Origin of the sequence: Aquimarina sp. MAR_2010_214 (assembly GCF_002846555.1) — a bacterium.
Taxonomy (GTDB): Bacteria; Bacteroidota; Bacteroidia; order Flavobacteriales; family Flavobacteriaceae; genus Aquimarina.
Window position 1 is genome coordinate 4972843 of record NZ_PJMS01000001.1, and the last position, 57671, is coordinate 5030513.

58 protein-coding genes (2 of these 58 only partly in view) are annotated in these 57671 nt (G+C 32.3%); 31 read left to right on the plus strand and 27 right to left on the minus strand.

Translation table 11 applies throughout. The features are described from left to right. From ATE84_RS21235 to ATE84_RS21280, 10 genes are all read left to right on the plus strand, one after another. Window positions 1–552, plus strand: partial view of a M14 family metallopeptidase gene (locus ATE84_RS21235; protein WP_101449873.1) — the 3' end only. Its footprint begins 1935 nt before the window's first position; the window shows 552 of its 2487 coding nt (coding positions 1936–2487); the start codon falls outside the window, past its left edge; it ends in the stop codon at window positions 550–552. An 11-nt stretch (window positions 553–563) separates the two neighbouring features. Then, entirely contained in the window at window positions 564–2738 is a 2175-nt protein-coding gene (locus ATE84_RS21240) for a M3 family metallopeptidase (RefSeq protein ID WP_101449874.1), read from the plus strand. Between the two features lie 142 nt (window positions 2739–2880). Beyond that, window positions 2881–3687, plus strand: coding sequence for a hypothetical protein (locus ATE84_RS21245; RefSeq protein ID WP_101449875.1), 807 nt, complete (start codon window positions 2881–2883; stop codon window positions 3685–3687). A 19-nt stretch (window positions 3688–3706) separates the two neighbouring features. Beyond that, the gene (locus tag ATE84_RS21250; protein ID WP_101449876.1) at window positions 3707–4024 is read left to right on the plus strand and encodes a hypothetical protein; all 318 of its coding nucleotides are present in this window, start codon (window positions 3707–3709) and stop codon (window positions 4022–4024) included. Between the two features lie 17 nt (window positions 4025–4041). Next, the gene (locus ATE84_RS21255) at window positions 4042–4752 is read left to right on the plus strand and encodes a hypothetical protein (RefSeq protein WP_101449877.1); all 711 of its coding nucleotides are present in this window, start codon (window positions 4042–4044) and stop codon (window positions 4750–4752) included. A 53-nt stretch (window positions 4753–4805) separates the two neighbouring features. After that, window positions 4806–5282, plus strand: a complete 477-nt coding sequence (locus ATE84_RS21260) for a hypothetical protein (protein ID WP_101449878.1) — start codon at window positions 4806–4808, stop codon at window positions 5280–5282. A 6-nt stretch (window positions 5283–5288) separates the two neighbouring features. Beyond that, window positions 5289–6023, plus strand: coding sequence for a hypothetical protein (locus ATE84_RS21265; RefSeq protein ID WP_101449879.1), 735 nt, complete (start codon window positions 5289–5291; stop codon window positions 6021–6023). A 50-nt stretch (window positions 6024–6073) separates the two neighbouring features. Then, entirely contained in the window at window positions 6074–8941 is a 2868-nt protein-coding gene (locus tag ATE84_RS21270) for a pitrilysin family protein (protein WP_101449880.1), read from the plus strand. A gap of 352 nt (window positions 8942–9293) precedes the next feature. Continuing rightward, window positions 9294–10073 (plus strand): hypothetical protein, encoded by a 780-nt coding sequence (locus tag ATE84_RS21275; RefSeq protein ID WP_101451157.1) that lies wholly within the window; start codon window positions 9294–9296, stop codon window positions 10071–10073. Between the two features lie 18 nt (window positions 10074–10091). Further along, window positions 10092–10805 carry a pirin family protein gene (locus tag ATE84_RS21280; protein ID WP_101449881.1) on the plus strand — a complete coding sequence of 238 codons (714 nt, stop codon included), beginning with the start codon at window positions 10092–10094 and terminating at the stop codon, window positions 10803–10805. A 639-nt stretch (window positions 10806–11444) separates the two neighbouring features. On the opposite strand, the gene rimO is transcribed toward ATE84_RS21280, so the two are convergent. From rimO to rpmB, 6 genes are all read right to left on the minus strand, one after another. Next, a complete protein-coding gene (rimO, locus tag ATE84_RS21285) occupies window positions 11445–12746 on the minus strand; it encodes a 30S ribosomal protein S12 methylthiotransferase RimO (RefSeq protein WP_101451159.1) in 1302 nt (433 codons plus the stop codon). 207 nt (window positions 12747–12953) lie between these two features. Then, window positions 12954–14639 (minus strand): amidase family protein, encoded by a 1686-nt coding sequence (locus ATE84_RS21290; RefSeq protein ID WP_233195866.1) that lies wholly within the window; start codon window positions 14637–14639, stop codon window positions 12954–12956. Between the two features lie 157 nt (window positions 14640–14796). Beyond that, window positions 14797–15750 carry a signal recognition particle-docking protein FtsY gene (gene ftsY, locus ATE84_RS21295; protein ID WP_101449882.1) on the minus strand — a complete coding sequence of 318 codons (954 nt, stop codon included), beginning with the start codon at window positions 15748–15750 and terminating at the stop codon, window positions 14797–14799. Window positions 15751–15875: 125 nt separating this feature from the next. Next, the gene (locus tag ATE84_RS21300; RefSeq protein WP_101449883.1) at window positions 15876–16028 is read right to left on the minus strand and encodes a DUF4295 domain-containing protein; all 153 of its coding nucleotides are present in this window, start codon (window positions 16026–16028) and stop codon (window positions 15876–15878) included. Between the two features lie 6 nt (window positions 16029–16034). Continuing rightward, a complete protein-coding gene (gene rpmG, locus ATE84_RS21305) occupies window positions 16035–16217 on the minus strand; it encodes a 50S ribosomal protein L33 (protein ID WP_024771295.1) in 183 nt (60 codons plus the stop codon). Window positions 16218–16243: 26 nt separating this feature from the next. Then, window positions 16244–16483 (minus strand): 50S ribosomal protein L28, encoded by a 240-nt coding sequence (gene rpmB, locus ATE84_RS21310; protein WP_025667520.1) that lies wholly within the window; start codon window positions 16481–16483, stop codon window positions 16244–16246. Between the two features lie 334 nt (window positions 16484–16817). On the opposite strand from rpmB, the gene ATE84_RS21315 reads away from it, so the two are divergent. Further along, a complete protein-coding gene (locus ATE84_RS21315; RefSeq protein ID WP_101449884.1) occupies window positions 16818–17219 on the plus strand; it encodes a hypothetical protein in 402 nt (133 codons plus the stop codon). 13 nt (window positions 17220–17232) lie between these two features. On the opposite strand, the gene ATE84_RS21320 is transcribed toward ATE84_RS21315, so the two are convergent. The 5 genes from ATE84_RS21320 to ATE84_RS21340 form a co-directional block, all read right to left on the minus strand. Beyond that, window positions 17233–18474 (minus strand): CinA family nicotinamide mononucleotide deamidase-related protein, encoded by a 1242-nt coding sequence (locus ATE84_RS21320; RefSeq protein ID WP_101449885.1) that lies wholly within the window; start codon window positions 18472–18474, stop codon window positions 17233–17235. A 2-nt stretch (window positions 18475–18476) separates the two neighbouring features. Further along, window positions 18477–18815, minus strand: coding sequence for an Hpt domain-containing protein (locus ATE84_RS21325; protein ID WP_101449886.1), 339 nt, complete (start codon window positions 18813–18815; stop codon window positions 18477–18479). Further along, window positions 18816–19427 (minus strand): fumarylacetoacetate hydrolase family protein, encoded by a 612-nt coding sequence (locus tag ATE84_RS21330; protein ID WP_101449887.1) that lies wholly within the window; start codon window positions 19425–19427, stop codon window positions 18816–18818. Window positions 19428–19451: 24 nt separating this feature from the next. After that, entirely contained in the window at window positions 19452–20231 is a 780-nt protein-coding gene (locus tag ATE84_RS21335; protein WP_101449888.1) for a 3'-5' exonuclease, read from the minus strand. A gap of 81 nt (window positions 20232–20312) precedes the next feature. Then, the gene (locus ATE84_RS21340) at window positions 20313–20999 is read right to left on the minus strand and encodes a metal-dependent transcriptional regulator (RefSeq protein WP_101449889.1); all 687 of its coding nucleotides are present in this window, start codon (window positions 20997–20999) and stop codon (window positions 20313–20315) included. Window positions 21000–21051: 52 nt separating this feature from the next. On the opposite strand from ATE84_RS21340, the gene ATE84_RS21345 reads away from it, so the two are divergent. The 10 genes from ATE84_RS21345 to ATE84_RS21390 all read left to right on the plus strand — a co-directional run bounded on the left by ATE84_RS21345 (window position 21052) and on the right by ATE84_RS21390 (window position 30379). Then, window positions 21052–23277, plus strand: coding sequence for a TonB-dependent receptor (locus ATE84_RS21345; protein WP_101449890.1), 2226 nt, complete (start codon window positions 21052–21054; stop codon window positions 23275–23277). A gap of 12 nt (window positions 23278–23289) precedes the next feature. Next, entirely contained in the window at window positions 23290–23769 is a 480-nt protein-coding gene (locus tag ATE84_RS21350) for a thioredoxin family protein (protein ID WP_101449891.1), read from the plus strand. Beyond that, window positions 23759–24676, plus strand: a complete 918-nt coding sequence (locus ATE84_RS21355) for a metal ABC transporter solute-binding protein, Zn/Mn family (RefSeq protein WP_233195867.1) — start codon at window positions 23759–23761, stop codon at window positions 24674–24676. The genes ATE84_RS21350 and ATE84_RS21355 overlap by 11 nt, the downstream gene beginning before the upstream one ends. Window positions 24677–24682: 6 nt before the next feature. Beyond that, a complete protein-coding gene (locus ATE84_RS21360) occupies window positions 24683–25978 on the plus strand; it encodes a DKNYY domain-containing protein (protein WP_101449892.1) in 1296 nt (431 codons plus the stop codon). A gap of 70 nt (window positions 25979–26048) precedes the next feature. After that, window positions 26049–26453, plus strand: coding sequence for a hypothetical protein (locus tag ATE84_RS21365; protein ID WP_101449893.1), 405 nt, complete (start codon window positions 26049–26051; stop codon window positions 26451–26453). A gap of 28 nt (window positions 26454–26481) precedes the next feature. Continuing rightward, window positions 26482–27222: a metal ABC transporter ATP-binding protein gene (locus ATE84_RS21370; protein ID WP_101449894.1), complete on the plus strand. Its 741-nt coding sequence runs from the start codon at window positions 26482–26484 to the stop codon at window positions 27220–27222. A gap of 66 nt (window positions 27223–27288) precedes the next feature. Continuing rightward, window positions 27289–27669: a four helix bundle protein gene (locus tag ATE84_RS21375; RefSeq protein WP_101449895.1), complete on the plus strand. Its 381-nt coding sequence runs from the start codon at window positions 27289–27291 to the stop codon at window positions 27667–27669. Window positions 27670–27689: 20 nt separating this feature from the next. Further along, a complete protein-coding gene (locus ATE84_RS21380; RefSeq protein ID WP_101449896.1) occupies window positions 27690–28823 on the plus strand; it encodes a metal ABC transporter permease in 1134 nt (377 codons plus the stop codon). Beyond that, window positions 28816–29976 carry a metal ABC transporter permease gene (locus ATE84_RS21385; protein ID WP_101449897.1) on the plus strand — a complete coding sequence of 387 codons (1161 nt, stop codon included), beginning with the start codon at window positions 28816–28818 and terminating at the stop codon, window positions 29974–29976. The genes ATE84_RS21380 and ATE84_RS21385 overlap by 8 nt, the downstream gene beginning before the upstream one ends. 28 nt (window positions 29977–30004) lie before the next feature. Further along, on the plus strand, window positions 30005–30379 hold the full coding sequence (locus tag ATE84_RS21390; protein ID WP_101449898.1) for a hypothetical protein: 375 nt from the start codon (window positions 30005–30007) through the stop codon (window positions 30377–30379). A gap of 155 nt (window positions 30380–30534) precedes the next feature. Here ATE84_RS21390 and ATE84_RS21395 read toward each other — a convergent pair whose 3' ends face one another. The 5 genes from ATE84_RS21395 to recR all read right to left on the minus strand — a co-directional run bounded on the left by ATE84_RS21395 (window position 30535) and on the right by recR (window position 36893). Then, the gene (locus tag ATE84_RS21395) at window positions 30535–31422 is read right to left on the minus strand and encodes a tail fiber protein (RefSeq protein ID WP_101449899.1); all 888 of its coding nucleotides are present in this window, start codon (window positions 31420–31422) and stop codon (window positions 30535–30537) included. A gap of 33 nt (window positions 31423–31455) precedes the next feature. Beyond that, a complete protein-coding gene (locus tag ATE84_RS21400) occupies window positions 31456–33642 on the minus strand; it encodes a T9SS type A sorting domain-containing protein (RefSeq protein ID WP_101449900.1) in 2187 nt (728 codons plus the stop codon). Window positions 33643–33706: 64 nt separating this feature from the next. Further along, window positions 33707–34630, minus strand: coding sequence for a tail fiber protein (locus tag ATE84_RS21405; RefSeq protein WP_101449901.1), 924 nt, complete (start codon window positions 34628–34630; stop codon window positions 33707–33709). Between the two features lie 160 nt (window positions 34631–34790). Beyond that, the gene (locus tag ATE84_RS21410) at window positions 34791–36134 is read right to left on the minus strand and encodes a dihydrolipoamide acetyltransferase family protein (RefSeq protein WP_101449902.1); all 1344 of its coding nucleotides are present in this window, start codon (window positions 36132–36134) and stop codon (window positions 34791–34793) included. Window positions 36135–36272: 138 nt separating this feature from the next. After that, entirely contained in the window at window positions 36273–36893 is a 621-nt protein-coding gene (gene recR / locus ATE84_RS21415; protein ID WP_101449903.1) for a recombination mediator RecR, read from the minus strand. Window positions 36894–37159: 266 nt separating this feature from the next. On the opposite strand from recR, the gene ATE84_RS26340 reads away from it, so the two are divergent. From ATE84_RS26340 to secA, 5 genes are all read left to right on the plus strand, one after another. Further along, window positions 37160–37327 (plus strand): hypothetical protein, encoded by a 168-nt coding sequence (locus ATE84_RS26340; protein ID WP_158237314.1) that lies wholly within the window; start codon window positions 37160–37162, stop codon window positions 37325–37327. Window positions 37328–37340: 13 nt separating this feature from the next. Next, window positions 37341–37775, plus strand: a complete 435-nt coding sequence (locus tag ATE84_RS21420; RefSeq protein WP_158237315.1) for a GNAT family N-acetyltransferase — start codon at window positions 37341–37343, stop codon at window positions 37773–37775. A gap of 31 nt (window positions 37776–37806) precedes the next feature. Continuing rightward, window positions 37807–38382, plus strand: a complete 576-nt coding sequence (locus tag ATE84_RS21425; protein WP_101449905.1) for a cob(I)yrinic acid a,c-diamide adenosyltransferase — start codon at window positions 37807–37809, stop codon at window positions 38380–38382. A gap of 138 nt (window positions 38383–38520) precedes the next feature. Next, window positions 38521–38742: a DUF2795 domain-containing protein gene (locus ATE84_RS21430; protein ID WP_008272287.1), complete on the plus strand. Its 222-nt coding sequence runs from the start codon at window positions 38521–38523 to the stop codon at window positions 38740–38742. Window positions 38743–38969: 227 nt separating this feature from the next. Beyond that, window positions 38970–42326 carry a preprotein translocase subunit SecA gene (gene secA / locus ATE84_RS21435; protein ID WP_101449906.1) on the plus strand — a complete coding sequence of 1119 codons (3357 nt, stop codon included), beginning with the start codon at window positions 38970–38972 and terminating at the stop codon, window positions 42324–42326. 79 nt (window positions 42327–42405) lie between these two features. Here secA and ATE84_RS21440 read toward each other — a convergent pair whose 3' ends face one another. The 3 genes from ATE84_RS21440 to ATE84_RS21450 form a co-directional block, all read right to left on the minus strand. Further along, complete coding sequence (locus ATE84_RS21440; RefSeq protein WP_101449907.1) at window positions 42406–43278, minus strand: type IV pili methyl-accepting chemotaxis transducer N-terminal domain-containing protein; 873 nt, start codon at window positions 43276–43278, stop codon at window positions 42406–42408. Window positions 43279–43604: 326 nt separating this feature from the next. Next, window positions 43605–44000 (minus strand): hypothetical protein, encoded by a 396-nt coding sequence (locus ATE84_RS21445; RefSeq protein WP_101449908.1) that lies wholly within the window; start codon window positions 43998–44000, stop codon window positions 43605–43607. Next, the gene (locus ATE84_RS21450) at window positions 43984–44571 is read right to left on the minus strand and encodes an RNA polymerase sigma factor (RefSeq protein WP_101449909.1); all 588 of its coding nucleotides are present in this window, start codon (window positions 44569–44571) and stop codon (window positions 43984–43986) included. Before ATE84_RS21450 ends, ATE84_RS21445 begins: the two co-directional genes overlap by 17 nt. Window positions 44572–44720: 149 nt before the next feature. On the opposite strand from ATE84_RS21450, the gene ATE84_RS21455 reads away from it, so the two are divergent. Next, window positions 44721–45068, plus strand: coding sequence for a DUF6249 domain-containing protein (locus ATE84_RS21455; RefSeq protein WP_101449910.1), 348 nt, complete (start codon window positions 44721–44723; stop codon window positions 45066–45068). A 283-nt stretch (window positions 45069–45351) separates the two neighbouring features. Here ATE84_RS21455 and ATE84_RS21460 read toward each other — a convergent pair whose 3' ends face one another. The 4 genes from ATE84_RS21460 to ATE84_RS21475 form a co-directional block, all read right to left on the minus strand. Further along, window positions 45352–45993, minus strand: coding sequence for a hypothetical protein (locus ATE84_RS21460; RefSeq protein WP_101449911.1), 642 nt, complete (start codon window positions 45991–45993; stop codon window positions 45352–45354). A 521-nt stretch (window positions 45994–46514) separates the two neighbouring features. Then, a complete protein-coding gene (locus tag ATE84_RS21465; RefSeq protein ID WP_101449912.1) occupies window positions 46515–47891 on the minus strand; it encodes a hypothetical protein in 1377 nt (458 codons plus the stop codon). Continuing rightward, on the minus strand, window positions 47875–48486 hold the full coding sequence (locus tag ATE84_RS21470) for a hypothetical protein (protein ID WP_101449913.1): 612 nt from the start codon (window positions 48484–48486) through the stop codon (window positions 47875–47877). Before ATE84_RS21470 ends, ATE84_RS21465 begins: the two co-directional genes overlap by 17 nt. Beyond that, a complete protein-coding gene (locus ATE84_RS21475; protein WP_051473846.1) occupies window positions 48470–48961 on the minus strand; it encodes an RNA polymerase sigma factor in 492 nt (163 codons plus the stop codon). The genes ATE84_RS21470 and ATE84_RS21475 overlap by 17 nt, the downstream gene beginning before the upstream one ends. A 348-nt stretch (window positions 48962–49309) precedes the next feature. On the opposite strand from ATE84_RS21475, the gene ATE84_RS21480 reads away from it, so the two are divergent. Further along, window positions 49310–49864 (plus strand): DUF2911 domain-containing protein, encoded by a 555-nt coding sequence (locus ATE84_RS21480; RefSeq protein WP_101449914.1) that lies wholly within the window; start codon window positions 49310–49312, stop codon window positions 49862–49864. 135 nt (window positions 49865–49999) lie between these two features. Next, window positions 50000–51073, plus strand: coding sequence for a methylmalonyl Co-A mutase-associated GTPase MeaB (gene meaB, locus ATE84_RS21485; RefSeq protein WP_101449915.1), 1074 nt, complete (start codon window positions 50000–50002; stop codon window positions 51071–51073). Between the two features lie 5 nt (window positions 51074–51078). Here meaB and ATE84_RS21490 read toward each other — a convergent pair whose 3' ends face one another. Next, entirely contained in the window at window positions 51079–52347 is a 1269-nt protein-coding gene (locus ATE84_RS21490; RefSeq protein ID WP_101449916.1) for an acyloxyacyl hydrolase, read from the minus strand. A gap of 410 nt (window positions 52348–52757) precedes the next feature. Beyond that, window positions 52758–53051 carry a hypothetical protein gene (locus tag ATE84_RS21500; protein WP_199176902.1) on the minus strand — a complete coding sequence of 98 codons (294 nt, stop codon included), beginning with the start codon at window positions 53049–53051 and terminating at the stop codon, window positions 52758–52760. A 347-nt stretch (window positions 53052–53398) separates the two neighbouring features. On the opposite strand from ATE84_RS21500, the gene ATE84_RS21505 reads away from it, so the two are divergent. Together ATE84_RS21505 and ATE84_RS21510 are read left to right on the plus strand one after the other, a co-directional pair. After that, a complete protein-coding gene (locus ATE84_RS21505) occupies window positions 53399–54919 on the plus strand; it encodes a BCCT family transporter (RefSeq protein ID WP_101449918.1) in 1521 nt (506 codons plus the stop codon). A gap of 42 nt (window positions 54920–54961) precedes the next feature. Continuing rightward, window positions 54962–57208 (plus strand): transglycosylase domain-containing protein, encoded by a 2247-nt coding sequence (locus tag ATE84_RS21510; protein ID WP_101451165.1) that lies wholly within the window; start codon window positions 54962–54964, stop codon window positions 57206–57208. A 19-nt stretch (window positions 57209–57227) separates the two neighbouring features. Here ATE84_RS21510 and ATE84_RS26755 read toward each other — a convergent pair whose 3' ends face one another. Both ATE84_RS26755 and ATE84_RS21515 read right to left on the minus strand, forming a co-directional pair. Continuing rightward, the gene (locus ATE84_RS26755; protein WP_255412037.1) at window positions 57228–57362 is read right to left on the minus strand and encodes a hypothetical protein; all 135 of its coding nucleotides are present in this window, start codon (window positions 57360–57362) and stop codon (window positions 57228–57230) included. 94 nt (window positions 57363–57456) lie between these two features. Then, window positions 57457–57671: the 3' portion of a hypothetical protein gene (locus tag ATE84_RS21515; RefSeq protein ID WP_101449919.1), read on the minus strand. The gene runs 127 nt beyond the window's last position; the window shows 215 of its 342 coding nt (coding positions 128–342); its start codon lies off the right edge, out of view; its stop codon occupies window positions 57457–57459.

The following is a 57671-nucleotide window of genomic DNA, read 5'->3' on the forward strand; positions in this document are numbered from 1 at the left end:
GGCTATCTGGATAAAGGAGCTTTAGACAAATTAAAAACATGGGTTAGCAGCGGTGGTAAAGTAATTGCAATAGGTAATGCAGTGAATACTTTTGCAGGTAAAAAAGGATTTGATCTTAAAAAAAATAAAAGTGATGAGAAAGAAAAGGATTCTATTGGTAATCTTACACCATATGATCAACGCGAACGAAAAAGTGTAAAAGATTTCATTACAGGAAGTATTTTTAAAACTAAAGTAGATTCATCACATCCAATGGCGTTTGGATATGATGACACCTATTTCAGTTTAAAATTAGGAAACAGTTCTTATAAATTCCTTCAAAACGGATATAACATTGCTTATATAGAACAACCACAAAATGTGTCTGGATTTGCAGGTGCAGATGCCTTAAATAATTTAAATAATTCATTGGTGTTTGGTGAATCAAGAATGGGTAACGGAAGCTTTATTTATATGGTAGATAATCCTTTATTCAGGTCTTTTTGGGAGAACGGAAAACTCTTTTTTGTCAATGCTATCTTTTTTGCGAATAATAATAAATTCAGAATTTAAATTATATAATTATGATTAACTCACAACTCTTTACAACGTTTAAGACCGTAGCTTTATCAGCTATTGTGCTCTTAGCCAGCTGTAATCAAAAGAAAGAAACTGTGGAAAAAACAACAGAATCCGATTCTAAAGAGATAGCAAATGTCTTACTAGAAGAATGGACTGGTCCATATGAGGGTACACCAGCGTTCAATAAAATGACTGTAGCGGATATTAAACCAGCTTTAGAAAAAGGAATGGCGCTCAAGCTTAAAGAAATTGATGAAATAGCTAATAACTCTGAATCTCCTACTTTTGAAAACACTATTGTCGCAATGGAAAGAGCTGGAGCAGAACTCAATAGAGTTTTTACCTACTACGGTATCCTAAGAAGTAATATGTCTTCACCAGAATTTAGGGATGTCCAAAAAGAAATGGCTCCTAAATTATCAGATTTTAGGTCAAAAATATCACAAAACGAAAAGTTATTTAAGCGTATCAAAACTGTCTATGATAATGCTCAAAAAACACCTTTAGAAGAAGACCAACAACGTGTAGTGCAACTTACCTACGAGTCTTTCGCTATGAATGGCGCAGAGCTAGATGAAGAAAAAAAGAAACGTTATGCAGCGATCAACAAAGAATTATCAGAACTATACACCAACTTTTCTAATAATATTTTAGAAGATGAAGAAGGGTATGTTACCTATATTACCAAAGATCAATTAAGTGGTTTATCAGACCCCTTGATCAAAGCATATGCAAAAGCTGCAACAGATAGAGATCAGGATGGTAAATACGCAGTAACCAATACAAGGTCTTCTATGGATCCTTTCCTTACCTATTCTGATGAGCGTTCTATACGTGAAAAAGTATGGAGAAACTACTATTCTAGAGGAGATAATGGCGATGCTAAGGATAACAATGAAAATATCGCCAAAATCCTGAAGTTAAGAAAAGAACGTGTTGGTCTATTAGGACATGATAATTATGCAGACTGGAGGCTACAAAATCGTATGGCTAAGAATCCTGACAATGCTATGAAACTTATGAATGCTGTTTGGCCAGCTGCTATAGCTAGAGTAAAAGAAGAGGTATCCGATATGCAAACCGTAGCAGATGCAAACGGAGATAAGATTACGGTAGAGCCTTGGGATTATCGCTACTATGCAGAAAAAGTAAGAAAAAAGAAATACGATCTGGATTCTGATGAAGTAAAACAATACTTACAATTAGATAAATTAAGAGAAGCTATGTTCTTTGTAGCAGGAGAATTATTTAATTTTAAATTCACTCCTATTGAAGAAGGTAAAGTTCCTGTTTTTCATGAAGATGTTAAAGTATGGGAAGTAACTGATAAAACTTCTGGAGAGCATATTGGCTTATGGTACCTTGATCCATTTGCCAGACCTGGTAAGCGATCTGGAGCATGGGCAAACACCTATAGAAGCCACACCACTTTTGATGGTAAAAAGAATGTATTAGCTTCTAATAACTCTAATTTTGTAAAACCAGCTCCGGGAGAAGCTGTTTTGGTATCTTGGGATGATGCTACAACTTTTTTCCATGAATTTGGTCATGCTTTACATTTCTTTGCTTCCGAAGTAAGGTACCCAACTCTTAATGGTGGGGTACGTGATTACACAGAGTTTCAATCTCAATTATTAGAACGTTGGTTATCTACCGATAAAGTGATTGATAACTATCTAGTACATTACAAGACTGGAGCACCTATCCCAAAAACACTGGTTGACAAAATTAAAAAAGCTGCTACCTTTAATCAAGGGTTTGCTACAACAGAATACCTGGCCTCTGCCCTAATGGATATGAAATTTCATTTAGCAGATCCAACCAATATTGATGTGGATAAATTTGAAAAGGAAACGCTTACAGAATTACATATGCCAAAAGAGCTAGTGATGCGTCATCGAACACCACATTTTGGGCATGTATTTTCTGGAGAAGGATATGCTACCGCATATTATGGATATATGTGGGCAGATGTACTTACCGCTGATGCAGCAGAAGCGTTTGCTGAAGCTCCAGGAGGGTTTTATGATAAAAAAGTTGCTGCTAAACTGGTAAAATACCTTTTTGCACCACGCAACGCTATGGATCCGGCAGAAGCGTATCGTAAATTTAGAGGACGTGATGCTAAGATCGAAGCCTTAATGAAAGACAGAGGATTCCCGGTTCCTAAATCTTAATCGAAAATAACATGTAGTTAAAATACACATATGCCATTATAATCGATGGTATATGTGTATTTTTATATAAGAGTTGTTCTACAAAACCATACAAGATATAGAATAAATGTAGTTTGGATAAAAGAATAAATAAGAAGTTTTTATGAAATACATATATAGATCAGTAACTGTACTTTGTGTTCTTGTACTTTTTTTTAGTGGAAAAAAATATCAAAAAAAATCTTCTATGGATATAGCCAGAGGACTTAAGTCTGCCATTGTCGAGTATACCAATTTAGAGCAAAAGCTTATCATAAAAGTTGCTAAAAAACTAGAAAATAATGGATTTCCGGTTGATGATTTAACAAGGGTTCATCTCAAAAAACGAATTCTTAACGATAAAGATTATTATGCTGAGAATGAAATTACATTTTTTGTGAACCCAGCAGTTTATAAAGAAGGTGAATTTAATTGGGGAATAGAAACAATCACCATAGATTGGGAAGACACTTCTGTCATGAGAACACCAGATGGAGGTATTGAATTTATGGTAGGTAATAAAACAAAACCTGAAGACCTCGTTATGAATCTTTACGGGATGAACGATTCTTATTCATACCATCCTCTTTTGAAAGATCATGATAATATTACAAAAGAGATAAATAACACCCTACTGATCAATGATTTAGAAGAAATTAAGTATTTCACTTCTCAAGGGATAACAGGATTAATTAGAAATTACCTAATTGTATTAGCGGCATATAATGAAAACGAAAATCTATATGAAATGGTAATAAAAAGGATAGATCGTGACCTCGTTGATACCAAATATTTTAATAAACTCTTTAAACAATACCGTTTAAAAATAGATACAAACACATCTAGAATAGAAGTATTAAATAGTTTTGATCCAACTTTTTTTCCTTCTCCTGCTGCAAATCCAGTACCACCAGTTAAAAATAAATTTTAAAGAGGATAATGGAGGTATTTTGATCGATAACCCAGGAATGCGAGAAGTTGGAATTGCTGACACAGCAAGTGGGTTAGAAATTACATTCGAAACCATTATTAAATATGCTGAAAATTGTAAATTTAAAGATTGCGCTCATGGGCATGAGAAAGGTTGTGCTATACTGGAAGCTGTTAAAAATGGAGAAATTGATAAAGACTCATATTCCAATTTTAGAAAAATGGAAAAAGAAAAAATGCATTTTGAGTCAGATGCCAAAGAGAGAAAAAAGAAAGATAAAGACTTAGGGAAAATGATTAGAAATGTTCAAAAACAGAGAAGAAATGATGAATATTAATAAAATATAATCAATAAATGAATAACAGTATAAATCTGGAACCAGAAAAAATTATTAAAACCATCGATCTACTCGAAAAACGAGTTTCAGATCGATTTCCTGATTCGGGACTCAGAAAGGTTTGCTTTCAATTCTTGCATACTGCTCAAAAAAGCAAACAAAATATTGATTGGATCTCCTCTCCAAATATTTTACTTCGTGTATTTTCTCATATGATCATACTAATTGGTTTAGGAGGGTTGATCTATAGTATCACTTATATTGATTTACAAATTGAAAATACTACTCTTGCTAATGTCGTTACCATTTCTGAAGCGATTTTTAATGATATTATACTACTAGGTGCTGCAATTTTTTTTCTTGTTTCACTAGAATCCAGGCTAAAAATGAAACGGGCTCTGAAATCTCTTAATGAACTCAGAGTAATTGCTCATGTTATTGATATGCATCAATTAACAAAAGATCCAAATGTCACAGATATACCAGAATCTGCTACAGAAAATTCTCCCAAACGAACCTTTACTAATTTTCAACTTCAACGATATCTTGACTATTGCTCTGAAGCCACAGCATTAGTTAGTAAAGTAGCAGCCCTATATTCTCAAAGTCTACCTGACGAAAAAGTAGTAAGAGCCGTAAATGAAATCGAAATATTAACTACAGGGTTAAGTAGGAAAATATGGCAAAAACTCATCATATTAAACGAACTAAAAACCAATAAACAATAATTAGTTGACACAAAAAGCATCCTAAAACCTCGTCAAGTAATAAAAATAAAAACATGAATCAAGATACTATAATCAAACAAATAACAACAGATCTTCTAGAAAGCTTTACCTTCTTTGCAGATTCTAATTATACCGGTTATGACCCTTTACATCCGGTTTCTAAGATTGTATTTGCTGCACAGGGAGAGATCACTACGCCTCCTGATTTAGGTTTTATGGGGTATGGAGGTGGATCAGAAGGAGAGGCCTTTAGTGATTGCGGGGTATTAGATCTAGAAGCTTTTTTTCCGTTAAATGAAGAAGGAGAATACTACCGTGAAGATGATGACGAGTATAAAGAAAAATGTTTTCATAATACTTGCCAGGCAGTTTTACAGGCACTTACTGCTATTGCCAAAAGTGACGAATTTCAAAAAATACCTAAAGAAGGTCCCGTGGTATTTGTTTTAAACCTTATCGATCAATTTAGTAACGTATTATGTAGAATTCATCCTGATGGAGAGGTTGAATTACCGCCAAAAAAGGAGTAGCATACAATGAAAAAAATCAAATTTCTAATCATAATGATTATACTCTTCTCTTGCAATAGTGAAAAAAAGCAAGTTCTTGAAAAAAAAGATGCTAAAGAAGAGCGTCCTATAAAAAACAAATCATCTCTGAATACAAATGAAGAGGAAAGTATAAAAGGCTTTACAAATTTTATTGCTAACGGTTTTGAAATTGCTGTAGTTCAAAATAAGAAAAAGATAGTATTTGGAGATTTAAATCAGGATGGTTTTCAGGATTTTGTGGCTATACTAGTAAGTTCGAATACCAATATAGATGACGATGATCCTGAAGAGGTTAGAATTGCTATATATGAAGGATCAGAAGATGATAGATATATACAAAAAGCTCTAAGCGGAAACTTAACTTCTGCATCTATTTATAATGAAAACCCAACACTTAAAATAACATCCACGATACTAAGTGTTAGTCATCAATCTATGCGACACGATTACGAAGTAAAATTTAGATTCGAAAAAAAACACAATGACTATATGCTTATTGGCTCAGAGTATAACAACTATGGAAACGCTGTACATGATGGAGCTGGAAACACCAGTATTAATTTTTTAACAAAAACAAAAATCAAGAAAATATCAAAATACGATCATGAAAAAGAAAAATTAATAGAACTGAAACCTGTGGTAACAAAAATCGAAGAAGATCTAGTATCAATTACTCAAATTAACGACCTCAACATATATAAAATTATAGGAAGTGAATAAAAGTTAATACCACATATAAAAATCTCATACTCATCAATACTTTATCAATCATGAAAACAATTAAATTTTTAGTATTCATTCTAGTCATATCAGGAACCTTGTTTTCCTGTAAAAAGAATACGGCAACAGAAGAATCATCTCAAGAAATCGTTGAGAATAAGGAGTTCAAAGTCGATTTCGAGAAATTTACACTCGATAATGGGTTACAGGTAATATTCCATATCGATCGATCAGATCCTGTTGTTGCCGTTGCTTTAACAGCACACGTAGGTTCTGCACGTGAGAAAGAAGGAAGAACAGGTTTTGCTCACCTATTCGAACATTTACTCTTTCTTGAATCCGAGAATCTAGGAAAAGGCGGGTTAGATAAAATGAGTGCTCGTATTGGTGGATCCGGAGCAAATGGTTCTACAAGTCAGGATCGCACAAATTATTATCAAACCGTCCCCAAAGATGCACTTGAGAAAATGATCTGGGCCGAAGCCGATAAATTAGGTTTTTTCATCAATACCGTTACTGATCCTGTTTTAGCCAAAGAAAAGCAAGTGGTCAAAAATGAAAAGCGCCAGAGTATAGATAATCGTCCTTACGGGCATGTTAATTATGTAATCGATAAAAACATGTATCCTGCAGATCATCCATATAGCTGGCAAGTAATTGGATCATTAGAAGATTTACAAAATGCTACCTTACAAGATGTAAAAGACTTTTACAATCATTGGTATGTTCCTAATAACGTTACACTTACGATAGCAGGAGATTTTAATCCGGATCAAGCCAAAACATGGGTGCATAAATATTTTGATGAAATTAAACGTGGAGAAGATATTCCTGCATTAGAAAAACGTCCAGTGGTTTTGACCGAGACCAAAAAATTATACTATGAAGATAATTTTGCACGTCTTCCACAATTAACGATGACCTGGCCAACTGTACCAGTATATCATTCCGATTCATATGCTTTAGAAGTGCTTTCTACATATTTATCTGAAGGAAAAAAAGCTCCTTTCAATAAAGTATTGGTAGAAGACAAACAACTTACTCCTGAAATTACCATGTATAATTATGGATCAGAATTGACAGGTCAATACCATTTGACCATTCGTGGATTTGAAAAAACAAATCTAAGCACTATCGAAAGCGCTGTTTCTGAAGCTTTTACAAAATTTGAGACCGAAGGTATCTCACAACAAGACCTTGATCGCATTAAAGCAAGTCAGGAAACCGCATTTTACAATGGTTTATCTAGTGTATTGGGTAAAGGCTTTCAACTAGCACAATATGAAATTTTTGCAGGAGATCCCGGTTTTATTAACCAGGATGTAAAAAATATCCTTGCAGTAACTATTGATGATGTAAATAGAGTATATAATCAATATATCAAAGGGAAACATTATGTTGCTACAAGCTTTGTTCCTATTGGGCAGGCTGATTTGGCTTTAAAAGATTCTAAACTTGCAGAAGTAGCCGAGGAAAAAATTGTAGCAGGAGCAGAAGAAAATTTTGATGCCAGTATAGTGGCAGATTATGAGAAAACCCCATCTAGTTTTGATCGATCTACAGAACCACCATATGGAGATACTCCTGAAGTTACAGTACCACAGGTATGGCAAGATCAGTTTTCGTCAGGGATCGAAGTATACGGAATACAAAATGATGAAGTTCCTCTGGTACAATTTAGAATAAACATAAGAGGAGGTTTATTATTAGAAAAGCCTGATAAAGTAGGTGTATCAAACTTATTGGCACAAATCATGACCAAAGGTACCCAAAACAAGACTACAGAAGAATTAGAAAATGCCATAGAAAGTCTGGGAGCGTTTATTAATATTAGGGCAAGAGACGAAAGTATCATTATAAGCGGAAGCACCTTATCTAGAAACTATACTAAAATTATGGCTTTAGTAGAAGAAATGATTCTTCAGCCTAGATGGGATCTTAAAGAGTTTGAGTTAATAAAACAAAGTGTTATTAGCCAGGTTCAACAAGAAAAAGCAAGCCCTAGAAGCATTGCCAACAATGAATATGCTAAACTAAGTTATGGAAAAGATCATATTCTTTCTCATAACAATTTGGGTACAGAAACATCTGTATCTTCTATTACAATAGAAGACCTTAAGCAATATTATAGCACTAATATAGCTCCCAATGTTACCAAAATGCATGTGGTTGGTGACATCACAAAAGCTATGACAAAGACATCTCTAGCAGGCCTAAATACCAAATGGCAGCACAAAGAGGTTAAATTTCCTGCTTTAAATGCACCTAAAGCTCCACAGCAATCCAAAGTATACTTTTATGATGTACCCGATGCTAAACAATCTCAATTGCGATTTGGATATCCTGCATTGGCAGCAACAGATCCTGATTATTATCCAGTACAGATTATGAATTATCGCCTGGGTGGTGGTGGTTTTGCATCACAACTCACACAACAATTACGAGAAGGTAAAGGATACACCTATGGTATATACTCTGGATTTTCTGGAAGTACTATCCCAGGAATGTTTACGATATCTAGTGGTGTAAGGTCTAATGTAACCTATGAATCGGCTGATTTGGTTAAAGAAATCCTGAATAATTACGGAAAAAATTATACTCAAGATGATTTAGATATCACAAAAAGTTCTTTAATAAAAAGTAATGCAAGAGCTTTTGAAACCTTTAATTCTAAATTGAATATGCTAACTAATATGAGTACGTTTCAATATCCAAAAGATTATGTTACACAACGAGAGGCAATTGTAAATAATATGACCATAGATGAGATTAAAAAACTAACAGGTACTTATCTTGACCCTAACAAAATGATTTATCTCGTAGTAGGTGATGCTAAAACACAACTTAAAAAACTAGAACAGTTAGGTTTTGGTACTCCTGTTTTGTTGAATGAAGAAAATACAGTAGTTAAAGATTAAAGGTTCTGATTTATTTCTTAAAATAACAACACAGACCTATTCTAAAAATAAGTTCAAAATAGGCCTGTGTTGTTATTGATATGAATAGTGAGAATCTATATTTACCAGCTACAATGCAATCCATAGCACTTTATCATAGAACAGCTAAGAAGGCATTGTTGGTAAAACAATTTTTTAATATAGATCCAAAAACCTTAGAAATATAATTAACTAAACTTTATCAGTACCCATCAGAGAAATGCCTCTAATTAACTAAATGATTTTGTACTTTTAATTTAAGAAAATAGAAGTTTCTAAAAAGACTTTAGCTCGAACGCTATTGCAGCATTATTTCTATAATTTTTATACCGAAATGAAACGAATACACGCATTTGAATTTGAGGATTTACATTGGTTTCCTAAGAACTTACGAAACTATATGACTGATTTTTTACAATTTGGATCAAATACATTTGATATCTATAAAAGTGTTATTCCTATTCTTGATAAAGGGGTCAAAAGCACAGGAAATAACAAAATAATTGATATTGCTTCTGGCGGTGGTGGTGGTTTAATTAAACTTGCAGAACACCTAAAAAAGAATAATCCAACGTTAAAAATCACTCTTTCTGACTATTACCCCAATATAGATGCCTTTAAGAGAACAAAATCAAAGATGCCGGATATGTTTGATTTTATTGACTATCCAGTGGATGCTATGAATGTTCCTTCAGAATTAAAAGGGTTTAGGACTCAATTTATATCTCTACATCATTTTAAGCCAGAAAATGCAAAAGCCATTTTTCAAAATGCTATAGATACCAATCAGCCCATTGGAGTTTTTGAACCGCAACAAAGAAATATCAAAAGCATGATTCCTATGCTCCTATCCCCTATTACGGTTATATTAATGACTCCTTTTATAAGACCTTTTAAGCTAGGTAGGATATTATTTACCTATCTCATTCCGATATTACCACTGTTCATACTTTGGGACGGAGTGGTTTCTGTATTGAGAACATACACGGTTCCCGAGTTGAAAGAAATGATTTCTGAGTTAAACAACAGTAATAATTTTGATTGGGAAATTGAAGTAAAAAAAGGAAAGCCCAGTGAAATTTTATATGTATTAGGTCTTCCAAAAGAAAATTAACTATTCATATCAATGACTATGAAAACAATTGTACATAAATCAAATACCAGAGGAAAAGCAGAACACGGATGGTTAAATTCTCATCACTCTTTTAGTTTTGCAAATTATTACGATCCAAAGAGAATGAATTTTGGCGCATTACGTGTACTTAATGATGATATAGTGGCACCAGGTATGGGTTTTGGAAAACATCCACATGATAATATGGAAATTATATCTATTCCTTTAGAAGGTGATCTGGAGCATAAAGACAGTATGGGGAACACTGCAGTTATAAAGCAAGGTGACATACAAGTGATGAGTGCAGGTACAGGAATATTTCATAGTGAGTATAATAAAAATACTGATCAAGAAGTAAAATTTCTACAGATTTGGGTTATTCCTAATAAACGAGATGTTGAACCCAGGTATGATCAAATTACATTGCACACCAAAAACTTAAAAAATCAATTATATCAGATTCTCTCTCCCAACACAGATGATTCGGGAGTATGGATACATCAAAAAGCCTGGTTTTATATGGGTGAATTAGAAAAAGGAAACACCCAGAATTATATGCTAAAAGATCCGAAAAATGGAGTGTATGCATTTATACTAGATGGTGATGTTACTGTAGAGGGCCAAAATCTAAATAAAAGAGATGGGGTTGGTTTATGGGAAACAGATCGTATTAAAATTAAGGCCGATAATGATTCAAAAATATTACTGATGGAAGTGCCAATGACTAGCTAATTTGGATCATAATGCGTGTATAAAAGCTTCATTTTTAAACAAAAAGACATTATAATCAACAAAAACTGATTATTGATGATTTTTCAATAACAAACACCTTTAAAAACCCAGTTAACATTATCAAATTGTTAATTATTAATCTTATTAGAACAGCTTCAGAGTTAGCAAATTTTCAATAAAATAGTCTAAAAACTGATAAAATCATTCTTGTTTTAATAAGGTAGTGGTAATTAAGAATTCTCCCTGCATTTTGATTGAAAAGTTCATAATCTATTCTTTTCAAAACTTCTGATTATCAAACAATTCGTTAGTGAAATTTTAATATTTCCTACCATTTTTTTAGATACATTTGCCGGCGATTCAAATACCCAAAATAAAATTTATAGAGTTAGCCAAAAAACAACAAATTTTGTTTTTAAAAAGAAGCCCAAATGGGCTTTTTTTTATTAGATAAATCAAAATAGTATCCCAAAAACACATTGAAATGAATCATCTAAACAGAATATTTTTCATTTTTTATAGGTCTTGTATCCGTCAATAAGGTATTTACAAGAAAAACCTGATCATAAATACGAAGAATTTGATTTTTGGATAAGAGAATAAAATGTGTAAAACACAATACAAATCAATAAAAAGGAATTAAATCACCTCGCCATATAAATCAAAATCTTCTGCTTCATTTATTTTAACTGTCGCAAAATCACCTGTTTTAAGATAATACTTAGATGCATCTATTAATACTTCATTATCTACATCTGGAGAATCAAACTCAGTACGACCCACAAAATAATTTCCTTCTTTACGATCCACAACGATTTTAAACTCCTGTCCTATTTTTTGTTGGTTTAGTTCCCAGGAGATTTGTGATTGGATTTCCATGATTTCATTTGCCCTTTCCATTTTCAGTTCTTCAGGCACATCATCTTCGAGATTAAAAGCATGAGTATTCTCTTCATGAGAATAGGTAAAGCATCCTAAGCGTTCAAAACGCATTTCTTTCACCCATGCTCTCAAGGTTTCAAAATCTTCTTGTGTCTCTCCAGGATATCCAACGATAAGCGTGGTACGAATTGCCATTTCAGGAACAGCTTCTCTAAATTCTTCGAGAAGTTTTGTTGTTTTTGCCTTGGTAGTTCCTCGTCGCATTGATTTCAGTATCGGGTCAGATATATGCTGTAAAGGTATATCAATATAATTGCACACTTTTGGTTCTTCTTTCATTACTTTAAGCACTTCCATAGGAAAACCAGTCGGAAATGCATAATGTAAACGTATCCATTCGATACCATCAACTTTTACTAATGCTCTTAGTAAATCAGCTAATTTCCTTTCTTTATAGAGGTCTAGCCCATAGTATGTTAAATCCTGAGCAATCAAAACCAATTCTTTTACTCCATCCGCTGCTAATTTTTGTGCCTCTATTACTAATTCCTCGATAGGTGTAGATTTATGAGTCCCCCTCATTAAAGGAATTGCACAGAAAGAGCAAGGACGATCGCATCCTTCTGCTATTTTGAGATATGCATAATTTTTTGGAGTTGTAGTTAATCTTTCTCCAATCAATTCGTGTTTATAATCCGCTCCCAATGCTTTTAATAATCCTGGGAGTTCTGTAGTTCCAAAGTATTGATCTACATCAGGAATTTCCTCTTCAAGATCTGGCTTATATCGTTCTGATAAACAACCAGTAACGAAAATTTTATCAACTGCCCCATCCTCTTTTTTCTGTACATACTCTAAAATAGTATTTACAGATTCTTCTTTGGCATTGGCTATAAAACCACACGTATTAATGACAACTATATTTCCTTCCTCTTCATGAACAACTTCTTTGTTATTAGCTCGCAATTGCCCCATCAACACCTCACTATCATATACATTTTTGCTGCATCCTAGTGTAACTACATTGATTTTGTTCTTCTTTAATGTCTTTGTTCTCATATCTTCTGGATAAAGGTGTGCAAAGATACAAGGATTAACTAAAGTATACGATATAAATTCAATAACTATATAAGTCAGATCAAGATTATACGATAAACCATCCATTTAACCTTTTGCAGGCATAAGGTTCAAGTTTACAAAACTCAACATATGAAAAAGAATCCTATACTTTTTCTAGTTTTAATATTGTGTTTTTTTACCTTGTTCTCAATCCACATAATTAGCTGGTGCTTTCCTTTCTTTTGTAGCTCGCTCGTAGGCATAACCAAGCTGTAATAATAAAACTTCAGAAAAAGGTTTAGCTATAAACGTAAGTCCTTTTGGCTCACCTTTACCTGTATATCCCATAGGAACTGTAAGGGCTGGATATTTAGCTACAGCAGCATAACCTGCATGATAATTATTTATAGATAGTATCGCATCCAGTTGACGTGTATCAATATGAGTATCAAAATAGTTACGTGCAATTGTTTTTAGGTTTTCTTTTATTGTATCCAATTCTTCAGTAGTAGTACCATCAGCAAGAATACCTTCGAACAGTTGTTGACCGTAAGGTATTTTAATAATACTATCTTCTCTATTAAATGTAATTGCATCTTCAACATTTTTAATAGTAACACTATTTCCTGCCTGACTATTTATATATGCTGGCAAATCATTTTTCATGTCAATATTTAAAATACTTAGAAAACCTGGTAATCCAACTTGTTCTGGCTCAATTTCTATTAAGGTTCCTCCTGCTTTCTTTATCTTTTCTATAGCACTATTATAGATAGAATCATCTAAAAATTCTTTAATTACTCCAAAACGTTTATCCTTTAAAGAACTCTTCTGAATTGAATCTACAAAATTTATATTTACAGCTACAGAAACACTATCATCACTATCTTTACCAACAATCGCATTAAGTAAAATAGCATTATCGATTACATTCTTAGTCATTGGACCAGGAGTATCTAATGTACTAGAAATAGGTACTATTCCTGCTCTACTTAATACACCAATGGTTGGTTTGAGGCCAACTACAGAATTTTGACTAGAAGGAGACAAAATAGATCCGCTGGTTTCTGTTCCTATTGCAGCCACGCAAAAATTGGCTGCTACAGTAACACCACTACCAGAACTCGAGCCTCCAGTCTCAAAAATCATTCTACCATAAGGATTAAGTGTTTGCCCTCCTATCGCACTATATCCAACCGGACACCCAGAACATAGAAAATATGCCCATTCACTCAAATTAGCTTTACCAAGAATTAATGCGTTTTTATCCAATAATCGCTCTGTAATAAATGCACTTTTAGCATTGTTATTTTGAAATGCTACAGCTCCTGCTGTAGTTACCATATCTTTTGTTCCTATATTATCTTTTAGCAAAATCGGCATTCCGAAAACAGAATAGATATCAATATTGCTTTTATCCGTTTTATCCAAAATTCTAGCTTGCTCCACTACTTTTGGGTTTAAAGAAATCACCGAGTTTAAAGATAAAGCATTATCACTTTCGTATTTTCTGATACGATAGATATAGAAAAGCGTTAATTCTTCATACGAAAGTTTACCCTCTTTTATTTGCTGTTGAATGGTTGGAATATCTTTTTCAAGAATAAACTCTTTTAAATTGTTATATTTTTTTTCAGAAAAGAAATCCAATTCAGGCTCCAAAGTTTTCCAAATATCATTTTTATCTAGCACTTTAGAGTTTATTAGCTTTAAATGCATTCTGCTTTGTTCAAGCATTTGTGTAGCTGCCAAATCTGCGGTTTCATCATATGGCTGCCAAACTACCTTAGGTTCTTTTTTTAGTTGTGATTCAGTTTTTTCTTGTTTTTTACAGGAAACAAAAACAGTAATTACAACTAAAACCAATAGTATCTTTCTCATTGTAGTATGCATAAAAATTATTTTATTTAAAATCATATAAATTCACACTATATCATTTTATAGTAATACAAATTGACTTAAGTGTTTTTATCCAACAATTCATTAAAATATAAAAAAAGGCGGTGAGAAACATTCTCACCGCCTTTTTTAACTATTTTGTAACAAACTGCTATTTAAAGAAAGAATCAACAAATTCATATTTATTAAATACCTGAAGATCTTCTATTCCTTCTCCTACGCCTATATATTTTACCGGAATCTTAAACTGATCGCTTATTCCTATAACAACTCCTCCTTTAGCAGTTCCATCAAGTTTGGTTACCGCTAATGAAGTAACTTCTGTAGCTGCGGTAAATTGTTTTGCTTGTTCAAAAGCGTTTTGACCTGTAGAACCATCTAAAACCAATAATACATCATGAGGAGCATCTCCTATAACTTTTTGCATCACTCGTTTTACTTTTGTCAACTCATTCATTAAATTGACCTTATTATGTAATCTACCTGCTGTGTCTATAATAATGACATCTGCATCTTGATTTACCCCAGATTGCAAGGTATCAAAAGCCACAGAAGCAGGATCACTTCCCATATCTTGTTTTATGATTGGGATATCTACACGATCTGCCCATACTTGTAGTTGATCAATTGCTGCTGCCCTAAATGTATCTGCTGCACCTAATACTACTTTTAATCCTTTATTCTTTAATTGATAAGCCAATTTTCCGATAGTAGTTGTTTTTCCTACTCCATTCACTCCAACTACCATTACTACATAAGGTTTTTTGTCTTTTGGAATTTCAAAATCTGTAGCTTCTCCTACATTAGTTTCAGAAAGTAAACCGGCGATTTCTTCACGTAGGATGTGATTTAACTCATCGGTTCCAAGGTATTTATCCTTTGCAACCCGGTTTTCTATACGTTCGATAATCTTAATGGTAGTCTTAACACCAACATCACTTGTAACCAATATTTCTTCCAGATCATCTAAAACATCATCATCTACCTTAGATTTACCCGCTACTGCCTTACTTAATTTCGAGAAAAAGTTTGTTTTGGATTTTTCTAATCCTTTATCTAGTGTTTCTTTTTTCTCTGAAGAAAATATATTTTTTAAAAGCCCCATTTGTACTATTCAATATGCTAGAAATTAAAAAACTAAAATATTTAGTTATATTGTTTAAATATAAAAAGAAAGAGCCATTTCAATACAATTGAAACGGCTTCTTTTTTAAAATATCTTGTACGGAATTACTTTTTCTTTAAAAAATCATTTACCGCCTCAGGTGCCATAATTGATTCTACAAAAGTATAGGCTCCAGTTTTTGGAGATTTTACCATTTTTATGGCTTTAGTTAATCTCTTTGATCCTGTTTGTAATGATGCTACTGATTTCTTTGCCATCTCTTATTATTTTATTTCTTTATGAACCGTCATTTTCTTTAAGATAGGATTAAATTTCTTTAATTCTATTCTATCAGGAGTGTTCTTTTTATTCTTGGTTGTAATATATCTTGATGTACCTGGTTTACCAGAAGCTTTATGCTCTGTACATTCTAAGATTACTTGTACTCTATTACCTTTCTTTGCCATTATAAGTATCTTTTAAAATAAAGAGATTATTTATTTAAGAAACCTTTTGCTCTTGCTTCTTTTAAAACAGCAGAGATTCCGTTCTTATTTATATTTTTTAATGCAGCGGTTGACACTTTAAGTGTTATCCAACGATCTTCTTCTGGAATATAAAAACGTTTTTTAATTAAATTCGCATTGAATTTACGTTTTGTTTTATTCATCGCGTGGGAAACATTGTTTCCTACCATTGCTTTTTTACCTGTAAGCTCGCAAACTCTTGACATCTCTTCTTAATTTTGGTATTATTTCAAAACAGGGTGCAAATTAACGAATTATTTACCGAACCACCAATAATAGTTTCGTTATTTTTCTTCTTTTTTTTACTCCTGTAGAAAAATGAAAAAACAGGTGTTTTTACGTATTTCAAAAATATGACAATACATTTATCTTTACATCAGTTAGTTTTACAATTGTAACTAACAACTTAATATGGGGTAATTAAGTAGTAAACGAAGCGGATCACCTAATAAGTGGTTCGCTTTTTTTTATTAAAGCACAAATTAAAGCTTTTAAATTTTAGTTTAATATTGTACTTTAGACATGCTAAGCTTTAATATTATGCGCTGGGAAATTAACAGAAAACTAATCCAGAAATATGAACTCGATATAGGGTCTGTTTATTTCTATGAAAATTATGTGGTTACAGAAATAAAAGAAGGTTTTGTTCTTAATTTTGAAAAAGCTGCTCAATTATTTACACTTGGCAAAGAATATTATGGAAATAAAATTCCTTTTGTTTATATCTCTAATAGAATTCATTCATACTCTTTTGAGCCTACTGCACATTTTAAATCAAAGGAATTGTTTCCCAATTTAAAAGGAGTTGCAGTAGTAATATATAGCCCTATCAATAATCAAATAGCAGAATTAGAACAAACTTTTTTAAACAAACCCTCTCATATTTTCAATAACTTAGAAGAAGCTATTAAATGGACAGAACAATTAATTATTCCTGATTAAGTCAATTTATTGTTCATTGAAGTGCATTGAGCAAAAGTTCGAAAGATTTATTTACAGCCTTACCAATGGTTCGCTCTCTATGGTTACTAAACACATGTTTCTCTGAAAAAACACCTTTTGGAGTTGCTATTGCAATAAAAACTGTTCCCACCTCAACTTCCCCATCCCCTTTTGTTGGTCCGGCATTACCAGTAGTACCTATTGCAAAGTCTGATTTAAATTTATCTTTTGCGGCCAGAGCCATAGCTTCTGCAACTTCGATACTGGTCACTGTATATTTTTTAATAATCGCAGGATCCACACCTAAAATATCTATTTTAGATTGTGTAGCATAGGTAACAGCACCTCCATTAAAATAAGCAGAAGCACCTGCATTGGCAGTAAATGATTGCGCTATTTTACCACCAGTACAACTTTCTGCTACCGAAAGTGTTTTACCTTGCCTCACCAACAGTTGACCAATTCTTATCTCTATAGTTTCATCTTCTTCATATCCTGTAATAATATCTCCTATTATGAGACGTAACGCTGATACTTTTTCTTCTATAGTATCTTCTAGAAGTTTTTTATCACTACCCCTTGCCGAAAGACGAAGTCTTACTCTTCCCAAATTGGGTAAATATGCTAATTTGATAAATACCGGTAAATCATTCTCCCAATCTTCAATTTTTTCTGCTATTGCACTTTCACCCATACCATAGGTAAGTATTGTCTTATGGATGATGTATGGTCTATTAAACCTCTTTTGCAACCTAGGCAGCACTTCATCTTTCATCAATCCTTTCATTTCAAAAGGAACTCCAGGCATAGATACAAAAACCTTGTTTTCTTTTTCTAACCACATCCCAGGAGCTGTACCATAGAGATTCATCAAGACAGTTGATTTACTAGGTACAAGGGCCTGTTGTTTGTTTACATCAGAAATTGGTGTAGCGATATATTTAGCGAATAATCTTTCAACATGGGCTAGCACATCCTTGTTTTCTACTAATGTATCTTCAAAGTATTCACAAATAGTATGCTTTGTAATATCATCTTTGGTAGGGCCTAGCCCCCCTGTTATTAATACAACATCTACTCTGTTACTGGCTTCTTCTATAGCATCGAGAATATGTTGTTTATCATCTTTTATAGATGAGATTTGATGTACATCTATACCTATTTTGTTAAGCTCTTTTCCTATAAATGCAGAGTTAGAATCAATGATTTGTCCAATCAGAATTTCGTCTCCTATAGTAATGATTTCTGCAAGCATATTTAGTTAAAATCTGCTTTCAGGTCTTCAATAGCCCCATTAACTGTGGATACAATATGATCCAAAATAGGTATAATTTGTTCTTTTGCTTTCTTCGTTTTTGACCAGGCTTCTATCTGTTTAATTTGCGCCAAAAGATCGATATCAAATAATTGAAGATTAGGTTTCATTTTGTGAGCATATTGATATGCCATCTGTGGATTATCAGAATTTACTGCTTGAACCATACTATCAAGATCAGGCGGTATTTCTTCTAGAAAAGTCTGTACCAGGACAGCTATAAATTCGTTATCCCCTCCTGATAATTCATTTACATTTTTTAAACTATATCCTTTGCTCATTTATTTTACTTTTATTGAAAAAAATTGTTGGTTATCTATATATCCGGTCAAAATATCATTTGGTTTTACGACTCCAACACCAGCTGGTGTACCTGTAAATATAATATCTCCTATCTTTAAAGTGAAATATTTTGACACATATTCTATTAATTCATTGATCTTCCATAGCATAAGTGCTGTATTACCCTGCTGTACGACACTACCATTTTTCTCTAAGTGAAAATCAATAGTATCTACATCTTCATATGTGTCTTTAGACACCCACTTTCCTATTACCGCTGCTCCATCAAAAGCTTTCGCTTTCTCCCACGGAAGCCCTTTTTCTTTGAGTTTAGTTTGTAAATCTCTTGCCGTAAAATCTATGCCAAGACTTATCTCGTCATAATATTTATGAGCAAATTTCTTATCAATATGCTTTCCAACTTTATTTATTTTTATCAATACCTCAACCTCATGATGAATATCATCTGAGAAATCCGGAATAAAAAAGGGTTGCTTTTTTAATAAAATAGAAGTGTCTGGTTTTATAAAAACTACTGGATCTTTGGGTCTTTCATTTTCTAACTCCTCAATATGAGCTGTATAATTACGACCTATACAAATAAGCTTCATGATTAAAAAAATAAAAAGAAATGGTTATAAATTTAGGCTATTATTCAACTTACGAAGTCGAACTGCTGTAAGTACTTTTTTGGTATATAACGGAAAATCCGCATTCTGTATCCAACCAAAATATCCTGGTTCTTCTTCCATTACCTGCTCTACTAATTTGCCTTTGTGCTTACCAAAGGAAAAAACTTCTTTTTTATTATCATCATAAGCTATAAAACCGGCAAAATCTGCAAACTGTTTTCTAGAACTAAATTCTGACAAAAACTTAGCATCGTTTTCTAATTCTGGGTAACGATCTAATTGTGCTTTTAACACTTCATAGGTAGCGAGTGTATCAGCTTCAGCAGAATGTGCATCTGTTAAATCCTTATCACAATAAAATTTATATGCAGCAGATAATGTTCTCTTTTCCATTTTATGATAAATGGTTTGCACATCAATTGCAACTGTATTCTTCATATCAAAATCCAATCCTGCTCGCAATAATTCTTCTGCTAATAATGGTATATCAAACCGATTAGAATTGAAACCTCCTAAATCGCAGCCCTTTATCATCTCACTAACTTTACCAGCTAACTTATTAAAAATAGGTTCATTAGCTACCTTAGCATTATCGATACCATGCACTGCTGTAGTTTCCGGAGGTATGGGCATTTCAGGGTTAACCAACCAGGTTTTACTTTCCTGAGTGCCATTTGGAAATATTTTTAGAATAGAAATTTCTACAATACGATCTTTAGAAATATTTATGCCGGTGGTTTCAAGATCAAAAAAACATATCGGTCTTTTTAAATTAAGCTCCATAAATTGATTGTGTGATACTCAAAGATAACAGCTATTCTTTAACATTCTTATAGACTAGCTCTATTTTAACATTTACAAAAACTATACAACCTTATTAACGAATACATTATCCGCAAATTTTCTTGTAACCGTTTCTATTGTATTATCAAATTTAATACGAATTGATTTATCAAATTCTCTAACTTCAAGAATTTTTATTTCACTACTTAATGCTAAACCAATTTCTGATACATATTTTAAAAAATGAACAGATCCATCATCTACAGCTACAAGCTGACAAACATCTCCTTCTGACAAAGAAGAAAGTGTGATTTTAGGTAAGATTGAATACTCACCATTTGCACCAGGAATGATTTCTCCATGTGGATCTTTTTTAGGGAAATCCATAAATCGATCCAATTCATCTATCAGCTTATAAGATTTAATATGTTCTAACTGCTCTGCCACATCATGAACCTCATCCCAAGTAAAATTAAGGTAGTTACACAAAAAAGTCTCCCATAATCTGTGTTTACGAATCAATCGTACTGCAATTGATCTACCTTCTTCTGTTAAATCTAATTTACCATATTTTTCACTTACAACATAACCTTTAGCTTTCAACTTTTTAATCATGTTGTTTGTAGAAGCCGGAGAAACCTTAAGATAATCTGCTAACTGGTTATTTCCCACCTTAACTGAACTATCCTCTACAAGCAATTGAAACAAAGCTTTTAGATAATCCTCTTCACTTTTTGTTAAATTATTCAAATTTAATTTGTTAGTCATGGCTAACTTTTTTATTTTTGTCTAAATAATAAAAACAAAATTACTAAACCTAATGCAATTACGTATTATAATCTTACTTGCTTTTTTAACTCATCTAACTTACAACTCATTATATTCTCAAGAACTCAATTCTACTAACACATTAAAAGGTGTAGTATATGATGACAATGGAGTACTTCCTTTTGCTAATATTTCTATAGAAGGAACATCTTTAGGAAGTTCAAGTGATGAAAATGGAGTGTTTATTATAGAAAACATACCTGCTGGAGATTATAAAGTAGTTGCTTCATATACTGGTTATACACCTATTAAAAAAAAGATTTCTATTACAACAGGAGAAAACAAAATAAACCTTGTTATGTCACAAGGGTCGTCTCTAGATGAAGTGGTGATCACAGGAACATTGAAAGCAGTAAGCCGATCAGAAAGTCCCGTTCCTGTAGAAATCTACTCTCCTACATTTTTCAAAAAAAATCCAACACCTAATTTGTTTGAATCTTTACAAAACGTAAATGGTGTAAGACCCCAACTTAACTGTAGTATTTGTAACACTGGTGATATACACATTAATGGATTAGAAGGTCCCTATACACTAGTAATGATTGACGGAATGCCTATTGTAAGCGGATTATCAACCGTTTACGGATTATCAGGAATACCTAATTCATTAATCGATAGAATTGAAGTAGTAAAAGGACCTGCTTCTTCTTTATATGGAAGTGAAGCTGTTGGAGGTCTTATCAATGTTATTACTAAAAATCCTAACGATGCTCCTGAAGTAAGCACTAATATTTTTGCAACTAGCTGGGGTGAAACCAATATAGATTTTGGTTTTAAAACCAAATTAGGTAATGCAACAGCATTATTTGGTGCCAATTATTTTTATTATGATCAAGTCATAGATAACAACGACGATGGGTTTACCGATCTCACATTACAGGATCGTATTTCTATTTTTAATAAATGGAATTTTAAGCGGAAAAGCGGAAAAAACTTTACACTTGCGGGTAGGTTTTATTACGAGGATAGATGGGGAGGAGAAAATGAGTGGAATTCTGATTTTAGAGGAGGTGATCAAATATATGGTGAAAGCATATATACTGCACGATATGAAATACTGGGCAGCTATGAATTACCAGTAGAAGAACCTTTAACACTCTCTTTTTCTTATACAGATCACGATCAAGACTCGTATTATGGGATCGTATCCTACCAGGCAAAACAACGTATTGGTTTTGGGCAATTAACCTGGGATAAAAAAATAAAATCGCACGATCTACTATTTGGAGCTGCTTACAGGTATCAATATTATGACGATAACACACCAGCAACAACTTCAAACGGTCAAAACAACCCCGAAGAAACAAATACTCCCGGTATATTTTTACAAGACGAAATCACACTGGCTCCCAAACATAAACTATTATTAGGAACAAGACTAGATTACCATAATCGACACGGAACCATTTTTACACCAAGACTTGCTTATAAATGGAGTATTAATGATAAAAATATTTTTAGATTCAATGCTGGTACAGGATTTAGAGTAGTTAATCTTTTTACAGAAGATCATGCAGCTCTCACAGGTTCTCGAGAGGTCATTATCGAAGAAGATCTTGATCCCGAAGAATCTTATAATGTAAACCTTAATTATATCAAAAAAATATTTTTTGACAACGGGACCTTTATAGGTCTGGATGCTTCAGCCTGGTATACCTATTTTACAAATGCTATCATTCCCGATTATGAAACAAATTCTTCAGAAATACGATATGGCAATTTAGATGGTCATGCAGTATCTACCGGAGTAAGCCTTAATACCAATATTAACTTTTCTAATGGATTAAAATTTACATTAGGAATGAGTGGACTTAATGTTTCGAATACAGAGAACGGAGTAACTACACGCCAGATACTCACAGAAAGTTTCACAGGAACCTGGGGAGCTACTTATAAAATACAATCTCTTAACCTAACATTAGACTATACAGGGAACATATATGGCCCTATGCGACTGGCAACTCAGGGACCAGACGATCCCAGAAAAGAAAAATCACCATGGTGGAGTATTCAAAACATACAATTCTCACATAAAACCAAAAATAACATAGAAATTTACGGAGGCGTTAAAAATTTATTAGACTGGACACCTAGTCGAGGTAACCCTTTTTTAATAGCCGGAGCCGACGACCCTTTTGGACCAGATTTTGATACCACCTATATATATGCTTCTAATCAAGGAATACGAGGTTTTTTAGGGGTTCGTTATTCCTTGTAAATTCAATACAAAATGAAAGCTTTTAATATCATATCATTCTTTATATTATCTCTTCTATATCAAAACGTAACAGCACAGTTACAAATTGATTCTTTTGAGTCTATAGAAAACAAAATGACTATTGCCCCAAAACCTTTGGTCGTATTTATTCATACCGATTGGTGCATGTATTGTAAAAATATGGAAAATACAACTTTTAAGAATAATGATATTATACAACAATTAAACGAAAATTTCTATTTTGCTTCACTAAATGGAGAAAGTCGTGAAACCATACATTTCTTAAACAATTCTTTTCGTTTTCAACCTAATGGAAATAAAACCGGAGTGCATCAATTAGCCAGAGAACTTGCTACAGTTAATAACCAAATTGGCTATCCAACATTGGCAATTCTAAATCACAAATACGAAATCATATTTCAACAGCAATCTTTTTTAAGTGCTAAAGAACTTATCAAAATATTAAATAAACTTTCTAAAAATGATTCATAAAAAATTAATGCTATTACTTCTTGTTGTCACGTTTTTCTCCTGTAAAAAAGAAGTAAAAGATAAAAATCAAAAACTACAAGTGGTCACTACCACCTCTATGATCACTGATATGGTTAAAAATATAGGTGGAGATCTAATTGAAGTCGAGGGATTAATGGGAAGTGGTGTTGATCCCCATTTATACAAAGCCAGCGAAGGGGATGTATCCAAATTAGTGAATGCCGATGTAATTTTTTATAACGGTTTACACCTGGAAGGAAAACTGGTAGAAGTATTTGAAAAAATGAAGCATCAGGATATTAATACCATAGCTATAGGAGAAAGTTTAGACAAAAATACATTAATTGGTTCTGATTATTTTGCTTCTAATTACGATCCCCATATATGGTTTAGTGTAGAAAACTGGAAAATCATAACGACGTTCGTTACCCGCAAACTCACAGAGATAGATCCAAAAAATGCTGAAGCTTTCAAAGCTAACGGAAAAACATACTTAACTAAGCTTAATGAATTAGAAAACAAATTAAAAAACACCATAGCCACCTTACCAAAAGAAAAGCGAATTCTCGTTACAGCGCACGATGCTTTTAGTTATTTTGGGAAAGCATATGATTTTGATGTAGTTGGTTTACAGGGGTTGTCTACCGCTACGGAAGCTGGAGTACAGGATGTTCAAAAATTAGCTAACTTTATTATTGAGAAGAAAGTAAAAGCTATTTTTGTAGAAAGCTCTGTACCTAAACGAACTATTGAAGCCTTACAAGCTGCAGTAAAATCAAAGAATCATGAAGTAGCCATTGGTGGAACATTGTTTTCTGATGCGCTAGGTAATGCAGAAACAAAAGAAGGTACCTATATTGGGATGTTTGAATACAATGTCAATACTATTATAAACGCATTGAAATAAAATAATATGGCCGATCCAACAGGAATAATTGTTAAAGCAAAAATTAAAGAAACTGCATTAAAAAAGTTTTTAAACACAAAACAAAAATCATTTGACGATTTTGATTGGAATACTACTATAAAAAAAGACTACAATACAGAAGAATATAGGACTAATAAAAACAAAAAAACAATTGCTTTTTTTGCCGAGCTTTTATATTCCTGTAATAATAATTCAGGTGACATTTTTCTATTTCATTACAATAATGAAAAACAAGAATTTTTCTTTTCTTTTATTCTAAATCATGAGTATTATAGATACGAAAAATCCTTATTAACTGTATGTAGAGAGTTGGCAAACTATATAGAACCCTTATATGACGCCTATGCATTTATAGTAGCTCCGGGGCCTCCTGACATCTATAACGCTTTTTCTTTAAAACAAGAGAATATTAAGTTTAAAGCATCTGATATAATTGATAAAAACATAGCCCAAACATATCTTGATCGGTTTTGGAGTTTTAATGTGAAAGATAATTTTTCTTGTGAACCAGAAGCAGCACTAAGAAAAAGAAATTATTACTATAAGCCCCTAAAAAATGCCTATAAAAAATTAAAGAAAGAAATAGAAGAAATAGAAAAACCATCAAAAATTAAAAAAGCAACCAAAGATCATCCTTATCATCTTTTCGGTTCATTTTATACCTATGATGGTTTTGTTTATGAAAATGAAACAAAAATAGAAAATGCCGACCCTCTTACTTTTAGAGAAATTGGACCTTTTTTTGTTGATAAAAATCATGTTTTTAAATACTCCGCAATTAATATGGTCGAGCCTTTTGATATAAGAAATTGGAGTAAAATGAAATTTGAGTACAGGATTATAGAAGGAATTGACGGAGCTACTTTTACACATCTTAAGAAACAACATCCCAGAGAAGCAATGTATTGGAAAGATAAAAATTATATTTTTTCTAAAAATTATACAGAGTTAAAGAAAATAGAACCTGCAGATGTAAAAACTTTTGAATACTTAGATTTTGCTTATGGAAAAGATAAAAATCTTGTCTATTGCGCCGATCAAATTATTGACATAGATCCAAAACAATATAAATTAAACAAAAATGGATTTATATCCGACAATAAAAATATCTATCACTATGGAAACAAAATCGATCTAGATGCAAATACATTTGAGGTAATATTATATGAATCTGAAACAAATCCTTTTTTTGGACCATTTGTATTAGCTGATAAGCATGGAAAGTACAGTTATGAATATAAACATGATCAAAGCACTCAAGCTCTAGCAATAAACAATTAAAAATGAGACACATGAACCCTATATTTAAAATATGTTTTACTTGGAGTATCATGGTTAAATCAAAAATCAAATGACTGTAGATAATATATTAAAAATAATTGATGAAACACATTCATTAGCTATCAAATCAATGATTCAAAAAAACCTTTCGGAATATATGTCTGTATTTGCAGACGAATTGTTATATAAACAACTTAATGGAAAAATCATTAATAAAAAACAATTAACTAAAGACACAGAAAAATATTTTTCAAGAGTTTTATCTGTTAAAAGTAATTATAAGCGTATTAATCATAAACTTGAAACTTGTAAGTTCTCTGAAACTTTAATTCAAGAGGCTGAAGTTACTATTCGTGTTTTTATTTTTTTTAGAAAAAAGTGGAAAGTTTTACGAAAAGGAATTTATAAATGGTCTATGAGTAATCAAGAGTGGAAAATTACAGAAGTAGATATATTAGAAGAACAAATAAGCTAAATATTATATTATTAAATCTTAGTCTTACATGAAAGAACAAAAAATCGCAGTTCAGATAGATGATTTAACTGTAGCTTACAATTACAAACCTGTACTATGGGATATTGATCTTGCTATACCCGAAGGTGTACTTATGGCTATTGTGGGACCAAACGGAGCAGGAAAATCTACGCTAATAAAATCAATTTTAGATATCATTAAACCCATTGCAGGAAGTGTTCAAATCTATGGGAAACCTTATAAGAAACAACGCTCACTGGTAGCTTATGTTCCTCAAAAAGGGAGCGTAGACTGGGATTTCCCGACTACTGCACTAGATGTAGTAATGATGGGGACTTATGGGAGTTTGGGATGGATCAAAAGACCTGGACAAAAAGAGAAAAAAGCTGCTCTCGAAGCATTAGAAAAAGTAGGTATGCTTTCTTTTAAAAGCAGACAGATAAGTCAGCTTTCGGGAGGACAGCAACAACGTATTTTTTTGGCAAGAGCTTTAGTCCAAAATGCATCTATCTATTTTATGGATGAGCCTTTTCAAGGTGTTGATGCCACTACAGAAAAGGCAATTATTAATATCTTAAAAGAACTTAGGAAAACTGGTAAAACAGTAATTGTAGTACATCATGATTTACAAACTGTACCAGAATACTTTGATTGGGTTACTTTCCTTAATGTAAAAAAGATCGCTACCGGACCGGTAAAAGACATTTTTAATGATGACAATTTAACCAAAACCTACGGAATTAATTACAAGGTTAGTGTACAACAATAGAAGTTTATAGTAGTTAGAAAATAAGTTTTTAGTAGGCAGTGGAAAATTGAATTAATAAAATATGTTATGCAAGAAGTAAAATTTAATTTTGAAGATTTAATTGTATATCAAAAATCTCTTGATTTTGTTGATTTAGTATACAACACTTGCGACAAATTCCCAAAAAAGGAAACATATATTCTTGCATCTCAATATATTCGAGCAGCAAATCCTATTGCACTAAATATTTCTGAAGGAGCTGGAGCTTCTGACGCTCAATTTAACCGATATCTTCAATTGGTATTAGATTCTACTCGAGAATGTGTAGTGTGTTCAACAATAGCTACAAGAAGAAAATACATTTCGAATGATCAGAATAAAAATGCCAGAATTAAATTAGCTGAGCTTTCAAAAATGATAATCAGTTTACAAAAACATTTAAAAAACAAGAAAAAAACTAACCACTAACCACTATTCATCTATAAACTATGGATATAAAAGAATACATAGAACTTGTCTTTACAGATTATACCTTACGTACTATTACATTAGGAACTGCAGTACTCGGTGCTATATGTGGTATGTTAGGTAGTTTTGCTGTATTACGTAAACAAAGCCTATTAGGTGATGCAATTTCTCATGCCGCATTACCCGGTATTGCTATCGCTTTTCTAATGATTGGCACAAAAAACAGTTCTGTATTTCTATTAGGAGCATTAATTAGTGGTTTAATTGGTACTTTTTGGATTCGTGGTATTACTAGTAAAACACATCTTAAATCTGATACAGCTTTAGGTCTCATATTATCGTTATTCTTTGGATTTGGAATGCTACTATTAACCTATATCCAGAAAATGCCAAACGCTAATCAGGCCGGTTTAGAAAGTTATCTTTTTGGGCAGGCAGCCACACTTCTAGAGAGTGATGTATGGCTTATGATCATCGTTACCGGAATCAGCTTGGTCGTTTTATTATTATTCTGGAAAGAACTCAAAATATTATTATTCGATGCTGATTACACTAAAACATTGGGATTTAACACTAGATTCTTAGACATTCTTATCACTACATTTATTGTAATTGCTATCGTATTAGGATTACAAACTGTTGGGGTCGTATTAATGAGTGCCATGTTATTGGCTCCAGCGGCAGCGGCCAGACAATGGACAAACAATCTATCCGTAATGGTTATTTTGGCAGCAATCTTTGGTGCATTCTCTGGAGTCTTCGGGACCGCTATCAGTGCTAGCCATAACAACCTATCTACAGGACCTGTAATTGTATTGGTTGCTAGTGTTTTTGTGTTATTTTCTTTTATATTTTCCCCCAGTCGAGGGCTACTATTTAGAGAAATTCGATTTAGAAAAAACAGAAATGACCTTCAGTTACATAAAACATTATCTTTTATGTATAACATCGCCAGTACACACGAAAATATTGCTCACCCACATGCAATTAAAATTTTGAATAACTTTCAAGGGTTTACCAGAAAATCACTTCAAAAACTAGAAGATAAAGATTATGTCAAAATTAACGGTAACATGTGGTCTTTGACTGAATCTGGATATAAAACTGCTTCCAATTTATATGATCAATTAATCAAAGAAGAAGAAAATGAGTAGTGCACAGATAGAAATACAACTAATCGCCAGCCTGGTAGCTATAGCTTGTGCTATCCCGGGTACTTTTTTAGTATTGCGAAAAATGGCATTGATCACCGATGCAATCAGTCATTCTATCTTACCAGGTATTGTAATTGGTTTTTTTATTACTGAAGATCTATCATCTCCTTTATTGATTATCCTTGCTGCAGCAAGTGGAGTGATCACCGTCGTATTAGTAGAATTCATTCAAAAGACAGGCTTAGTAAAAGAAGATACAGCCATAGGTCTCGTTTTTCCTGCCTTGTTTAGTATTGGGATTATACTTATTGCGCAAAATGCAAATGATGTACACTTAGATGTTGATGCCGTATTATTAGGAGAACTTGCCTTCGCCCCCTTTGACCGATTACTTATAGGAGGTACAGATGTAGGCCCTAAGTCTTTATGGATCATCGGCACTATATTACTAATTACATTAGGGCTGTTATTTGCATTTTTTAAGGAACTAAAAGTAAGCACATTCGATGCAGGTTTAGCCTCTGCTCTTGGATTATCTCCTGTAGTTATGCATTATGGACTAATGACTGTTTCATCAATCACTACGGTAGGTGCTTTTGACGCAGTTGGTGCTATCTTAGTCATTGCATTAATGATTGCACCTGCAGCTACTGCTTATCTATTAACAAATGACTTAAAAAAAATGCTTCTACTATCTGTTATCTTTGGGGTTAGTAGTGCCATTATAGGGTATTGGGTAGCACATGCATTAGACACATCTATTTCTGGATCAATGACCACGGTATTAGGATTAGTTTTCTTATTCGCATATCTATTTGCTCCCGACAAAGGCTTGTTTTCTGTATTATACAGACAAAAACAACAACGTATTGAGGTTTCATTACTTACCTTTCTTCTGCACTTGGGAAACCATCAGGAAGAGGAAGAGCGCCATGTAAAACATTTAAATGAACATATTAATTGGCAGAAGGTACAATCAAAATCTGTTTTGAATCTGGCACTTAAAAACAATATGATCACTATTAATAATGATATTGTTTCTTTAACTAAAAAAGGGAAAAATTTCACAACAGAAGCAATTGATTATATTGTAACTAATAAAAATTCTGAAATCGAAAACATGAAGGATCGGTTTTTTCTATTTAGAGGTTAAAACTTGTATCTTTAAAAGAAAAAGGGAAATGTTCGCATCTTTAAAAAAGAATTTTATATCACTATCTATTTTATTTTTTTTAGTTAGTTGTACTTCCTATGCTCAGGAAAAACCTGTTCGCTTAGTAGAAGAAAAACAGAAAAAAAGAACAATCATATATATCCAAAATGACACGGATACAGATAAGAGTGTATTCTTAAAAGTGAACCCTACAGGGTATCGCAGAAGTGCGCAACGACCAATTATTAAGAACATCCCTGCTAAAAGCAAAATACAAATGCTGATCCTTATTCCATTAACAGATGTTGAATCTCAGTATTCATATAACCTGATTATAAATGAAGAATTAGAAACTATAGATGTAAAGCACGGTAAAAACTTAAAAAAGAAAGGTAGTATCTAAAAAAAGTAAAGCTAAAGTAAAAATACTTTAGCTTTACTGCTATATTATAATTTCAATACTTCTTTATTTTTTAACATCAACTAGTATAAGCAGGGTAAAAAACATTATGATAATATTTATCGCGGTTAATTTAAAAATCTATTGAATATATAATCTTATCCTTTAGACTTTAGTAATTTTTCAATTTCAGATAATCGTTTGGATAAAGATTCTAATTCCTTATTCTCATCTTCTAGTTTTTTAATCTTTTTTTCTTGAGCAATTGTATAAAGGGTTAACTCTTCTATCTTTTTAAGAAGATTCATATTCATCTCAGCTAACATCACTCCATTTTGCGCAAATTCTTTTGCTGATGGTATCTCAGGAAGATGACTATTCTGTATGATATAATTTTCTACTTCTTCTATACTTTTAAGATTATATTCTTTTTTAAATACATAATCCGGTGCAGGTATACTAAGATCAATTTTAACTTCTTTAGCATGAATTTTTCCATTTACCGTTAGTTTCATATCTGGATTTCTTGTTCCTATTCCTACATTACCATGCATAAATGCAAATTGACTACCATCAAATTGCATTTTTGAATACACATTAGTCGATCTATTATATGCTTGAAGACCAACTATACCTGATGGTTGACGTAAATACACTTCAAAACCTTCTGCTCCAGAGTTTGATACAACAAAAGACTGACCTGGATTAGTTATCCCTATTCCTACATTACCATTAGATTGAACTAAAAATCTAGGGTTATTATTATTATCTTCAACAATCAACGAGGGTGTATTATCTCCTGATGCACTTTGAATTTTTAATCCTTTTCCTTGACCGGCTCCATTTTTTATTATCGCAGCCCAATCTGCATTAGACCCCTGATAAATATCTAACTTGGCACTTGGATTATTTCTCCCTATCCCTACATTATTGTTCTTATAATAAAAATCAGCAGCATTACTATTATCTTCTAATTTTACTTTTTGTTGTGCTTGTACAGACAAAGTGATCCCTAGTAAAGCTATAATTATTATTGTTTTTTTCATGTTTATTTTATTTTTTATCGTTAAAAATTTAAATTACTCTTTAACAATTATTTTATTAATTACCTTCCCATCCGAAATAGTAACATTTAGAAAATAAATTCCTAAACCTAATGTACTTGTATTGATTTTAATACTAGCTTCTTTATCATTATTACTTACTAAAACCTCCTGTCCTTGGTTGTTTCTTATTACCCAGCTTAAAACACCTTTTTTATGCACCAGATTTAAGACATCTGAAATAGGGTTTGGATAAAATAAAAAAGAATCAGATTTTTCTGAATCAGAGTCTTTTTTTGATGAAAAATTACTACTACTTACGCTAGTATTTAATGATTTTTGAACTTTAACTGGCGTAATAATATCACATGGATCTTTTTGAACCCTAAGAGTTATACTTTTTGTATTACCTGCCGGTTTTATGTGCACATTAGCTTCTCCTTTTATCAAAATCTCCTTACCAGCAACAATATCATACTTTGGATAAATCCCACCCTGAACTTCATTTACAATAGAAGGATAATCGGCTGATTTAAGCTCTAATTCATAACAAGCTCCAAATGTTTGAATATTAGAAGATGATTTTGACGGAATTACATCAACATGCTTATTCACCCTACTTGCATATAATGATTGTCTATCTATAAGAGAATATGGACATCCTCCATATTTTTTGACACCTTTTTGAAATCTGCAAAAATCTTCATGATCCGGCACTCCATCTCCATCAGAATCTATCCCATTAGAATTCTCATCATTTAAATCTCCTTTAACAATTCTACTACCATAAATACTGCCACCATAACTACCAAATCCATATATATCAACAACAGTAACTTCATAGGTTTTAGCGTTTAACACATCTTTTGGTTTTACTTTAATCAAATCACCAAAAAAATTATCCCCATTTGTAGAAAGCTTCAATTTAAAGTTTACATCATAAGTTTTTGAAATTCTTGAAATTCCATATTTACGCCTTTTTTCTCCATATTCTGTAAAATAAATCCCATCTGGTGTATCAATTGTCATTCCTACATTTGTATTGGCATCTTTCCCAAAAAGATCATCAAAACTTTTCCCTAGGCTTTTCAGCAAACCTTTTAATCCTTCTGAAATAAGTCTATTTATATCTTTTGGTTTTGGATTATAAGTGCTTACATAAAAATAAATTTCATAATTAAATGAGCTTGCATCAAATGGAAATGTCTCAAAAACATTACTAACCTCCTCAATACCACTATATACAGTATTCCCATTAATATCAATAACTCTATTATAGCCATTGTCTTTTATTAAAAAATTATGGGTAAATACAGGAGGAGAAGGATACTCTATAGGGTATTTAATAACTACAGTCCTCCCCATTTCTAAATACTTGCAAAAATTATCTCTTTTCCATGTAGTAATTCCTAAAAACTTCTTCTTCTTTTGTGATTTTACTTTAGCATAGACAGAAGAAAACAATAAATAATTCTGGTTAGAGAATTTTGTTTTAATTCTTCTATCGGAGTCAATATAATTATTACAAGTTTCAGAACTCCCTGGAAGTAATGATTCAAAAAAACCAGAATCATCAAAATTGCAATTTTCTAAAGTGTAAGGAGGTGCATAGATATCGGTATTGATTGATTTAGCATCAAAATTTTCAGGAACAACCGAGGTTTTATTATTAATAGAATTTTGATAATCAAAACTAAAAAAACTCACATTATCACCTAAGTCATATACTTTACTATTATTTATCGTTTTAGACGGGAGATTACTATATGATTTTGCTAAGTTTTTTTTTGCACTTACTTTTTGCTTCATATCACCATTGATATCATTAGTAAAATACAAACCATTGGATTCATATTTATAAACATTTCCGCCTACCACAATCTCTCTATTATAATTAAGCAAACGTGCCAACCTATCGTCTCCAATTAAAGGATCTTCTTCTATATTTCCATCTGGAATATCTATGAGATTTTGTTTATAGTATTCTAACTTTTTAGCTTCATTTAACAAACTTTCGAAACCTTTACTTTCTAAAGATGAAACCACATTAATCAACTGATCTTCTGAATCATCAGAGGTATGAAATTTCATAAAATCTTTCAAGTGTTTTTCTGAGCTAAAAATCAATCTTTTATTTTTCGTATCCACATTAGGAGTATCTACTTGAGAGTTCCCTAAAAATGATAACCCCATAAAGCTTACTAATAAAATAATTTTCTTCATTTATACGTTCTTATTGGTTTTTATATTCTTAATTCCTAAATAGTTAAATTAATTACCTTGATTTTTATTTTTCAGACTCTAATTTTTCAAGTCGAGATTGTAGTTCAAGAAGTTTTTTGTTCATTGAATTTAATTCAACGTTCTTTTTTTTGAGGCTTCCTATCTCTTTTTGTTGCTGGATTGTATACAATGTTAACTCTTCTATCTTTTTAAGAAGATTCATATTCATCTCAGCTAACATCACTCCATTTTGCGCAAATTCTTTTGCTGATGGTATTTCAGGAAGATGGCTATTCTGTATGATATAATCCTCTACTTCTTCTATACTTTTTAGATTATAATCTTTTGCAAAAACATAATCCGGCGCAGGTACACTAAGATCAATTTTAACCTCTTCTGCATGGATGTTCCCATTTACCGTTAGTTTCATATCGGGATTTGAAGTCCCAATTCCAATATTCCCAGTACTTCCCTGAGCAAACATTATTCTTGAAGCTTTACCATTATAAACTGAGAAATCTCTATATTGAGTTATTCCTTTGTTGTAACCATAAAAATTTATTGCTATTTGAGAATTTCCATTAGTTTTCCATTCTTCAATAGAATTATCCCGCAATACTAATCTTCTATTATTAGTTTTTACCTCCCCAACAGCATCCATATTCCCCGTACTTCCCTGAACGAACATTATTCTTGAAGCTTTACCATTATAAACTGAGAAATCCCTATATTGAGTTATTCCTTTGTTATAACCATAAAAATTTACTGCTATTTGAGAATTTCCATTAGTTTTCCATTCTTCAATAGAATTATCTCGCAATACTAATCTTCCATTATTAGTTTTCACCTCTCCAACAACATCTAATTTTGTTTGAGGCTCAGTCGTTCCAACACCAACATTACCATTTGATTGGTGAATCTGACCCTGACTAAACCCAAAATTCAGAACTCCAGCTATCAACCCTATTGCAAAAATTATTTTTTTCATGATGTATATTATTTTTATCGTTATCAATACATGTCTTAAAAAGTAAAAATGTTACTATCATAAAATTTTTACACGCACAAAGGTCTAATTAATCTTGATATCATAAAAAAACCACGACAGCTACTGTCGTGGTTTCTATTTATCTTAGAATTGATGTTTCTTAAAACTCTCTATTCACATCCCAGGCTTCCAGGTAATCTTTTACACGTTGTACAAACTGTCCTCCTAGTGCACCATTAACCACTCTGTGATCATAAGAGTGTGATAAGAACATTTTATATCGAATACCAATAAAATCTCCATCAGGTGTTTCAATTACTGCTGGCACTTTTCTAATTGCACCAAGAGCTAGAATTGCTACTTGTGGCTGATTAATAATCGGCGTACCCATAATACTTCCAAATGTACCTACATTAGTTACTGTATACGTACCGCCTTGTATATCATCTGGTTTTAAAGCATTATTACGTGCTCTATTGGCAAGATCGTTAACTGCTTTAGTCATTCCTACCAAATTCAATTGATCTGCATTCTTGATCACAGGTACAATCAAATTACCATCAGGTAAAGCTGCTGCCATACCTAAGTTAATATTTTTCTTTTTGATAATTGTATCTCCTGAGATAGAGATATTGATCATCGGAAAATCTCTTATAGCTTTAGCAACTGCTTCCATAAAAATAGGAGTAAACGTAAGGTTCTCTCCTTCTCTCTTCATGAAATCTCCTTTTACTTTCTTTCTCCAGTTCCAGATATTGGTTACATCGGCTTCTATAAATGACTGTACATGAGCTGAAGTCTGTACAGATTCAACCATATGATGTGCAATAAGTTTACCCATTCTGGTCATTTCTATAATCTCATCTTCTCCTGATGCTACTACCGGTGCTGCTTTTGAAACCTCTTGTTTTTTAACAGGAGTAGCTGGTTTTGCTTGCGCTTCTTCTTTTGCAGGTTGCACAACTGGTGCTGTTTTTATTTTTCCATTTTTACGATCGTCTACAAATTGTAAAATATCATTTTTGGTAACACGACCATCCTTACCTGTTCCCGAAATAGCTTCCAGTTCATTCAGTGAAACATTTTCTGCTGCAGCAATATTTTTTACTAATGGAGAATAAAACTTACTACTTCCAGAAAAATCAGTTGCATTTCCTGCTACTGTTGTTTCTGTCATTTGCGCTTCTAGCACTACTGCTTCTTTTGGAGTTTTCTCAACTTTTGCAGTAGTTTCTTGTGGAGTCGAATCTACAGCTCCTTCACCTTCAGTTTCTATTACAGCTATAACTTGGCCTACTTGTACTACATCATCAACATCAAAAAGTTTTTCTACCAGTACACCTTCTACCTCACTAGGCACTTCACTATCTACCTTATCAGTTGCAATCTCAACAATCGCATCATCTAATTCAATAGTATCTCCAACCTCTTTTAACCAAGTTGTTATTGTTGCCTCTGCAACACTCTCACCCATTTTTGGAAGTTTCAGCTCAAATTTTGCCATATTCTTAATCAAAAGTGTTTATAAGTTATGTTTTTTGCGAATTTAATCAAAATTCGGCTTAAAAATTATTTTTTCCGTATTAAAATTTACTTAATATCTTTATCTTCAAGTTTACAGATACTTCTAAATATATGCAAATCAAGGACTTTTTAATGCATTCTCAAAAGGAATTCGATTAAGTATACTTCTTCCCAAAGTAACTTCATCTGCATATTCCAGCTCATCATTAACACCAATTCCCCGAGCAATAGTAGAGGTTTTTATAGGTATTCCTTCTAATTGTTTATACATATAGAAATTGGTAGTATCTCCTTCCATAGTTGCGCTTAATGCAAATATCAATTCTTTTACCTCTCCAGATTTAACTTTCTCGATCAAAGAACTAATATTCAATTCTTGCGGGCCAATACCATCCAACGGGCTTATTTTACCTCCTAAGACGTGATATAATCCTCTAAATTGACCTGTACCTTCTATCGCCATTACATCTCGTATATCTTCAACTACACAAATAATTTCACGATTTCTAACTGGGTTACTACAGATATCACAAATATCGGTATCACTAATACTATGACATGTAGAACAAAATTTAATATCCTCACGTAATGTTCCCAAAGCTTTTGTTAAGTGCTGAGTCTGGGTTTCTGGCTGTCTAAGTAAATGTAATACCAATCGAAGAGCAGTACGTTTTCCTATCCCTGGTAATTGAGACATTTCATAAACCGCATTCTCTAATAATTTTGAAGAAAATTCCATAGCGCAACAAATTTAGCATTTTTAATGATGAACTCCGTCCAGAGTTCCACTCTTTAAACAAAAAATTATGTTTTTATATCATAATGACATTTTTTTATCATCTAAATCTATTACTGTAGTCATAATTAGTTAAAACTGATTGAAAAATAAATATTTTATAACATCTAAGAAGACGCTACATAAATTCAATTTTGTAATATAAACTATGATAATCTTAACTATACAATTAAGGCCTTTTTGTTATTTTTACTCCAAAAGTAAAAGTAATGTTAGATACTCTTTCTGAAGAAACACAACTTATTTTAATGATCATAGTCATTGCTATCTTATTCGTAGCGGTATCCTGGAATACCAAACGAAATAAAAACAAACTATATGATCGCGACAAACGTAATTTTAGACAGAATTATCAAAAAAGGAAAAAGAAGAGATAACCATATCTGTAACATGAAAAAAATATATGTTAGAAAGGCTACACCAAAAGATATAGAATGGATAAACAACACCTATCAAAGTATAGATTTTGTAGTATCAGATTTTAATGCTGAATATATTGCTATTGCAAAAATTGAAGGTGTAAAATGTGGGCTGGGAAGAGTTGTCAATATTGATAAAAACAACTTAGAATTAGGAGGAATGTATGTATTAGATCAATTTAGAGGAATGGGAATTGCAGAAAAGATCATCCTTCATTTATTAAAAAATTATGAACAACATAAAAAAATATGGTGTCTTCCTTTTGAACATCTTCAACCATTTTATAACAGATTTGGTTTTCTAGATCAAAAAACACATGATTACAAAATTCCTGATAAAATATACGCTAAACACAAATGGTGTAATCAAAATTATAATAAGGATGTACTTTTATTAGTTAAGTAATTATTATCCATTAAAACAAACATACATTTCAATGAAAATATATACTAAAACAGGTGACAAAGGAACTACTGCTCTTTTTGGTGGTACCAGAGTACCCAAGCACCATATCCGTATTGACAGTTATGGTACTGTTGATGAACTTAATTCGCATATAGGACTTATCAGAGATCAAAAAATTGACGAGCTAAGTAAAAAAATATTAATCAATATACAGGATAAACTTTTTACAGTTGGAGCAGTTTTAGCAACTGACCCTGAAAAGGCTATATTAAAAAGCGGGCAAAAACGACTAAATATACCTACAATTTCTACAGAAGACATCGAATTACTAGAAAAAGAAATCGATAGCATGAACGAATCTTTACCGCCAATGACACATTTTGTATTGCCTGGAGGGCATCAAACCGTGTCATTCTGTCATATTGCTCGCTGTGTATGCCGAAGAGCAGAGCGTTTGGCAACAGCATTGTATGAAATAAACCCTTTTGAAGAAACAACACTGCACTACTTAAACCGACTATCTGACTATCTTTTTGTACTGGCACGAAAGTTGTCGAACGATCTTAAAGCAGAAGAAATTGAATGGATTCCTAAAAAGAATTCTTAAAATTTAATAGCTGTTAAAATTAGTAAGGGAAACCCCCTAAAAAATCACGTTCTTAAAATTATTGTTTAAATAATTAATTTTTTACTTGACTTTTTAAACTAAAAAATTATTTTTGCAAAAAATTAAACCAGTAAACATATGTATTGGACTTTAGAATTAGCATCTTATTTAAGTGATGCACCTTGGCCAGCTACAAAAGACGAGTTAATAGATTATGCAATTCGTACTGGAGCACCTCTGGAGGTTGTAGAAAATCTACAAGCAATTGAAGATGAAGGAGATTCATATGACTCTATAGAGGAAATATGGCCAGATTATCCTACTGACGAAGATTATCTTTGGAATGAGGATGAATATTAAATAAATGAAATAGTATTAAAAGTCTCGCAAGAGGCTTTTTTTTTGCGTAAATTATGCCACTTTATGGCTATTTACAGCTTAAAAGTATTGTATAATATGACCACTTAGGTCCTGAGATAGCAATAGACTTCAGATATTGAGGTCAGATTTGAATGTTACCTTATTATAGGAAACCAATTAGTTTCGTTTTGAAACCAAAATCTCATTAAACACACAACCATAAAATTATGGGAATTTTAGATTCTGTATTAAAAGTATTTGTTGGAGATAAGTCCAAAAAAGATATCAAAGAAATTCAACCAAAGGTTGAATTGGTAAAGCAAGCAGAAAAGGCTCTTGAAGGCCTTTCTCATGATGAATTGCGTGCCAAAACTGTTGATTTTAAAAATAGAATAAATGAAGCTCGCACAGAAATCAATGCTAAAATAGAAGCGCTTACCGAGGAAGCCAACAACACAGAAGATATCGATAGAAAAGAAGATATATATGTTGAAATCGATAAGCTAAAAGAAGAAGCATATGAAACTACAGAAAAAGCATTAAACGATATTCTTCCTGAAGCTTTTGCCGTTATAAAAGAAACTGCTAAGCGTTTTGCTAATAATGAATCAATAAAAGTTACGGCTTCTGCTTATGACCGAGAACTTTCTGGCACCAGAGATCACATCACTCTTGATGATGAGCAAGCCATTTGGGCAACAAGCTGGGATGCTGCTGGTAAAGAAGTAAAATGGGATATGATCCATTACGATGTACAGCTTGTTGGTGGTATTACACTACACGAAGGAAACGTAGCAGAGATGCAAACAGGAGAAGGTAAAACTCTGGTTGCAACACTCCCGGTATACCTTAATGCTTTATCTGGTAATGGTGTTCACCTGGTAACAGTAAACGACTATCTTGCCCGTCGAGATAGTGAATGGATGGCTCCAATTTTTCAGTTCCACGGACTTACCGTAGATTGTATTGATAATCACAGACCTAATTCTGCAGAACGTAGAGCGGCCTATAATGCAGATATTACTTACGGAACCAATAATGAATTTGGTTTTGATTATCTACGTGATAATATGTCTCATGCCCCAGAAGACCTGGTACAGCGCCCTCACAATTATGCGATTATAGATGAAGTAGATTCTGTGCTAATTGATGATGCGCGTACACCATTGATTATTTCTGGACCTATACCAAAAGGAGATGTACACGAATTTGATGAGTTAAAGCCTAAAATTGCCGATATCGTTTCGGTACAACAAAAATATCTTACTACTGTTTTAGCTGAAGCAAAAAAATTAATTGCAGCAGGTGATGTCAAAGAAGGAGGGTTTAAGTTACTACAAGTATATCGAGGGATTCCTAAAAATAAAGCTTTAATTAAGTTTTTAAGTGAGGAAGGAGTAAAAATGCTACTTCAAAAGACAGAAAACTTCTATATGCAGGATAATAACAGAGAAATGCATAAGATTGATGCAGATCTGTACTACGTAATAGAAGAGAAAAACAATCAGATAGATCTTACTGATAAAGGTGTAGATTATCTTTCAGGAAAAGATGATCCGGATTTCTTCGTACTACCACAAATTGGTATGGAAATAGCTAAAATTGAAGGTTTAGAATTATCAAAAGAAGCAGAAGCAGAAAAGAAAGAAGATCTTTTTAGAGAGTATAGTGTAAAAAGTGAACGCATTCATACCCTACGTCAACTATTAAAAGCATATTCTTTATTCGAAAAGGATGTAGAATATGTGGTGATGGATAATAAAGTAAAAATTGTTGACGAGCAGACGGGGCGTATTATGGATGGACGTCGATACAGTGATGGATTACACCAAGCCATTGAAGCCAAAGAAAATGTAAAGATCGAAGATGCAACGCAGACTTTTGCTACAGTAACACTTCAGAATTATTTCCGTATGTACGGTAAATTATCTGGTATGACAGGTACTGCAGTAACAGAAGCAGGAGAACTTTGGGAAATCTACAAACTGGATGTAGTAGAAATACCAACCAACCGACCAATTGCCAGAAAGGATATGGAAGATTTGGTATACAAAACCAAACGTGAAAAATATAATGCCGTAATAGAACAAGTTACAGAATTATCCCGTGCAGGAAGACCTGTACTAATCGGTACTACTTCTGTAGAAATTTCTGAACTATTAGGGCGAATGCTTACGATTCGTAAAGTACCTCATAATGTATTGAATGCGAAACTTCATAAAAAAGAAGCCGATATTGTTGCCGAAGCTGGTTATGCAGGTGTAGTAACTATCGCTACCAATATGGCCGGTCGTGGTACTGATATTAAATTATCTGATGAAGTAAAAGCTGCTGGTGGACTTGCAATCGTAGGTACAGAACGTCATGATTCTCGTCGTGTAGACAGACAGTTGCGTGGTCGTGCCGGTCGACAAGGAGATCCAGGAAGCTCTCAGTTCTATGTATCACTAGAAGACAATCTAATGCGTCTATTTGGTTCTGAGCGTATTGCCAAAATGATGGACAGAATGGGGCTAAAAGAAGGTGAGGTTATACAGCATTCTATGATTTCTAAATCTATCGAAAGAGCCCAGAAAAAGGTAGAAGAAAACAACTTCGGTGTTCGTAAACGATTATTAGAGTATGATGATGTAATGAATGCTCAGCGTGAAGTTGTATACAAACGTCGTTATCATGCATTGTTTGGAGAACGTCTGCGTGTAGATATCGCCAATATGATCTATGACACTGTAGAAGTAATCACAGAAGGAAATAAAGCCGCTCAGGACTTTAAAAATTTCGAATTCGAATTGATTCGATATTTCTCTATGAGTAGTCCGATTTCTGCAGAAGAATTCGAAAAAATGGATTCTCTAAAAATCGCAGGAGAGATTTACAAAGTTGCATACGAGCATTATCAGGATAAAATGAAACGTAATGCAGATGCTGCCTATCCAGTTATAAAGCAAGTATACGAAGATCCTGCCAGTAAGTATGAAAGAATTTTAGTGCCATTTACGGATGGAGTGAAAAGTATAAATGTTGCTACCGATTTGCAAAAAGCATATGAGTCTGAAGGGAAGCAGCTAATTACCGATTTCGAGAAAAATATTACTCTTGCCATTATTGATGATGCCTGGAAAACACATCTTCGTAAAATGGATGAGTTAAAACAAAGTGTACAGCTAGCCGTTCATGAACAAAAAGATCCTTTATTAATCTATAAGTTTGAAGCTTTTGAATTGTTCAAAGCCATGATCGAAGAGGTGAATAAAGATGTTATTTCATTTTTATTTAAAGGAGAATTACCTACAGGTGATACACAAGATATTTCTGAAGCTCGCCAAGTACGAAGAAAAGAGAATCTCGAAACTTCTAAAGAAGAAATTCCTAATATGGATGAGCGTGCGGCACAAAATAGAGCTGCAGGACAAACACAAGATAGGCCTCAGGTTACTGAAACTATTGTACGAGAGCAACCAAAAATTGGACGTAATGATAGAGTAACCATCAAACATGTAATGAGTGGAGAAAATAAAACCGTGAAATACAAACAAGCAATCCCACTAATCGAAAAAGGAGAATGGGTGCTTGTGAATGAATAATCCTTTCTTATACAATAACACAAAAGCCGGAAGAATAAACTTCCGGCTTTTTATTTATAGCTTATTCACTAATATTATTTTATATTTTTACTTTCTCGTACATATATGTTATATCATTGAATAATCGGGTAAGTTCGTTACTCATTTTATAGATTTCTTCACCCTTAAACTCTTGATTACTTAATTTACCTCTATTTTTTTTGATCATGTTCCATTGAGAAAAAGTCAATCCAATTTTTTCATCAATTTCTGGAGTATTAAACTTAGATATCAAAAGCTTGTTAATTGCTCCATCTAATTCATGGAAAGCGTTATTAAGCATTTGAGAAGAGTTCTTATTTTTTAATTCCATTTGATTCGCATAATAATAAAACGCCAATCGTTGTGAAAGCATTCGCTGTCTTCCTGATATATTTATAACCTTCTCTAATTCTAATTTATCTTCAATTAAATGAGATTCACTCATATCTCCTTTCATACTTTGAAAAGAGTTTTTAGATTCCAAAATAATAGAAGACACCACCGCATTGGTAGCTTTAAGAAGTTCTGTATTTGTTTCTATTATTTTTTTTGCTTTTTCATAACTCGGTTGCGCTTCTAGCAGTGCTTTAAACTTTTTCCATAATTCATTAACTTTAGTTAACTTTTCAATAGTCCCTTTAAACTTGGTATTCTGTAAAAGAACACGATTTTGTTCTTCAAAAATAACCTTACTCGACAATAGGTCTCTTTTTACCTTCATATCATCAGCATTATTAAGTAAAAATAAATATGCTTTAGACATTTTTTGAGTAAGCATACGTTGCTTACCTGAAACATTAATAGCGTTGTTAAATGATAATGATCCATATTTATCGTTGAGTTGCGCATGAAGGCTTAATGTACTAGTATACACTAATCCTATCACAAATAAAATCATTATTGATCTGGGGGTTTTTCTTTTGTTTTTCATCTAGTAATGGTTTTAAGGTTTTGTTATTTAGTTTACGATTTTTAAACAAATCATGAGAAGTTAATTTACCTTCATTTTTTTGGGATTTCCTTATTGATTTGCCGTGCAAAAGTATTTCAGACTATGTTCCAGAAATATGATTTTTATCAGTTCATAAACACTTCTAAATAGGTAAGAAGATTAAAAAAACATCCAGAATTATTACACTATAAGAACAATCTATTCTCATAGTATAGAAGATCAAAACCGATTATCTCTAATTATGAGGTAATCGGTTTTTTTATATAAAAAATATATACTTTATAAATCTATTGATAACAAAATAGTTATGAAGAAAATCGTTTGTCAATCCTTCTTTTCAAAATAGTTATTTGTATAAAGAATAGAAGAGCAAGAAATGAAATACCGTATATCGTAGTTTTATGAAAAGTAAAGTTAGAAAATGGATTTTTAATACTTAGTTTATTTAAAAAAGAAAAATTAACATTATTTAAGATAGATTCTTTACCATCTGATAAAAATGGTATCATACATAGCAATACAGCAACAATTACCCCAATAATGAACCAAACTTTCTTAGAAATCAAAGGTTTGTATGTCGGTGATATTTCAATAGTTGAAAGTTCTACTTGCTCCATGACATTTTTCAGAAAATTTTCTGAAGGAGTCTCTAATCCAGCTTCCTTAATTAAATACTTAACATCTTTATATGGCTCTTCCATTTTTACTACTAATTTCTGGAGAAATGTGATGCTTTAATACCGAATATAGTTTTTTTCTACTGCGATATAATTTTATTTTCACATTATCTGCTGTTAAATTTACAATTTCTACAATTTCTTTTACACTTTTTTCCTCAAAATAGTATAGTGTAATAATAGCGGCTTCATCTTCGGGGAGCTTCATTATACTATCTGATATGATTTTTTTTCTTTCTTTTACCTGTAGATAGTTCAATGCATCACCAACCAGTTCCATTTCTCCTTCACTTACCTCTTCTATAAGTTCAGACGTTATCATTCTTTTACTTGCTTTGATTGCATCTAAACTTTTTCGATATGCAATAGTGTACAACCAGGTAGAAAACTTAGCATCACCCCTATAATTTTTTAAGGATTTATATGCTTTGACAAAAGAATCCTGAGCAACTTCTTCTGCCTGTTCCTTATTCTTAACCATACGATACACTATTGTGTACACCAAACCCTGGTAGCGCTCTACTAAAACAGAAAAAGCATTCACCCGCCCTTCTAGCACTTTATTGATATAATATTGATCTGATTGATGGTTCATTTCCTCATAGGACGACATTATATAATTGATGGTTACATAATTTCAACTAAAAAATACAAAATATTTTTTTACTCTTTTTGTAACCACTTCAGATTACTCTTCGTCTTAATTAAAAAACGAACAGTATTAATCTTTTAAATTAAAACATGATGGGATCAGAAATAGTTATAATACCCGCAATCTTTGGAGTATTTTTTGGAATTATTTATTTATTTATTTCAGCTAGAAATAAGGAACGTATGGCCCTTATAGAAAAAGGCGCAGATGCTTCTATATTCTATAGCAGTAAAGAAAAAAGAGTTACTCCAATATGGAAAGTGCTTATTCTAAATTTATCTTTATTACTAATGGGTATTGGAATCGGGATTTTTATAGCTGGTATTCTACACTTATCAATAGGCGTAGATGAAGAAATAGCTTATCCTGGCACCATCTTCTTAATGGCAGGAATTGGCTTATTCACTGGCTTTACTATGACAAAGAATCTGGAAAAATAAACGAAAGTATTACTTGATAAAAAATATCCTGATGGTTATCAGGATATTTTTTTATTTACATTTTCACTACTTTATAGATGATAAAAACTTGATATAAGAAACCTATAATCAAATTTAGACGTGCTGTCTATCAGTATTAGAGGGGAATCACAATATACAGGCAAAATACCCTAAAAGCTTCTTAAACGTCTCCTTACTACCTCAAATTCTATACTTTCATAAATAAAATCACAAAAAAAGCCTTCCAAATTTGGAAGGCTTTATATAGTAGTCAAAATTTTTATTACATATCTGCTACGAGATCGTCATTATTTACAAATTTTTCAACAACAACAGATTCTCCTTTATTGTTTTCCAAAACATAAACTCCAGCTGGTAATTGACTAAGGTCAACAAAATTTGTCGTTTTTGATAAGATATGTACTGTATTTTTTACTTCAAATAATTTGATCTTGTCTCCTTCTTCAAAACCAACTACAGTTACAAAATCTCCTTCTCTGGTTATTTCTAAAAGATTGGTCTCTGCATTTTCATAATAGTGAACAAATTCTTGCTCTACATCAATCTCTGCAGGTATAAGCGCTCTTTTGCTATCATTTTCTAAAACAAAATCAGCTTCTACATTCTCCAATGCCCCTGCGATATTAATTGCTTCTTCCAAACGTTCTATAACAATAGACTCTCCTTCACTGTTTTCTAATAAGTAAGACCCTATAGGTAATTGACTAAGGTCAACCTCTCCATGAGTTTTTGATAAAATATGATCTCCACTTTCTACTTCGAACAATTTAATTTTATCTCCATCCTGAAAATCTACAACTACCACAACAAGACCTTCCATTTCTACTTCTAGAATTTGGCCCAAGTCATTTGCATAACTACTCAAGAATAAAAATAAGCTAAAAAAACACGCTACTGATTTCATCTTTACAAACTTTATAGGTGGGGTTGTTATTATTTTATTACGGTTTTACCATACAATGATATTACTTAATTACAGTTAAACAAATTAAAAGCCAGACTTTTAGATCAAATGTTTTCGATATTCGACAAATGACACAAAAAATGTTAAATTAAACCAAATTCAATGTTAAAACACTGATAATCAGTATTTTGATTTTTATAAATTGTTAAAAAATCAGATGAAGAGCAAAAATCAACAGATTAAAAGACTTATTCTATAATATACCTACATTTTTTTTCAAAAAAACAGAAAGAAAACACGGTATGTTAAGTTAGAGTTGATCTAAGGTAAATTTAAAAATCAAACCAATTGCTTAGAACAATTGGTTTAAAATTCTTTGACTCTTTAGAATAAAGAATCTTAGTTATATAAAGTATTGAGCATATTTAAATTAAAGCTTATAACATGCTACTAAAAAAGCCCTATCAGTCTAAACCGATAGAGCTTTTCTATAATTAACACTACATTACTATGAAAAAATTTTATTTATTATTTAATACAACTTCGCTATACTTAGCATTAATTGTAATCATTTTATCTGTACTACGCGTATTCTGAAATCCATTAACAAATACATTTCCAAAATTCTTTCTTGTATTTATTTCTAAAGTTTTAGGTAAAGAAATTATACTTTGTGCCCCAGTGTAGGATAAGTTAAATGCTGTTTTTGGTAAATTTAATTTAAAATCACTGTTTTGAACTGCCAAATCTAAGGTAGAAAAAGACTCTCCAAGATTAGCGATAGTAATTACTCCAAAACTTCCTGAGATCGCTCCATTTTCATCAAGTTGCTGAATAAAAACATTACTAGAATCTGCATTAACAAGAAGGTTTTTAGCATTTTGTATTCTACAATTTTTTACATAATTAATCACCAATCTACCGTTGTTCCACTGTCGAACAAAAACAGGAGAATACGAAGCCTTAATAAAGGTTTGTTTACCATCTATAACATTAGCCGAGAGCTTGGTATGAGATAAAGAAGCTCTAATATTATTGGATTTTTCTGCTAATTGCACATCCCCATGACGAATACTAAGTCTTAATTTAGCTTCTTTAGGAATACGCACCTTAATAATTTTACTTGTGCTATTAGTATTAACTCTACTAGCACTGTATCTATATACTGTAACATTAGCTGTTCCGGCCTGTTGCTTATCGACATCTTGTACTAACTTTGATGCCCATGCATTCATTTTTCTTCCATATTGTTCATCCCAGGTTTCTAAACGAATTTGCATCTGACCAGATGGTGTTACTTTTGTTGTACTATTTTCAAACTGCTTTGCCCATTTTTGTTTTTCCTTCCCTTCTTCTTTAAATTTTTCACGTATCTGGCTCTCCCATTGCTTAATATATTTTTCATCATTTTCTTTATGAATCCCGTTATTATAAGTAACGTTAGCTTGATTTTGAGAAAGCGTACTTGGCATAGGGTTTTTAGCCATGTTTTCCATAAGCGGCCCTAACATATCAGTAATCATAGGACTTAACATCCTTAATTCCTGTAAGCTCTTTCTATCCATTGTAATACTAGAAGCGGTAACATTTCTACTCCATAAATTTCCTGCGGTAGAATTAATTGTAACTTTCTGACTATCTCCCATGACATCGACTTGCCAACTATCGAGTATGCGTTTACTGTTTTCATCAGAAAGATCACCTTCTAAATAAGCCTCTACCTCGATTGTGTTTTTATTCCAGGTTTCAAAAACAATATTTGTATGACTCGTATTAAGAACGACAGTAACATCTTCATTTACCGCGAGCTTTTTATTTAATTTGTCTTGTCTGTCCTGTGCAAATAAGCCTGCACAACACAACAAACCAAGAGTCGCTACATTAAGCCTGTACTTCATTGTAATTTTCGTTTTCAATTCTCTCTAATTCTTTTAGTTTGTCTTTTAGTCTATTTAAAAGAGATAACCTTATAGTTAAATTCTCCATCATAGCTTCTACACTTTGAACATTAGGTCCAACTTCTATCAATTCTTTATTAAGTTTTTGGTACTCTTTATCAAGATTATCCAATCTGCTCATAAAGCTTTCTACCAGTTCTCTATTCGTATCATCAATTGTAATCTGGGATAATTGAAATTTGATACTGGTTAGTATACTATTTTCTACTTCTTGATACTCAGGGGATATTTCTGCCAAAGGGGAAGATTGTTTTGTTAATATCACAGAGGAATTTTTCACAGGAGCAGTACTAGAATCTACTATATCAGATTCTTCGTTGCTATTACTACCAAGTTGGTTATATGTTAGTAATGAAACCGAAAAGATAACAACAATACTAGCAGCAATATTAAGCCATCTATAATCAAACCCTCTGGTTTTTTTAGGCAATTCATTCTCCAACCTAGACATAAATCTTTGTTGATGCCCTTTTCTTATTTGCTCAGCAGGAATCTGTTTATCCTGCTTTAATAGTTCTCTAATATCCTGTGCCATGTCTCAAATGTTTTAATTCTTCCTGTAGCTGTTTTTTCCCCCTATGTACCAATGTTCTTGAAGAAACTGGTGTGATATCCAGCACTTCACTAATTTCATTATGATCATACCCTTCTATCAAAAACAGCATGACAGCATATTTATATTTCTCTGGTAATTTTTCGATTGCTTTTTTTACTTCATCTACAGTAACAGAATCTGACACTGACCAATCGTTCTGTTCTTCTACACTAGTCATCACCTGTTCATTAATTGCTACCATATTCATTTTCTTAGCTTTTAGCATATCTATGCTTTTATTTATAACAATTCGCTTAAGCCAAGCACCAAAAGTAACATCTCCCGTAAATTGGTGAAGTCGTGTAAATGCTTTGATGAAAGATTCTTGCATAGCTTCTTCTGCCTCAAATGGATCTTTAAGAAAACGCAATGCTACATAATACATACCATCACAGTATTTATTATAGAGTTTCATCTGCGCTCTACGATCGTTAGCCCTACATTGTTCTATTAGCTCGCTTTGTAACAAACTTTCTTAACTTTATGGTTAGTGATTATTTTTTAAAACTGTTTTAAATCGTATTCATCTATATAGACGAAAACATATATTCCATGTTGCAAAATTATGCATAAAAATCATAGAATACCAAACAATATACTGTATATCAAATAATTAACAAAACAATGTGTGCTTATGATTTCTATATCACAATTCTATTTCTAGTAGAACTAATGTAAATATTACTCTTCTACTTATTTTTATGAATACTTAAACATAGACTTAAGTTTTAAAAGCGGTATATTTAGAATTAAAAAAATCATTATGCCAAAACTTTTAAAGCGAACGATGTTTATTTTATTAGGGTTAGTATTGATTGGATTTGCAGGAATGTATTTCATGAAGCAAAGTACCAAAAAACATAGCCCTGAAGAAATCGTTACTCACACAGCAAAAGATGCTACTTTCACTGTTTTTTACAACAGGCCATACAAAAAGGATAGAGCAATTTTTGGTAACCTGGTTCCATATAATCAAGTATGGAGAACCGGAGCTAATGAAGCCACTACATTTACAACAGATAAAAATCTTCTTGTTGATGGCACCATACTTAAAGCAGGAACCTATACATTATGGACAATCCCAAATCCCAAATCTTGGAAAGTAATTTTTAATAGTAAAGAATATGGTTGGGGAGTACATATGGATGGTACTGCAAAACGAGATGCTTCATATGATGTGCTCACTGTAGAAGTACCTGTTCAACCCTTATTAAATGTAGTAGAACAATTTTCTATTTATTTTGAAAATGCAAATGACTTCACCATATTATATCTTGCATGGGATAGAACTGCAGTTGCTGTTCCTATAAAAATATAAATTCGTTTTCTTTGATAAGAATAAGTTTGCATCAATCAAAATTCATAATACCGTAAATATTTAAAATAGCAGAAGGTATATTTTTTAATTATAAGTTTCCAAAAGGAATGTATAACTTTGCCATAAAGCCATTCTGTGTCTAAAAACTCTAATAAACATCCTACTGCGCCTTCTAGCACTAGTAGTCAAGCAATTGATCGATTTAAAAAGTTACAGCAAAAAGAAATTGTAATTGATTCTATTTTTAAGGCAATCATTGCTCAGGACACTGCTGCTTTAAGTAAAGGGATTACATTAATCGAGAGTACTCAACAAAACCATATTGAAAAAGCGCAACACCTTATTGAGATGTGCCTTCCTTATGCCAATAACTCTGTAAGAATAGGTATAACAGGGGTTCCTGGAGTTGGCAAAAGTACCTTTATTGAAGCCTTAGGTAATTTGTTATTACAAAAAGGGAAAAAAGTTGCAGTTTTGGCAGTAGACCCAAGCAGTACAATTTCACATGGCAGTATTCTAGGTGATAAAACCCGAATGGAATCTTTAGTACGATCCTCTATGGCTTTCATACGCCCTTCTCCATCTGGAAATTCACTGGGAGGAGTAGCACAAAAAACACGTGAGTCTATTATTCTTTGTGAAGCTGCAGGATATGATGTTATCATTATTGAAACTGTAGGTGTAGGACAAAGTGAAACTGCTGTACATAGCATGGTAGATTTCTTTTTATTATTAAAGCTGGCAGGTGCTGGAGATGAATTACAAGGTATCAAACGAGGCATTATAGAAATGGCAGATGCTCTTGTTATCAATAAGGCAGATGGAGATAATATGATACGTGCTCGTAAAGCCAAAAATCAATTTAGAAAAGCACTCCATTTATATCCCCTTACACAAAACAACTGGTCTCCAGAAGTACTAACCTGTAGTGCTATAGAAAATACTGGTATTGATGATATTTGGAAAATGATCCTAAAATATCTGAAAATTACCTCTGAAAATGGTTTTTTTGAAGAAAACAGAATCCAACAAAACAAATTCTGGTTATTACAAACTATTGAAGAGCAACTAAAGAACTCTTTTTATAACAACCCCAAAGTTAAAGCTGCTTTAGATTCAAAAATTGAAGCCGTTCAACAGCACAAAATCACTCCCTTTGCTGCTGCCAGGTATCTGTTAAACATTCATAAACAAGATAAGAAAGAATAAATATATTAGTTTGAATACTCTTTTTTTCTTTCTTTCAAATTAAAACGGTATACATATCCTAAACTAAGTTCAGAAAAGTCAGCCTGACCTAAATTTGCATTAATATTGGCTCCAAGAAAAATATTATTTTTGGGTAAAGCATGCATATTAAATAAATAATATTTCACTCCTAACCTACTAGAAATCGCTCGTTTTATTTCGTAATACCAATTCAACTCTCCCAAAACATATTCATCCCCACGTGTTTCTCCTTGACTAAGCTGCCACTCTATTTTATAAAACGGCTTATATACATTAAGTCCAAGTTCAAACTCTACACCAATATGCCCGATAAAAACTTCTGTACTAGTAAAGAAACCATAATTACTTGCATATGCTACAGGTTTTTCTTTAAAAAAAGGAACTTGCTGTTGTATTAGCATTTCATCATTTTTAATATAATCATAGTAATGTTCATAGAATCTACCATAAAAACCTATTCCAAACTTAAAAATCCTATTGACAACTTTACCCATTGATAATGCAACAGAATACACTTCTTTTTTATCATTAAATACCTCAGAAAGTACATTCTGACCTATGCCGCTGCGAAATGAAAAATAGTTTTGTGAGGATTTTACTCTTTCTTTTCTTAAAGATATTATATCATCCTCAAGGATGGTTTGAGGTTCTCCAAAAGATGAAGAAGCACTTATCAAAAAAGAGTTCAGCCCTTGATTAGGCAACTTCGTATGTCCATTAGAATAATGCCCATACCCTAGTCCTAAGCGCCATTGCGCTGATTTATTAACTAGAACATCATAATACAGAAAAGTCTTATAAGACCAATTAAGACTTGTTGTAACCGCCTTATTAAGTGGGTTCGTTTCTGAATCATACTTTGTGTCAAGATAAGATGCGCCAAAGCCCATATTAAGGTGCCATCTATTTGATTTTTTTTGAAACAATCCAATTTCAACAAAAGGCATTACTACATAGGCTTTACCCACTTTTTCTATATTTCCGAAATCAGTAACTCCAAATGCCAATCCAGTTTTTGGATATCCCAACCTGGAACTCCATTGTGTATCTACCTTTTTGTTATAGCTTCCTATACTAACAAAAATAGATTTAAGCATTTTTGTTTCGGGAAAACCAGTATTAGGCTCTGTCGTTTTTCCTATTATTATTTCTGGTGAAATAAAAAATGAATTTTTGTTTTCGTTGCTTGATGTTTGTCCTCTTAATTGTATTCCAATAAAAAACAGGAACAGATAGTATTCTATTTTCCTCATTTACTTTTTTCAAGTATTTGGTTTGATTTTCTCTTCTTCTTGATCATGCAAAATAGAACTTTTAAAATAAAAGAGCATATTCTTCATTAATCACAACCTCATCAAATAAAAAATTAACTAAGATTACAATGTTTAATAATGGATCCCTCAAGCAAGAAAACAAGTATTGATCATGTAGTTACTCAAGCAAAACGATTACTGTTCAATAGCCAAATCAGTTCGAAAGAAATTTCTTTTACACAAGGATTTGAAAGCCTTTCATGCTTTAGCAGGCTTTTAAAAAATAAAACTGGAGAATTCCTAATTTACATAAAAAAGTATCAGAAGTAAAGAGAATGTATATTTCAAAAAAATACTTCTTATTCATGCATTATTCTATCTAAAAATAATAACACAAATAGTCTAAAAAATCATTTACCCTCAATATCTCCTACTTCTTCTTTACTCACTTCTTTAGGAATTTTAGTATCAACAATACTATTGTCATCTTCTTCAAAACTTTGCATTGTATCAGCCAAACGTTTACTTATTTTAACTAAATAAACAGTTTCTTCTGTTCGCACCTCTACGGCTTCAATCGCTTCGTTATGCTGATTTCTAAATGATATAATATCTTCATCATTATATCCATCAGGAAATTTCTCTACAAGTTGGTTTAAAATATTTTTATTCAATTTTTTGTAGTCAACAATTACTCTTTTCATAAGGCGTGAGGTTTAAGAATTAATTCTATACGTATACATTTCAAATAACACTTTTTTAAATGCTATCATCTCTACTATAAATCTTGGAGTATTTTTTACTAACTTACTCCAAGTAATTTTCAATTAATCGTATATTATTTCACTGAGTAATTTGTTACTACAAGTCTAAATAAAAAAATTGAAACTTTTAAGAAATCAACTTTAAAAATCAATTATTTTTTTGCAATTTTTACTTGTTAAAAATTTTAAATTCTTTATGTAAGAATAATCTGTTTTCAAGAAATATATATTTACAATACATTCTATCTTATACCAAAATTCGAATCTAAAGAAGGAAAAGGCACTATATGAAACTTGATTTTAAGAAAAATGGTTTACTATATATTTCTCTGGGAATTTTAATCTTCTTTTCAATTTTTTTATATGTTTTCACTTTGGAAACTTATGAGGGTATAGAATCGTTCTCGGTGTATATTCGCAAGCGATTTGGGAGATTTTACCTTTGGTTAGGATTGCTTTGTGTTTTACTCCTACTTATTTTAGCACTCTCTTCCTGGGGGAAACGGCGATTAGGAAAAGATACTGATCGACCTCAATTTTCGAGGTTAGCCTGGATATCTATGTTATATAGTGCTGGAATGGGTGCTGGAATATTATTACGCGCAGTGCAGGAACCTGTTTTTATGATGCATAATTCACCTATTAGTAACCAAGTCGATTCAAAAACTCTTGCTTTAGAATATACTTTTTATCAATGGGGATTTACTGCCTGGGCATTTTATGCTATTTTTGCTATTGCTGTGGGATATTATCTATTTGTGCAATCCAAAAAAGTACTCTCCAGCAGTGCTTTTTCTTCTATAGAACATCTGGTAACTTCTAAAAGACCTCGAAATATCATTTTTGGAAGTATTGACATTCTGGCTATTCTTACTACAGTGTTTGGCCTAGTCGCTGCAATAGGTCTAGGAACTACACAGATCGAAGGCGGTTTAAATCATATATTTAATGAAGATTTTGGGCTTAAAGGGACTATTATTGTACTTATCCTTATTTCAATTTTAGCGTTTATCTCTGTATTTAGAGGAGTTAACAAAGGGATTAAAATCATTTCTACCTGGAATATCTATATCACGATAGGTCTTTTGTTTTTTGTCTTTCTGCAAAGTGATACTGTATCGATCATCTCACAATTCTTTACTTCATTATATCATTACATAATTGACTTTATTCCTCTTAGTTTGGCCTATGGCCAATATGATCCGGGAGAGGCATTTTTAACTGACTGGACATACTACTATTGGGCTTTTTGGTTAGCTTGGGCTCCATTTACAGGTATTTTTATTGCACGTATCTCAAAAGGGCGTACCATGAGAGAAATTATATTGGGTGTCCTTCTTGTACCTTCTCTGGGCACTTTTTTCTGGTTTACTACTTTTGGACAATCCGCTTTTCAGATTATTGAAAATTTTGGAGTGTATCAAGGACAGTTTGATAATGTATTTAGTTCTATTTTTATTTTCTTTGAAAACTATCCTTTTCAAGCATTCATAAATATATTAACCATCTTACTTCTTATAAGTTTTTTAGTAACTTCTCTGGATTCTGCAATTTTTGTACTAAGTATGTTTACCGATAACGGAAAACAAGAACCATCAAAGAAGCATCGGCTTATGTGGAGTATTATACTTACTATCTTTTCTATAGGCATCATTCTATTAGGAAATGCCAAATCAGATATCAATATTCTAATTGCAATGCAAAAACTCCTTATTATTACTTCACTACCTTTTTCATTACTTATGATAATAATGATTGTGCTATTCATTAGAGATTTTAGAAAAAAACAAGAAACTCATATCTCCTAATAATATGGTATTTTCAACGTTATATATGTCGTTATTATGATTATGATAAAGAAGATATTTCAAAAAAAATGGGTAAAATGGCTATTATATGCTATTGGTGGGTCAATTTTCTTCAGCATTTGCTTTTATGCTAGTATTTATTTTGGTTTTTGGGGTAAATTACCCAGCAAAGAAGAATTAAGTTCTTTAAAACAAGCAGAGGCTACTCAGGTCTTGGATAAAGATGGTCATATGATTGGTAAATATTACATCTATGACAGACAACCTATATCTTACGAAGATCTACCTCAGCACCTTATAGATGCACTAGTGGCTACAGAAGATATACGGTTCTACGAACATGATGGCGTAGATAACACTAGCCTGTTACGTGTGTTTTTTAAAACCATTTTGCTTAGAGATAAATCTTCGGGAGGAGGAAGTACTATAACGTTACAATTGGCAAAAAATCTCTTCGGAAGAAAAAAATATAAATTATTTAGCACCGTAATTAATAAACTAAAAGAATCTTTTGTTGCCAAAAGAATAGAAGATATCTATACAAAAAAGGAGATTCTTACACTATACTTTAATACCGTTCCGTTTCCAGACAATACCTATGGAATTGAGAGTGCTGCCCAGAAATTCTTTAATAAATCTACTCATCAATTAACACTATCAGAAGCAGCGACACTTATAGGAACATTAAAAGCCAACCATAGTTATAATCCACGACTTTTTCCTGAAAGAAGCCAGCTAAGAAGGGATGTTGTACTTCAACAGATGGTTAAATACGAGTATCTAAGCGCTCATCGATCAAATCAAACAATGAGCCAGCATATCATTATGGATTATCAGTATTTTAATCACGATCTTGGATTGGCACCTTATTTCAGAGAAGAAGTAAAAAAAGAATTGATCAACATCTTAGAAACGTATAAAAAACCAGATAGTACTGTTTATGATATCTATAATGATGGCCTGATTGTGCATACCACCTTGAATTACAAAATGCAAGTCTTAGCAGAAGAGGCTATGAAAGAACATATGCAAGTATTACAAAACGACTACGAAAAATCTTTTGGTAATAATGCCCCTTGGAAAAACAATAAAGATCTTGTCAATCATGCCATCAAAAATCTTGGGATCTATACTACATACAAAGAACAAGGGTTGACAGAAGCACAAATTAAAGATTCTCTTTCTGTAAAAAAAGACATTGAACTATTCGAATGGGATGGTAACATCACTAAAAAAACATCTACTCTGGATAGCATACAACATTATCTAAAATTTCTTAATACAGGAATGATTGCTATCGAACCAACAACGGGTGCAGTACAAGCATATCTGGGAGGGATTGATTATCGTTATTTTAAATATGACCATGTTTCGCAAAGCGAAAGACAGGTTGGATCGACCTTTAAACCATTTGTATATACTACTGCTATAGAAAATGGAATGAAGCCTTGTTCTTACTTTTCAACAAAAGAAATTACTTATACTAATTTGGAAAACTGGACACCTAAAAATGCATCAGAAGAAAATGACCCTTATCTTAATTTCACATTAGAAAAAGCATTAAGCAACTCTGTTAATACTATTGCTGTAAAAGTACTTAATGAGGTTGGTATTCCCAAAGTTGTAGATCAGGTAAAAAAACTTGGAATCACCGCTATACTATCTAAAGAACCGGCAATGGCACTAGGCACAGATGGTATTAAATTAAAAGAATTGGCAGGAGCATATGCCAGTTATGTAAATGAGAGCAAAAATGTGAAACCTTTTTATATATCAAGAATTGAGGATAAAGATGGACATTTAATTGCTTCTTTCGAACCCGAAATAGCCGAGGTTCCTGCTTATAGTGCTTACACTAAACAAGTGCTTTTAGAAATGATGAAATCTACCGTAGAACAAGGCACTGCAACCAGACTTAGGACTACCTATAAACTTAAAAATGATATTGCAGGTAAAACAGGAACTACTCAAGACAATAAGGATGGCTGGTTTGTAGGAATCACCCCAAATTTAGTGACAGTTACTTGGGTAGGAAATGACAACTACAACATTGGTTTTAAAACTACTGCTTTGGGACAAGGAGCTAATACTGCGTTACCGATTTTTGCCAAATTGTACCAAAAAATGAATCTGGATAGCACATTTGACCCTATTACAAAAAGTAAATTTAAAGAGAGCTCAAAAGAAATTTTAAAAGACTTGGATTGTAAACCCGAAAAAAGAGATAATTTCCTTAAACGTCTTTTTGGCAAAAAGAAGAAAAAGAAAGAGTTTAAGAAGAATTCTTGATAATATAGGAGTAGATTATTTACCCATTGTATTTTGATAGTGATAGTACATCCTTAATTTCTTCGTCTGCATTTCCTTCTGGCACAGGCGTTTCCTGTGAACGTCCAGAAAACAATAGAAATAACATAAATACGAGCGTGAATGATTTTTTCATAAATTATCATTTTTTATAAAGAATAAACACTACCTAATCAGTTTCTTATTCTAAAACCTTGTTTATTATTAAGAATTGCTAACCAAAAAATTCTTCATTCTGGTAATTTCATGGGGTGTTCATGCCAAATCATTTCTATTTTCCCTGTTTTTTTATACAGTGTATACCCTTCCGCTCCTCCGGTATAATCTTTTTTTTCCTGATGATGAGTTACTGTTAATTCGAAATAATTTGGAAGTTCTATAACTGAAATATCATCTTCTTCTTGACTGTTTTTTTTAAAATTAACAAGCATTTTCTGTTGCCTTT

Bases quoted from the DNA above. Each gene is read 5' to 3' on its own strand.
- ATE84_RS21240 (WP_101449874.1), top strand. From the start codon at position 564: ATGATTAACTCACAACTCTTTACAACGTTTAAGACCGTAGCTTTATCA.
- ATE84_RS21245 (WP_101449875.1), top strand. From the start codon at position 2,881: ATGAAATACATATATAGATCAGTAACTGTACTTTGTGTTCTTGTACTT.
- ATE84_RS21255 (WP_101449877.1), top strand. From the start codon at position 4,042: ATGAATAACAGTATAAATCTGGAACCAGAAAAAATTATTAAAACCATC.
- ATE84_RS21260 (WP_101449878.1), top strand. From the start codon at position 4,806: ATGAATCAAGATACTATAATCAAACAAATAACAACAGATCTTCTAGAA.
- ATE84_RS21265 (WP_101449879.1), top strand. From the start codon at position 5,289: ATGAAAAAAATCAAATTTCTAATCATAATGATTATACTCTTCTCTTGC.
- ATE84_RS21270 (WP_101449880.1), top strand. From the start codon at position 6,074: ATGAAAACAATTAAATTTTTAGTATTCATTCTAGTCATATCAGGAACC.
- ATE84_RS21275 (WP_101451157.1), top strand. From the start codon at position 9,294: ATGAAACGAATACACGCATTTGAATTTGAGGATTTACATTGGTTTCCT.
- ATE84_RS21280 (WP_101449881.1), top strand. From the start codon at position 10,092: ATGAAAACAATTGTACATAAATCAAATACCAGAGGAAAAGCAGAACAC.
- rimO (WP_101451159.1), bottom strand. From the start codon at position 12,746: ATGAGAACAAAGACATTAAAGAAGAACAAAATCAATGTAGTTACACTA.
- ATE84_RS21290 (WP_233195866.1), bottom strand. From the start codon at position 14,639: ATGCATACTACAATGAGAAAGATACTATTGGTTTTAGTTGTAATTACT.
- ftsY (WP_101449882.1), bottom strand. From the start codon at position 15,750: ATGGGGCTTTTAAAAAATATATTTTCTTCAGAGAAAAAAGAAACACTA.
- ATE84_RS21300 (WP_101449883.1), bottom strand. From the start codon at position 16,028: ATGGCAAAGAAATCAGTAGCATCATTACAAACAGGATCAAAGAGATTA.
- rpmG (WP_024771295.1), bottom strand. From the start codon at position 16,217: ATGGCAAAGAAAGGTAATAGAGTACAAGTAATCTTAGAATGTACAGAG.
- rpmB (WP_025667520.1), bottom strand. From the start codon at position 16,483: ATGTCAAGAGTTTGCGAGCTTACAGGTAAAAAAGCAATGGTAGGAAAC.
- ATE84_RS21315 (WP_101449884.1), top strand. From the start codon at position 16,818: ATGCGCTGGGAAATTAACAGAAAACTAATCCAGAAATATGAACTCGAT.
- ATE84_RS21320 (WP_101449885.1), bottom strand. From the start codon at position 18,474: ATGCTTGCAGAAATCATTACTATAGGAGACGAAATTCTGATTGGACAA.
- ATE84_RS21325 (WP_101449886.1), bottom strand. From the start codon at position 18,815: ATGAGCAAAGGATATAGTTTAAAAAATGTAAATGAATTATCAGGAGGG.
- ATE84_RS21330 (WP_101449887.1), bottom strand. From the start codon at position 19,427: ATGAAGCTTATTTGTATAGGTCGTAATTATACAGCTCATATTGAGGAG.
- ATE84_RS21335 (WP_101449888.1), bottom strand. From the start codon at position 20,231: ATGGAGCTTAATTTAAAAAGACCGATATGTTTTTTTGATCTTGAAACC.
- ATE84_RS21340 (WP_101449889.1), bottom strand. From the start codon at position 20,999: ATGACTAACAAATTAAATTTGAATAATTTAACAAAAAGTGAAGAGGAT.
- ATE84_RS21345 (WP_101449890.1), top strand. From the start codon at position 21,052: ATGCAATTACGTATTATAATCTTACTTGCTTTTTTAACTCATCTAACT.
- ATE84_RS21350 (WP_101449891.1), top strand. From the start codon at position 23,290: ATGAAAGCTTTTAATATCATATCATTCTTTATATTATCTCTTCTATAT.
- ATE84_RS21355 (WP_233195867.1), top strand. From the start codon at position 23,759: ATGATTCATAAAAAATTAATGCTATTACTTCTTGTTGTCACGTTTTTC.
- ATE84_RS21360 (WP_101449892.1), top strand. From the start codon at position 24,683: ATGGCCGATCCAACAGGAATAATTGTTAAAGCAAAAATTAAAGAAACT.
- ATE84_RS21365 (WP_101449893.1), top strand. From the start codon at position 26,049: ATGACTGTAGATAATATATTAAAAATAATTGATGAAACACATTCATTA.
- ATE84_RS21370 (WP_101449894.1), top strand. From the start codon at position 26,482: ATGAAAGAACAAAAAATCGCAGTTCAGATAGATGATTTAACTGTAGCT.
- ATE84_RS21375 (WP_101449895.1), top strand. From the start codon at position 27,289: ATGCAAGAAGTAAAATTTAATTTTGAAGATTTAATTGTATATCAAAAA.
- ATE84_RS21380 (WP_101449896.1), top strand. From the start codon at position 27,690: ATGGATATAAAAGAATACATAGAACTTGTCTTTACAGATTATACCTTA.
- ATE84_RS21385 (WP_101449897.1), top strand. From the start codon at position 28,816: ATGAGTAGTGCACAGATAGAAATACAACTAATCGCCAGCCTGGTAGCT.
- ATE84_RS21390 (WP_101449898.1), top strand. From the start codon at position 30,005: ATGTTCGCATCTTTAAAAAAGAATTTTATATCACTATCTATTTTATTT.
- ATE84_RS21395 (WP_101449899.1), bottom strand. From the start codon at position 31,422: ATGAAAAAAACAATAATAATTATAGCTTTACTAGGGATCACTTTGTCT.
- ATE84_RS21400 (WP_101449900.1), bottom strand. From the start codon at position 33,642: ATGAAGAAAATTATTTTATTAGTAAGCTTTATGGGGTTATCATTTTTA.
- ATE84_RS21405 (WP_101449901.1), bottom strand. From the start codon at position 34,630: ATGAAAAAAATAATTTTTGCAATAGGGTTGATAGCTGGAGTTCTGAAT.
- ATE84_RS21410 (WP_101449902.1), bottom strand. From the start codon at position 36,134: ATGGCAAAATTTGAGCTGAAACTTCCAAAAATGGGTGAGAGTGTTGCA.
- recR (WP_101449903.1), bottom strand. From the start codon at position 36,893: ATGGAATTTTCTTCAAAATTATTAGAGAATGCGGTTTATGAAATGTCT.
- ATE84_RS26340 (WP_158237314.1), top strand. From the start codon at position 37,160: ATGTTAGATACTCTTTCTGAAGAAACACAACTTATTTTAATGATCATA.
- ATE84_RS21420 (WP_158237315.1), top strand. From the start codon at position 37,341: ATGAAAAAAATATATGTTAGAAAGGCTACACCAAAAGATATAGAATGG.
- ATE84_RS21425 (WP_101449905.1), top strand. From the start codon at position 37,807: ATGAAAATATATACTAAAACAGGTGACAAAGGAACTACTGCTCTTTTT.
- ATE84_RS21430 (WP_008272287.1), top strand. From the start codon at position 38,521: ATGTATTGGACTTTAGAATTAGCATCTTATTTAAGTGATGCACCTTGG.
- secA (WP_101449906.1), top strand. From the start codon at position 38,970: ATGGGAATTTTAGATTCTGTATTAAAAGTATTTGTTGGAGATAAGTCC.
- ATE84_RS21440 (WP_101449907.1), bottom strand. From the start codon at position 43,278: ATGAAAAACAAAAGAAAAACCCCCAGATCAATAATGATTTTATTTGTG.
- ATE84_RS21445 (WP_101449908.1), bottom strand. From the start codon at position 44,000: ATGGAAGAGCCATATAAAGATGTTAAGTATTTAATTAAGGAAGCTGGA.
- ATE84_RS21450 (WP_101449909.1), bottom strand. From the start codon at position 44,571: ATGAACCATCAATCAGATCAATATTATATCAATAAAGTGCTAGAAGGG.
- ATE84_RS21455 (WP_101449910.1), top strand. From the start codon at position 44,721: ATGGGATCAGAAATAGTTATAATACCCGCAATCTTTGGAGTATTTTTT.
- ATE84_RS21460 (WP_101449911.1), bottom strand. From the start codon at position 45,993: ATGAAATCAGTAGCGTGTTTTTTTAGCTTATTTTTATTCTTGAGTAGT.
- ATE84_RS21465 (WP_101449912.1), bottom strand. From the start codon at position 47,891: ATGAAGTACAGGCTTAATGTAGCGACTCTTGGTTTGTTGTGTTGTGCA.
- ATE84_RS21470 (WP_101449913.1), bottom strand. From the start codon at position 48,486: ATGGCACAGGATATTAGAGAACTATTAAAGCAGGATAAACAGATTCCT.
- ATE84_RS21475 (WP_051473846.1), bottom strand. From the start codon at position 48,961: ATGAAACTCTATAATAAATACTGTGATGGTATGTATTATGTAGCATTG.
- ATE84_RS21480 (WP_101449914.1), top strand. From the start codon at position 49,310: ATGCCAAAACTTTTAAAGCGAACGATGTTTATTTTATTAGGGTTAGTA.
- ATE84_RS21490 (WP_101449916.1), bottom strand. From the start codon at position 52,347: ATGAGGAAAATAGAATACTATCTGTTCCTGTTTTTTATTGGAATACAA.
- ATE84_RS21500 (WP_199176902.1), bottom strand. From the start codon at position 53,051: ATGAAAAGAGTAATTGTTGACTACAAAAAATTGAATAAAAATATTTTA.
- ATE84_RS21505 (WP_101449918.1), top strand. From the start codon at position 53,399: ATGAAACTTGATTTTAAGAAAAATGGTTTACTATATATTTCTCTGGGA.
- ATE84_RS21510 (WP_101451165.1), top strand. From the start codon at position 54,962: ATGATAAAGAAGATATTTCAAAAAAAATGGGTAAAATGGCTATTATAT.
- ATE84_RS26755 (WP_255412037.1), bottom strand. From the start codon at position 57,362: ATGAAAAAATCATTCACGCTCGTATTTATGTTATTTCTATTGTTTTCT.